Genomic DNA, 57671 nt, shown 5'->3' on the forward strand with positions numbered 1-57671 from the left:
CGTTCCACCGCTTCCGCCTGTCCACCGTCCTGAGCGAGACGGGCGCCCAGCTCGACGTCAACTACGCGGCGACGAACTGCACCAAGGACGCCCTGCCGACGCCGGGTGAATCCACCAAGCGCTGCTACCCCGTGAAGTGGTCGCCCCCGGGCTACATCGACCCGATCACGGACTGGTTCCACAAGTACGTGGTCGCCGAGGTCGTCGAGACCGACCGCACCGGCGGCAGCGACCAGCTCGTCACCCGCTACTCGTACCAGGGCGACGCGGCCTGGCGTAAGGCGGAACCCGACGGCATCACCGAGGACAAGTACCTGACCTGGGGCGGCTGGCAGGGCTACGGCAAGGTCACCGTCACGAGCGGCAGCGCCGACCGTCAGACCAGCCGGATCGACTACACGTACCTCCAGGGCATGAACGGGGACAAGACCTCCTCCGGCGGTACCCGTTCGGTGAAGGTCTCCGACTCCACCGGCACCGAGTACACGGACGCCAAGGAGTTCACCGGCTTCGAACTCGAAGCGATGGCGTACGACGGAAGCAAGCTCGCCTCCAAGGTGATCAACACCCCGTGGAAGGCCTACACCGCCACACAGACCAAGAGCTGGGGCACCAATCGGGCGGCCGTCGTCAACACGGAGACCAGCCGCGGCTTCAGCCCGCTCGCCTCGGGCACCTGGCGCGAGACCAGGTCGACGACGAAGTACGACACCTCGAACGGCACCGGCCGGGTCACCGAGGTCGAGGACCTGGGCGATGTGTCCACCACCGCGGACGACACCTGCACCCGCTTCTGGTACGCCGACAACACCGCGCAGAACATCCTCTCCCTGCCCTCGCGCAGTGAGTCGGTGTCCGTGAAGTGCGCGACGACACCCGACCGCAAGACCCAGGTCCTCGCGGACGAACGCACCTCCTACGACAGCGGTGCCCTCGGCGCCGCGCCGACGAAGGGTGACGCGACCCAGACGGAGCGGCTGACCGCGCACAACGGCACGACGGCCACGTACCAGGTCACCGGCACCACGACCTATGACTCCTTCGGCCGCCCGCTGTCCCAGACGGACGCCTCCGGCGCCCTGACGAAGACCTCGTACACGGACGCCAACGGGCTGATCTCCAAGACGACGTTCACCAACGCGCTCGGGCACGCCACGACGACCGACTACGCGCCCGCCTGGGGCATGTCGGCAGGCCAGACCGACCCGAACGGCAAGCGCACCGACCTCGCCTACGACGGCCTCGGCCGCCTCACCTCGGTGTGGCTCCCGGACCGGGTGAAGGCCTCGCAGACGCCGAGCATCAAGTACTCGTACAACGTCCGCAAGGACAAGGTCGTCGCGATCAAGACCGAGAAGATCGAGAACGACGGCTCCTACGGCAGCGAGTACCAGCTCTACGACGGGCTGCTCAGAGCCCGTCAGATCCAGACCGAGGGGCCGGACGGCACCCGCATGGTCGCCGACACGTTCTACGACGGCACCGGGAAGGTCAGGAAGGCCAACGAGACCTACAACGCGGCGGGCGCCCCGTCCGACGAGCTGCTGCTGGTCCACAACGGCGAAGTGGCCACGCAGTCGCTCTTCGAGTACGACGGACTGGGCCGGACGACGGCGAGCATCTTCGCCGTCGCGGGCGTCGAGCAGTGGCGCACCACGACCACGTACGACGGCGAGCGCACCCACATCGACCCGCCCGTCGGCGGTGTCCCGACGACGACGGTGCGCGACTCCGCGGGCCGTACCAGCGAGATCTGGCACTACCGGGGCTCCTCCCCGAGCCCGCTGTCCGGCTACGACGTCACCAAGTACACCTACACCCCGTCCGGCAAGCTCCAGACGGTCGTCGACGCGAAGAACAACGTCTGGCGCTACGAGTACGACCAGCTGGGCCGCAACACCAAGTCGGTGGACCCGGACGCCGGCACCTCGTCCGTGACCTACGACGCCCGCGACCTCCCCGTCTCCTCCACGGACGGCAGGGGCAAGAAGCTGTCGACGGCCTACGACAAGCTCGGCCGGGTCGTCTCGACCTGGCAGGGCGACGCCGACACGGGTACCAAGCTGACCGAGACCCGGTACGACAGGGCGGGCACGCTCGGCGAGGCGTACGCGCAGCTGAGCTACGTCTCGCCGACCGAGTACTTCGCGACGGTCGTGCAGTCGACGGACGAGTTCTACCGTCCGCTGAAGACGGCCTACTCGGTGCCCGCCTCCCAGGGTGCGCTGGCCGGCACCTACGTCTTCACCAGTGCCTACAACCGCGACGGAACCGCCCAGTCCGGAGGAATCCCGGCGGCGGGCGGACTGCCGGCGGAGGCCGTCACCTTCGGGTACGACGAATTGCAGCGCCCGACGACCATGACGGGCACCACCTCGTACGTCACCGACACCCGCTACTCCACGCACGGAAACCTCCAGCAGTTGGAGCTGTACGCGGGGTCGGGGAAGAAGGTCTGGCAGACCTACGACTACGAGACGGGCACCGACCGGCTGGCACGTTCGGTCGTCGACGTCTACGGAGCGACCGCCCCGGCGAAGGAGTCGAACTACTCCTACGACCAGGCCGGAAACGTGCTGTCGATCTCCGACACGGCGGGCGCCTCCTCCCCGGACGTCCAGTGCTTCGCCTACGACAACCGGCAGCGGCTCGCGGACGCCTGGACACCGGCCTCCACGGCGGCCGATGCCGCGGGCAACGGGACCCTGGGCACGACGGCCCCGGTCGACGGCTCCGGCCCGAAGGCGTGCGAGGCGGCACCAGGAGCGAACCCGCTGGGGGGTCCGGCTCCGTACTGGAAGTCGTACACCGTCGACGCCATCGGCAACCGCACCGGCGAGACCGTGCACGACACGGGGCTGGTGGCGTCGAAGGACATCGCCCGCACCTACACCTACGGCGGGGCGGGTACCGCAGGTGACGGTCCGCACCAGGTCACGAAGATCGTGGAGAACACCCCGACCGGTGACCGGCAGTCGTCCTACGAGTACGACGACTCGGGCAACACCACCAAGCGCACCATCGGAGGCAACGCCCAGACCCTGACCTGGGACGACTCCGGCAAGCTCACCAAGGCGACCGAGGCCGGCGGGGCGGAGACCAGCTACCTCTACGACGCCGAGGGCGAGCGGGTCCAGCGCAAGGACCCGTCGGGCACCACCGTCTATCTGCCGGGCATGGAACTGCACCTGCCCACGGGTGGTTCACAGGTGTCGGCGACCCGGTACTACACCTACCTCGACCAGACCGTGGCGGTGCGGACCAGCGACGGCAAGCTGTCCTTCCTGGCCGCGGACCACCACGGGACGGGCGAACTGGCGATCGACGCGGTGACCGGCGCGCTCTCGCAGCGGCGCTTCGACCCGTACGGTGTCGACCGCGGCCAGTCGAGCGGCAACTGGCCGGGGGAGAAGGGCTACGTCGGCGGCACCATCGACGCCTCGACCGGTCTGACCCATCTCGGGGCGCGTGAATACGACTCCGTCATCGGGAAGTTCATCTCCGTCGACCCGCTCATCGACTACACACGACCGCAGCAGATCAACGGCTACGCCTACGCGGACAACTCTCCGATCACGTTCAGTGATCCGTCCGGCCTGGAGAGTTGCTATCCGCACGCCTACTGCTCCGGTGACAACGGCACGTACGGCCCGTACAAGCCGAAGAACCCGGAGAAGGACGCGGCCGAGGCCGAGGAGTACGAGGCCGAGCAGTCGGTCTCGAACGCCCGGAGCCAGCAATCCGCCTCCAAACAGCGGATCAAGCAGGCCGGCAAGGCGCTGGTCAAGATCGTCCGGGACATCCTCGGTGTGGACGCGGCCCTGGACTGCATCTCCAGCGGTGACCTGGGCGCGTGCGGCGAGACGCTGCTGAACGTCGCGGGCAGCTTCGCCGGAGGCATCGCGGGCAAGATCCTCGCGAAGTACGGAGCCCCCTGGAACTGGGCCAAGGGCGCCAAGCTCGCCAAACGCGTGGTCGGCCTGGTCGGCGACCTCGTCGGCGGGGTCAAGGACCTGCTCAAGGCCAACAAGGCGCTCGGTAAGGCGAAGGACGCGCTCTCCTCGGCACGGGCCAAGCTCAAGGCAGTGATCAAGAAGGGCAAGAAGGAGGATTCGGGAACCTGCCCGACCAACGCCCTGCCCAACCACAGCTTCCTGCCGGGGACGAAGGTCGCTCTCGCCGACGGCGGCAGCAAGCCCATCGAGGAGGTGGAACTCGGCGACGCGGTGCTGGTGACCGACCCGGAGACGGGTGAGACGACGGCCCGTCAGGTCGTCGGCACCATCGTCACCGAGGACGACAAGCACTTCGTCGACCTCACGGTGCGAGGCGAGTCCGGTGAGCCGTCCGGCCTGGTCTCCACCACGACCCACCCCTTCTGGGTGGAGTCGGAGCGGGCCTGGATCGAGGCCGGCGAGCTCGAACCCGGCATGCGGCTGCTCACCGCGGACGGCGGCCTCGCCACGGTCGAGGCGGTCAGCCCCTTCGAGCGGCGGCAGCGCACCCACGACCTCACCGTCGAGGACATCCACACCTACTACGTGCTGGCGGACGAGGAACCACTCCTCGTACACAACTGCGGCACCGGCGGCGGGAGCGGCGGCAGCCGCAGCAGCGGCGACCCCGAGCGCTCCGACCACGGTGACTCCGACCCGAGTTCCGTTCCCGACCTCTACGACCCGAACGACGCCGACTACAAGCCCGTCAAGCGCAAGGAGGCCGAGGGCGAGACGCGCCGTGCCTCCGAGTCCGTCGGTGACGCGGCCAAGCAGCGGCAGAGTGCCCTCTCCGGCGCCTCGACCAACGCCGGGAAAATCCTGAAGCCCTTCACCCATCAGGCCGGAGCGGCCCCTGGGATAGTCGAGGCCACCATCGCCACGGCACTCGTGATCGCGAGGATCGGGCAGGCTGTCAAGAAATGGAAGAGGGGCCGCGGTGCGCCTTAAAGCAAGGGAAATTCTCGCTCAGTTCCGGCGCGACGGGTTCATCGCGCCGGAAAGCGAGTCGGCGGCGGAATTCGGCGTATGGGACCGGCTGACCCCTGGCCGGGTCCTCCTCACGGCCCTGCAACTGGAGCTGAACGACCGCAGGACCGAGGGCCATTCACCCGAGCGCATCGCCACGGACCTCGGACACGAGGAGGCCGTATCCGTGATCACCGGTCTGCTGGGGGACGTCGCCGCGCTCCGGCACGCCGACCAGCGGGGCGCCCTCGCGCCGAGCGCCGTGCTGACCCTGCTGGGGGCCGTGATCGAGGCCGAGGGCTACACCCAAGCCGAAGTCGACGAGTTGCTGGGCTTCGCGGAGGAGGCTGTCCGCGCGGCACTGCGGGGCCCCGCCTCCGGTCCCTGGGACGCCGGCTCGCCCGGCGTCCCGGAAGGGGAGTACACCGACCTGGGCGGCCTGCGCGTTCCCGACCGGCCGGACATCGAGCTCAAGTTCGTCGGCGACAGGAGCGGCGCCGACGGCGTCCTCGCCGTCACCGTCGTCCACGGCCGGACCGCGCTCCAGCTCCAGGCCTACCACCGGACCCCAAGCCGCTCCTGGGACACCGTGCGCGCCGACCTGCTCGCGAAGCTGAGCAGGGACGGCGCGTCGGTACGGGAATGGGCGGGCCCCGCCGGAGTCGAACTGCGGGCCGACGTGCCCGTCGTGCGCCGCGACGGCACCCCCGCCACCATGCACTCGCGGTTCCTCGGCTTCGACGGCCCCGGCTGGCTGCTGCGCGGAGTCGTCACCGGCGCGGGAGCCGCGCCGGACAGCACCGACGACTGGCCGTACGAATTCTTCGGGAACACCGTCGTGGTCCCGGAATTCTCCGGCCCCGCGGAATCCCGTTCCGTGGAGAGGGACACCATTCCGCTCCGCATCCCCTGACCTCTTCTCTCTTGTTGCCGCGGCGCAAGCCATGCGCCGCGGCAAGTATTTCCTGTCCACAAACGGAGATCATTGATGTATCGGAAGAGTCGGCCGTTGAGCCGACGAATACCCAGACGCATTCTCGGCACGACGGTGCTGAGCCTGGCCCTGGCGCTCTCGGCGTCCACGGTCCAGGCGGTGCCGCTCACCGGGGACGACCGGGGCCGCACCAGCCGCCCTGGCGTCCAGGACGACGGTGATCCCGCCAAGGGGTCGGACGCGAAGTCCAAGTCCCGTCCCTCGGATCCGGCGCGCAAGGCGGCGGTCAAGGGCTTGGACAAGGCGGTGTGGCCGAAGCAGGGTGGCGCCGAGCTGAAGGTCGGCGCCACCGCTGAGGCGGGCGGTCTGCCGGTGATGGTGACCAAGGCGAAGGCCAAGGTCAAGGCGGCGCAGGCGGCCGGCGAGGTCCGGGTCGACGTCCTCGATCCGAAGCGTGCCGACAAGCTCGGTGCCGATGTGCTGCTGGGTGTGGAGCGGGCGGACGGTTCCGCGCAGGCGGGCAAGGTCCGTCTGACGGTGGACTATTCGGAGTTCGCGGAGGGCTTCGGCGGTTCCTACGGCTCGCGGCTTCAGCTGGTCCAGCTCCCCGCGTGTGCCGCTTTTGGCACGCCGGGCAGCAAGGAGTGCCCGGAGCAGCCGAAGGTGCTGCCGACGGTCAACGACATGAAGACGGGCACGGTTTCGGCGGATGTGACGGCGGCTCCCGCCTCCGCCGAGGGTGTCTCGACGATGGCGGCCGAGGCGACCTCCCTTGTCGCGGTCGCGGCCGGCCCGTCGAGCGCGCAGGGTACTTACAAGGCCACGGCGCTCGCCCCGTCGGCCAGCTGGAGCGTCGCCACTTCCTCCGGCGCGTTCAACTGGAACTACCCCTTCCGCTCGGTCCCGACCCCGGGTGGTCTGACCCCGACGGTGGGTCTCGGCTACTCCTCCCAGTCGGCGGACGGCCGTACCTCGGCCACCAACAACCAGGGTTCCTGGATCGGTGAGGGTTTCTCCTACGACCCGGGTTACATCGAGCGCCGTTACAAGCCCTGCTCGGAGGACGGCCACGACGGCTCGGCCGAGCAGTGCTGGGCGTTCGAGAACGCCACGGTCATGCTCAATGGCAGCTCCGGTGAGCTGGTCAAGGACGACACCACCGGTGAGTGGCACATGTCGTCCGACGACGGCTCGAAGGTCGAGAAGCTGACCGACGGCACCAACGGCGACAACGACGGCGAGTACTGGCGTATCACCACGTCGGACGGCACCGAGTACTACTTCGGCAAGAACCGCCTCCCGGGCTGGGCGACGGGCAACGAGGAGACCAACTCCGTCTGGACCGCTCCGGTCTTCGGCGACGACTCCGGTGAGCCCTGCTACAACGCCACCTTCACCTCGGCGTACTGCCAGCAGGCGTGGCGCTGGAGCCTGGACTACGTCAAGGACACCCACGGCAACGTGATGTCCTACTTCTACGACCGTGAGACGAACTACTACGCGCTCAACGGCAAGACGGACGTCAACGGCACCGCGTACCACCGCGGCGGCTACCTCAAGCGCATCGACTACGGTCAGCGCGACGGTCAGGTCTACGCGGCGAAGGCCCCGGCCCGGATCGTGTTCAACACCGCCGAGCGCTGCTTGACCACCGCCGACTTCGACTGCGCGGAGAGCAAGCGCACCAAGGCGAACGCCTCCTACTGGCCGGACGTCCCGGTCGACCAGGAGTGCAAGTCCGGCACGAAGTGCACCTCGCCCGTGCCGACGTTCTTCACCACCAAGCGGCTGACGTCCGTCGTCACGCAGATGCGCAAGGACGCCACGACCTACCAGGACGTGGACGCCTGGACGCTGACCCACCTCTTCACGGACAACGGCGACGACTCCAAGACGCTGTGGCTGTCGAAGATCGAGCACGAGGGCCGCGCCGGCACGGCGGTCAAGCTTCCGTCGGTCGACCTCTTCGGTGAGCAGCTGGCGAACCGCGTCGACGCGATCGGCGACAACATCGCCCCGTTCTACCGCTTCCGCCTCTCGATGGTCCTGAGCGAGACGGGCGCCCAGCTCGACGTCAACTACGCGGCCACCGACTGCGCCAAGGCCGCTCTGCCGAAGCCGGGGGAGTCGACGAAGCGCTGCTACCCGGTGAAGTGGGCCCCGCCCGGCTACATCGACCCGATCACGGACTGGTTCCACAAGTACGTGGTCGCGGAGGTCATCGAGACCGACCGTACCGGTGGCAGCGACTCGATGGTGACCCGCTACGACTACCAGGGCGACGCTGCCTGGCGTAAGGCGAAGCCCGACGGCATCACCGACGACAAGTACCTCACCTGGGGCGGCTGGCAGGGCTACGGCAAGGTCAAGGTCACCAGCGGCACCGCGGACGTCCAGAAGACCCGGGTCGACTACACGTTCCTGCAGGGCATGAACGGCGACAAGGACGCCGACGGCAACACGCGTTCGGTGTCGGTCAAGGACTCCACGGGTGCGTCGTACACGGACGACGAGGAGTTCACCGGCCACCAGCTGGAGGTCGCCACCTACGACGGCGCCAAGCTGATCTCCAAGTCGATCAGCACCCCATGGAAGCACTACTCCGCCACCCAGACCAGGAGCTGGGGCACCACCCGCGCGGTGATCGTGCACGACCAGGTCGGCCGTGGCTTCAACCTGAAGTCCGACGGGACCTGGCTGGAGACGAAGTCCACGACGACGTACGACACGTCGAACGGCACCGGGCGCGTCCTGACGGTCGACGACCAGGGCGATGTCTCCACCACCAAGGACGACACCTGCACCCGCACCACGTACGCGGACAACACGGCGAAGAACATCCTGGCGCTGCCGGCGCGCAGCGAATCGGTGTCCGTGAAGTGCGCGACGACCCCCGACCGCAAGACCCAGGTCATCGCGGACGAGCGCACCTCCTACGACGGCGGCGCCTTCGGCGCGGCGCCCACCAAGGGTGACGCGACCAGGACCGAGCGTCTGACAGCACACAACGGCACCACGGCGACGTACCAGGTCACGGGCGTCACGACCTACGACGACTTCGGCCGTCCCCTGTCACAGAAGGACGCCAAGCAGGTCGGGACGACGGACGAGACGAAGACCGTCTACACCGAGACCAACGGTCTGCTGACGAAGACGAAGGTCACCAACGCCCTCGGTCACGGAACCACCACCGACTACGCCCCCGCCTGGGGCATGTCGTCGGGCCAGACCGACCCGAACGGCAAGCGGACCGACCTCGCCTACGACGCGCTGGGCCGCCTTACCTCCGTGTGGCTGGCGGACCGGGCCTCGACGCAGACGCCGAGCATCAAGTACTCGTACAACGTCCGCAAGGACAAGGTCACCTCGATCAAGACCGAGAAGATCGAGAACGACGGCTCCTACGGCGCCGAGTACCAGCTCTACGACAGTATGCTGCGGGCCCGCCAGATCCAGACCGAGGGCGCGGACGGCACCCGCATGGTCGCGGACACCTGGTACGACGGCACGGGCAACCTCAGGAAGACCAACTCGACGTACAACGCGGCCGGGGCGGCTTCGGACGAGCTGCTGCTCGTGCACAACGGCGAGGTCGGCGCGCAGAGCCTGCTGGAGTACGACGGCCTGGGCCGTACGACGGCCGAGATCTTCGCGGTCTCCGGCGTCGAGCAGTGGCGCACCACGACCAGGTACGACGGCGAACTGACCCATGTGGACCCGCCGGTCGGCGGCGTGCCCACGACGACCATCACCGACGGGCAGGGGAACGTCTCCGAGATCCGGCACTACAGAGGCTCCTCTCCGGGCGCCGGAGTGCCGTACGACTCGACCACGTACACGTACACCGCGGTCGGCCAGCTGGAGACGGTGACCGACGCCAAGGGCAACGTGTGGCGGTACGGATACGACCAGCTGGGCCGTCAGCGGACGAGCGTGGACCCCGACTCGGGTACCTCGAGCACGGAGTACGACGAACTGGACCGTCCGATCGTCACGTACGACGGACGCAACAAGAAGATCTCCACGGTCTACGACAAGCTCGGTCGCGCCATCTCCACCTGGCAGGGCGACCCGGACACCGGAACCAAGCTCACTGAGACGAAGTACGACAAGGCGGGTTGGCTGGGCCAGGCCTACGGGCATCTGAGCTATGTCTCCCCGACCGAGTACTTTGCGGTGGCCATCCAGAGCCTGGACGAGTTCTACCGTCCTTTGAAGACCGCCTACCAGGTGCCCGCTTCGCAGGGATCACTGGCCGGCACGTACGTCTTCACCTCGGCGTACAACCGTGACGGCACCCTCCAGTCCTCAGGGCTGCCGGCCATCGGCGACCTGCCGGCGGAGGCGCTGACGTACACGTACGACGACCTTCAGCGTCCCAAGACGATGACGGGCACCTCCTCGTACGTCACCAACACCGTCTACTCCCAGGACAGCAACCTCCAGCAGTTGGAGCTGTACGCGGGCAGCGGCAAGAAGGTCTGGCAGACCTTCGACTACGAGAAGGGCACCGACCGCCTGACCCGCTCGGTGGTCGACGTCTACGGCGCGACCGCTCCGGCCAAGGAGGCGAACTACTCCTACGACCAGGCGGGCAACGTCCTGTCCATCGCGGACACGGCGAACGCCGCGTCTCCGGATGTGCAGTGCTTCGCCTACGACAGTCGGCAGCGGCTCGCGGACGCCTGGACTCCTGCGGCCACGGCGACGAGCGCGGCCGGCTCCGGCACCCGTGGCTCCGTCGCACCGCTGGACGGGACCGGCCCGCAGGCGTGTGACTCCGCCGCCGGCACGAGCGCGCTCGGCGGCCCCGCACCGTACTGGAAGTCGTACGAGACCGACGCCCTCGGCAACCGGACCGCGGAGACCATCCACGACACCGGCCTGAACGCGGCGAAGAACATCACCCGCGATTACGAGTACGGCGGGGCGGGTGCCCTCGGCGACGGACCGCACCAGGTCACCAAGATCACCGAGAAGACCCCGACCGGCGAGCGGCAGTCGTCGTACGAGTACGACGACGCGGGCAGCACCACCAAGCGCATCATCGGTGGCGACGCCCAGTCGCTGGCGTGGAGCGATTCCGGGACGCTGACCGACGTCACCGAGGCGAACGGCTCGAAGACGAGCTACCTGTACGACTCGACCGGCGCCCGGATCCAGCGCAAGGACCCCTCCGGCACGACCGTCTACCTGCCGGGAACCGAGCTGCGGCTGTCCGCCGACGGCACCAAGAAGGAGGCAACGCGCTACTACGACTTCGCCGAACAGACCGTCGCGGTCCGCAGTGCCGGCAAGCTGTCCTTCGTCGCATCCGATCACCACGAGACCGGTGAGCTCGCCATCGACAGCGCGACGGGCGCAGTGTCCCAGCGGCGCTTCGACCCCTTCGGCGTCGAACGGGGCGAGAAGACCGGTGTCTGGCCCGGTCAGAAGGGCTTCGTCGGCGGCACGATCGACGCCTCGACCGGCCTGACCCGCCTGGGGGCACGGGAGTACGACGCGGCCATCGGCAAGTTCGTGTCCGTCGACCCGGTCATCGACTACACCCAGCCTCAGCAGATCAACGGCTACGCCTACGCGAACAACTCCCCGGTCACCCACGCCGACCCCAGCGGCATGATCATCCCGGAATGCCGGGAGGGACTGATCGAGTGCCGGGGCGGCCTGCCGGTCATCCACCAGACCCAGGAGGAGAAAGCACAGTCGGAGTACGACAACGCCTCCCGGAACGTGTCGGCGGCCGAGGGGCAGCAGTCCGCGGCCAAGCAGCGCCTCAAGTCCGCCGGCAAGGCCCTGGTCAAGATCGCCCGGGACATCCTCGGTGTGGACGCGGCCCTGGACTGCATCTCCAGCGGTGACGTCGGCGCCTGTGGCGAGACGCTGCTCAACATCGCCGGCAGCTTCGCGGGCGGTCTGGCGGGCAAGATCCTCGCCAAGTACGGCGCCCCGTGGAACTGGGCCAAGGGCATCAAGCTCGCCAAGCGGGTGACCGGCCTGGTCGGCGACCTCATCGGCGGCGTCAAGGATCTGTTCAAGGCCAACAAGGCACTCGGCAAGGCGAGGGCCGGCCTGTCCAAGGCAGGGGAGAAGCTGGCCGCCGCGAAGAAGAAGGCGGCGCAGGCCCTCAAGAAGAACAAGACGTGCGAGATCGAGAACCACAGTTTCCTGCCCGGTACGAAGGTTCTCCTGGCTGACGGCACCACCCGCCCCATCGAGGACGTCAAGCTCGGTGACGAGGTCGTCGTGACCGACCCGGAGACGGATGAGACGACGGTCCGGGAGGTCGTCGGCACCATCGTCACGGAGGACGACAAGCACTTCGTCGACCTCACCATCACGACGGAAGCCGGTACCTCGGCGAAACTGGTGTCCACCACCACCCATCCCTTCTGGGCGGAGTCCGAGGGAGAGTGGGTCGACGCCGGTGACCTGAAGCCGGGCATGACCCTGCGCACGCCCGAGGGAGCCTCGGTCGACCTCGTGGGTGTACGTCACTTCGAGGAGCGGCAGCGCACGCACGACCTCACCATCGCGGGCATCCACACCTACTATGTGGTCGCGGGCCGGTCACCACTCCTCGTGCACAACCGCGGCGGTGACCTGGGGCCGGACGAGATCTACCTCTGGCGGGCGGTCAAGGGCATGGAGCGCGACGACATCCACAAGAGCCGTGCCTTCAGGAGCACCCAGGGCGTGAAGTACTTCTCCTTCACCGAAAGGGGTGCGGCGGAGTACGCCCGCCGGGCGTACAAGGCGTTCAAGAAGGAGGGGTCCTACACGATGACCCGTACCAAGGTCAGCCTGTCCGACCTTCCCGAGTCGGCCCGCATGGCCTACACGGCGGACGTCGTGGATGGCGGTGTCGCTGTGACGGACGACGTGCTCCCCAAGCTGAGCAGGCCCCAGATCATGCCCAGCATGAGTTGTGGGTGATGCGGTCGTGAAGGCGGACTACGTGATCGCCTCGGGGACGGAGGAGGTCGTCGCGGCGTGCCGGGCGGCACTGGGGGGCATCCCCGGGGTCGACATCCGGACGGGCTCGGTGCCCGAAACCGGATGGGACTGCGACGCCGCGATCCTGAACGGCCCCCTTGCCCATGAGCGCTACGGGGGAGTGCCTCGCAGGGGGGTGGTGCAGGTCCTGGCGAATCGCCTGACGGACGGCGCGCCGCCGGTCATCCTGGCTGCGGCTCCCCGGGCGCTGGACGGGGCGGTCACCGATCCCGATGACGCCGAGATCGAGGACTACGTCCAGGACGTTCTCGCCTCGTGTGTCTCGGCGTTCGCGGCGGCGTTTCCCGACCGCGACGAGGTGCGTGTTCTTGTGCACCTGGAGGGCGCGGCGCTGGATCGCCCCGCCGTCGAGGCGCCCCTGAGAGGCATCCGGCGGTTCCTCACGGAGTCGCGCCGCAGCTAGGCCGGCACCATCCGCCCACCGTGTGACACCGGGGCCCGGTTTGACCCCTCAAGCCGGGCCCCGTAACCTTGACCGTCGGCGTGTCGAGTGGCAGGCCACATCCCCGTAAACCTCTTCCTCCCGGATGCCGGTCCGCCGGTGGCCAGGGAGAGGCCGTCCGTGACTGTTCCCGGGCGGCTGGACTGCGGGGGTGCCGTTTCCGAGCGAGAGAGTGAGATCCGCGTGTACGCCATCGTGCGCAGCGGTGGTCGCCAGCACAAGGTTGCTGTCGGCGACATCGTTGAGGTTGACAAGATTTCCACCGCCCAGGTTGGCGACACGGTCGAGCTCTCGACCCTGCTCGTTGTCGACGGCGACGCTGTGACCAGCGACCCGTGGGTGCTGGCCGGCATCAAGGTCCAGGCCGAGGTCGTGGACCACCACAAGGGCCAGAAGATCGACATTCTGCGCTACAAGAACAAGACGGGCTACCGTCGTCGTCAGGGCCACCGCCAGCAGTACACGGCGATCAAGGTCACCGCGATCCCCGCGGCTGCGAAGTAAGGACTGAGGAGACATGGCACACAAGAAGGGCGCATCGTCCACCCGGAACGGTCGCGACTCCAATGCCCAGCGGCTCGGCGTGAAGCGCTTCGGCGGTCAGGTCGTCAACGCGGGTGAGATCCTGGTCCGCCAGCGTGGCACCCACTTCCACCCGGGCGCCGGTGTCGGCCGCGGTGGCGACGACACGCTGTTCGCGCTGCAGGCCGGTTCGGTGCAGTTCGGCACCCACCGTGGCCGCAAGGTCGTGAACATCGTCCCGGTCGCCTGAGTCCTCTGATCGTCCTCTGATCAGGGCTTTGACCGAACGCTTCGCGAGGCGGACCTCACTTCCCGTACGGGAAGGCGGGTCCGCCTTTCGCGTGTTACCCAAGTAATACCCGTACTGCTCTGGAGGCACCCACCATGACCACCTTCGTGGACCGCGTCGAACTGCATGTCGCCGCGGGTAACGGAGGTCACGGCTGTGCCTCCGTCCACCGTGAGAAGTTCAAGCCGCTCGGCGGCCCCGACGGGGGCAACGGCGGACGCGGCGGCGATGTGATCCTCACGGTCGACCAGTCGATCACCACGCTTCTCGAGTACCACCACTCCCCGCACCGCAAGGCCACCAACGGCAAGCCGGGCGAGGGCGGGAACCGGTCGGGGAAGGACGGGCAGGATCTCGTTCTGCCCGTGCCGGACGGGACCGTCGTCCTCGACAAGGCGGGGAACGTGCTGGCGGACCTCGTGGGCCACGGCACCTCCTTCGTCGCCGCCCAGGGCGGCCGCGGCGGCCTCGGCAACGCGGCCCTGGCCTCCGCCCGTCGCAAGGCGCCCGGGTTCGCGCTGCTCGGTGTGCCGGGGGACCTGCGGGACGTCGTACTGGAGCTGAAGACGGTCGCGGACGTGGCCCTGGTGGGCTACCCGAGCGCCGGGAAGTCCTCGCTCATCTCGGTGCTCTCCGCCGCCAAGCCGAAGATCGCCGACTACCCGTTCACCACGCTCGTGCCGAACCTCGGCGTCGTGACCGCGGGTTCCACCGTCTACACCATCGCCGACGTGCCGGGGCTCATCCCGGGCGCCAGCCAGGGCAGGGGGCTCGGTCTGGAGTTCCTGCGGCACGTGGAGCGGTGCAGTGTGCTGGTCCACGTCCTGGACACGGCGACCTTGGAGTCCGACCGGGATCCCGTCTCCGACCTCGACATCATCGAGGAGGAGCTGCGGCAGTACGGCGGGCTCGGCAACCGTCCCCGCATCGTCGTCCTGAACAAGATCGACGTACCGGACGGCAAGGACCTCGCCGAGATGGTGCGGCCGGATCTGGAGGCGCGCGGCTACCGCGTCTTCGAGGTGTCCGCGGTGGCGCACATGGGGCTCAAGGAGCTGTCGTTCGCGCTGGCCGAGCTGGTCGGCAAGGCGCGTGCCGCCAAGCCCAAGGAGGAGGCGACGCGGATCGTCATCCGGCCCAAGGCCGTGGACGACGCCGGCTTCACCGTCACGCTGGAGGAGGACGGTCTCTTCCGGGTGCGGGGCGAGAAGCCCGAACGCTGGGTGCGGCAGACCGACTTCAACAACGACGAGGCCGTCGGCTACCTCGCCGACCGGCTCAACCGCCTCGGTGTGGAAGAGGAGTTGATGAAGGCGGGCGCCCGGTCCGGTGACGGTGTCGCCATCGGCCCCGAGGACAACGCCGTCGTCTTCGACTGGGAGCCGTCCGTCATGGCCGGCGCGGAGATGCTGGGCCGGCGCGGCGAGGACCACCGCTTCGACGCCCCGCGGCCCGCGACCCAGCGCCGCCGCGACCGCCAGGCCGAACGCGACGAGGCGGCACAGGAGTTCGACGGCTTCGAGCCCTTCTAGCGCCTGCCGGGACCTCTGGACCCGTTGCGGCAAGGTCAGGTTTCACCGCCTGTTCCCTGAGCGCAACGGGTCCTCTCCTGTCTCTCTGCTTGTCATGTATGCGCGGCTCTCTGTTCAGCAGGCCGACTGGCTGCGCATGCCATCTTTCCTTGCGTCAAGACGCCAGCGACGCAAGGGAGTTCCCCCATGTCCCCCGACCGCCGCCGTCTCCTCACCACCGGTGCCGCCATGATCGGCGCCGCCGCCTCCGCCCAGCTGTGGCTGCCCGCCACCGCGCACGCCGCCGCGAGCACCCTGCCCGAGAACGTGTTCAGCCTGGGCGTGGCCTCCGGCGACCCGCTGCCCGACGGGGTCGTGCTGTGGACCCGCCTCGCCCCCGACCCGCTGAACGGCGGCGGGATGCCCCGGCAGAACGTCGGCGTGCAGTGGGAGATCTCGCCCGACTCGCGGTTCGCCTCCTCCGTGCGCCGGGGCACCGCGACGGCCCGGCCCGAGTACGGGCACAGCGTTCACGTGGATGTACGAGGGCTGAAGCCGGGCCGCGACTACTGGTACCGCTTCCGCGCCGGTGGCCGGACCTCCCCGGTCGGCCGCACCCGTACCGCGCCCCAGCCCTTCGCCTCGGGCGGCTCACTGCGCCTCGCGCTCGCCTCCTGCCAGAACTGGCAGCACGGCTGGTTCACGCCGTACGCCGACATGGCGGCCCAGGACCCGGACGTCGTCCTCTTCGTCGGCGACTACATCTACGAGTCGGGGCCCTCGGCGACGGCCGTACGCCGGCACGAGGGGAGCGGTGAGCCGTACACGCTCACCCAGTACCGCAACCGGTACGCCCAGTACCGCGGCGACCCCGACCTGAAGCGGATGCACGCCCGCGCGCCCTGGGTGGTCACCTTCGACGACCACGAGGTGGACAACGACTTCGCCGGGGAGATCCCGCAGGACCCCGACAAGCAGTCCCACGACGCGTTCACGGCCCGGCTGACCGCGGCCTACCAGGCGTACTACGAGCACATGCCGGTCCGGGCCACGGCGATCCCGAACGGCCCGCACATCCGGATGTACCGCGCCCTCAGGTTCGGCCGCCTCGCCCGGCTCAACGTGCTGGACACCCGGCAGTTCCGCAGCGACCAGGCCGTCAGCCAGGAGGGCGCCCAGGACCCGGCGCTCACCATGCTGGGTGCCGAGCAGAAGCGGTGGCTGATCGACGGGCTGAGGAACTCGGGCACCCAATGGAACCTCATCGCCTCACAGATCATGATGGCCGAGACCGATCTGCTGGCCGGCCCCGGCAAGCTCTGGTACTACGACGCCTGGGACGGCTACCAGGCGGAACGAGGCGCGCTGCTCGGGGAGCTGGCGTCCGTGCGCAACCCGCTGGTGCTCAGCGGCGACCGGCACCTCACCATGATCAGTGACCTGAAGCGGGACTTCGCCGACCCCTCCTCCGCGGTCGTCGGCGCCGAGTTCGTCGGTACGTCGATCTCCAGCAACGGCGACCAGGACCAGGCCGCCTTCCACGCCCAGTGGGACCCGCTGAAGGCCGACAACCCGCACTGGAAGCTGATCGACGCCCACCGCGGCTACCACCTCTTCGACATCCGCCGGGACGCCGTCGACGCCCAGGTCCGGGTGGTGGACACCGTCCTCGAGGCGAAGGCGACCGCCCGCACCCTGGCGAGGTTCAGGGTCACGGACGGCAAGCCGGGCGTCCGCAAGGTGTGAAAACTGTGTGACCGGAGCCTTGGACTCATCTGTGTCCCAGGCTCCTCTCAGCGCACGCTAAGGAACACCTCTTACCGTCCCTTGACCATGGAGACGGACTGTACGAGAGACGACGCCCCGGTGAACGCGCGCGCGGAACTCGCGGCCATGCCCGCGCAACGGACCCCGCTGACCGCGGCACCGGCCCCGCTGCCCGCCGGCACCCGCCTGCTGCACATCGGCCCGCACAAAACCGGGACCACCTCGATCCAGGGCGCCCTCTTCGGGGCCAAGGAGAAGATGCCGGAGTACGGCGTCGAGTTCCCGGCCGCGAGCAGACACCCCATGCAGGCCGTGCTGGCCGCCTGCTCCCGGGGCGGGATGATCGGTGACACCACCCCCACCGAACGGCACTGGCAGCAGCTGCTGGAACAGGTGGACGCCACCGGTAGGAGCACGTCCGTGATCAGCAGCGAGTTCTTCGCCGACGCCCCCGACGACGCCACCATCGAGCGGGTCGTCGAGCAGCTCGGCGGCGAGCGCGTCCACGTCCTGGTCACCCTGCGCCCGCTGGCGAAGATCATGCCCTCGCAGTGGCAGCAGTACGTGCAGAACGGGCTGCGCATGGGCTACGAGGAGTGGCTGGAGCACATGCTCCGCAAGGCCCCGTACGAGAAGCCCAATCCGAGTTTCTGGCGGCGGCACCGGCACGACCGGCTGGTCGAGCGGTGGGTGCGGGTGGTCGGCGCCGACCGGGTCACCGTCGTCGTGGTCGACGACCGGGACCGCGAGGGGCTGATGCGCACCTTCGAGACACTGCTCGGTCTTCCGGCCGATCTCCTGCAGCCGGTTCCGGACACCGCGAATCGTTCTCTCACCCTCGCCGAGACCGAAATGCTGCGGAATCTTAATAAGGAATTCCGGGGCAATGGCCTGCCCGACGAACTTTATTCGAAACTTATTCGCAACGGCGCGGTCATGCATATGAAGAACGCGTGCAGCCCCACGGTGCAGGACGTGAAGATCTCCACTCCCCAGTGGGCGGTGGAGGCGGCCGCCGAGATCGGCGCCGAGATGGCCGAACGCATCACCGCAATGGGCGTACGCGTCGTCGGCGATCCGAAGCTGCTGTCCGCCGTACCGAAACCGGCCTCCCGGGAGGGGGCGGCGGAGGCTCGGATCGCGCCCGAGGTGGCCGCTCAGGCCCTGTACGGGGCGCTCGCGGCGGTGGCCGAGACCCAGTCGACCAGAGCCGGAGCGCGCGGGGTGCACCAGACGTCGTCCAAGGAACTCGTACGCGTCCTCGGGCACCGTTGCCTCAAGCGGCTGCGCCGCCGCTGAACCCACCCCGCCGTCACTCTCAGGTATCGCTTACTCCCTGTGGAGTTACTCACAGGATTTCCAGGGAGCATCCCCATGGGTCCCGCACGCGTCTTACCAATCACCAGCGGTTCAAGGTGAATGGCGGGTAGCGCGCACATATGCAGCGAAGGGCGCTCACCTTGCATCGCGGTAACCGCAAGTGGGACCATTTCCCCGTTCCCTGTCGCCCCAAGGTAGGTCTTCTGGTGTCCCAGCACATAGCCAAGCCCCGTACGACCGCAGTGATCCTGGCCGGCGGTACCGGTCAGCGCGTGGGTCTGTCGATCCCCAAGCAGCTGCTGAAGATCGCAGGCAAGGCCGTCATCGAGCACACCCTGACCACCTTCGAGAAGGCCGATTCCATCGACGACGTCATCGTGCTGATGGCGCCGGGCTATGTGCCCGACATCGAGAAGATCGTCGCCAAGGCCGGGTTCAAGAAGGTCTCCAGGATCATCGAGGGCGGTTCCACCCGGAACGAGACCACCGAGCGTGCCATCACCGCCCTGGGCGAGGGCCTGGCCGAGGGCGAGGACGTCAACGTCCTCTTCCACGACGCCGTACGCCCCCTGCTCTCGCAGCGCGTCATCGACGACTGCGTGGCGGCCCTGGAGCGCTACCAGGCCGTCGACGTCGCCATCCCGTCCGCCGACACCATCATCGTCACCCGGACGCACGGCGAGGACGGCGAGTTCATCACCGAGATCCCGGACCGCTCCCGGCTGCGCCGCGGCCAGACGCCGCAGGCCTTCAAGCTGTCCACCATCCGCCGCGCGTACGAGGTGGCGGCGGGCGACCCCAACTTCCAGGCCACGGACGACTGCACCGTCGTCCTCAAGTACCTGCCGGACGTGCCGATCCACGTCGTCGCGGGCGACGAGTACAACATGAAGGTCACTCAGCCGGTCGACGTCTTCATCGCCGACAAGCTGTTCCAGCTGGCCTCCACCGCCGCGCCCGAGCAGAACGGCGAGGAGGTCTACCGCGAACTGCTGACCGGCAAGACGGTCGTCGTGTTCGGCGGCTCCTACGGCATCGGCAAGGACATCGCCGAGCTCGCCGAGTCCTACGGCGCCACGGTGTACGCGCTGGGCCGCTCCACCACGGGCACGCACGTCGAGAACCCGGAGGAGGTCGACGACGCGCTGTCCAGGGCGTACAGCGAGTCCGGGCGCATCGACTACGTCGTCAACACCGCCGGCGTCCTGCGCATCGGCAAGCTGGCCGAGACCGACAACGCGACCATCGAGGAAGCGCTGAAGGTCAACTACCTCGCGCCCGTGCAGATCGCCCGTTCGGCCTACAAGTACCTCGCGGAGACCAAGGGCCAGTTGCTGCTGTACACCTCCAGCAGCTACACCCGCGGCCGCGCCGAGTACAGCCTCTACTCCTCGACCAAGGCCGCCATGGTGAACCTCACCCAGGCCCTGTCCGACGAGTGGGCCGGCGACGGCATCCGTGTGAACTGCGTCAACCCGGAGCGCACGGCGACCCCCATGCGCACCAAGGCCTTCGGCCAGGAACCCGCGGGCAGCCTGCTCTCCTCCGAGGCCGTCGCCCGCACCTCGCTCGACGTGCTGCTCTCCGAGCTCACCGGGCATGTCATCGACGTTCGCCAGCAGGACCCCACGGCCGCCGCGGGTGAGGCCTCCGGCTTCGAGCAGGCCCTGGCCTCGGTGCTCGACCGACAGGACGGCGTGGCATAATCTCCCGCAAATAGCCATCGAATTTCAGGCCTCTGTGGCTCCCTGTTTACGGAGAATTCACAGAGGCCTGAATCCGTAAAACTCCCGAAACCTTCACAAAAGGATTTTCCGGACCTTCAGGCTTCTATGACCGGCACCCCTCCCAGAGCAGGTTTCTCCGTGATATCCACTGCCATTCGCGTGGCCCGGGTGGGCAGCGCGGCCGAGCTGGCCGCGGCGGTCCTCATGATGCTGGGCTACCCCTGCCTCATGCTGGCCGCGCTCGTCCCGAGCACCCCCGCCTTCGCCGCCGCGGCCGCCGTGACGTACCTGGCGGACCTCTATCTCCACCGCAAGGGCACCTACCTCATCAACCTGCTGAACAAGGTGAGGGCCGGCCTGTCCACCCGGTTCCTGGTCCGCGAGCTGCTGCTCATCCTGCTGCTGGCCAGGCTCGACCTCTCGGAGGAGCCGGTCTTCTACGCGGCGATCGCCTGCTTCACGATCTTCTTCGGTCTCCAGGCCCCGCACGGCGCCCTGGTCACCCTGATCGGCAAGCGCCGCCAGATGCCGGTCGTGACCCGCAACGTCGACCTGGCCTCCCGGCTGACCATCCCGGACGCCCCGCCGCGCCGCCTGCTCACCAGGGCCGCGCAGAAGATGCTCCATCTGGACCTCGCGGCGATCGCCGGCCTGCTCGTCTACGCCCTCACGGACATCGACCTCGCCGGTTACGTCGGCGTCGGCGTCACCCTGGCCCTCGGCGCGCTGTACGTGGTCCTGCTGGTGCCGCACCTGCGCGCCCGGCGGCTGCCGCCGAAGCCCGACAAGGTGCTGGCCACGGTCAGCGCCTGGCTGCGGGAGTACCGCCCGGAGACGGTCCTGTACTTCTCCGGCTCCAAGGACTCCGCCTACCAGGTCAACATGTGGCTGGAGACCATGGAGCAGCTGGACTCCCGGCCCCTGATCGTGCTGCGTGAGCGTTCCGTCCTGGAGCGGATGGCGCCCACGACGGTCCCCGTCATCTGCGTGCCCGGGGGGGTGCACCTGATGAACATGGACCTCTCCATGGTGCGGGTCACGCTGTACGCCGCGAACGTCGGCAAGAACATCCACATGCTGCGCGTGCCCACCATGAAGCACGTCTTCATCGGCCACGGCGACAGCGACAAGCTCGCCAGCGTCAACCCGTTCAGCAAGGCGTACGACGAGGTGTGGACCGCCGGCCGGGCCGGCCGCGACCGCTACGCCATCGCCGACGTCGGCATCCGCGACGAGGACATCGTCGAGGTGGGCCGCCCGCAGCTCGCCCCCATCAAGACGTGGGCGGGCGCGCCGATGGAGCCCCGCGGCGGAGCCGCTGATGGACGCTGCCCCACGGTCCTGTACGCGCCCACCTGGGAGGGCTGGGACGACAACCCGGGCAACACCTCGATCCTGCTGGCCGGCGAGAACATCGTGAAGAAGCTGGTCGCGGCCGAGCCCCCGGTCCGTGTCCTGTACAAGCCGCACCCGTTCACCGGCACCCGCAGCGGGGCGGCCGGGGCGGCGCACCGCCGGATCACCGCCCTGATCAAGAAGGCCGCCGAGCAGCGCGGCGCCGACTCCCGCTTCACGGCCGACGCGGCCGCGCAGACCAGGGCCAAGGCCGACCTGACCCGCCTCAAGGCCCGTCTGGACGACCTCTCGCTCTCCTTCGACGAGAAGGCCGACGAAGCGGTGACCAGCCGCGACGGCATCGTCGACATGCGCAAGCACGAGGAGGCCGCCCGGCTGCGCGCCGAGTGGAACGACGCCTACTGGCGGAGCTTCCCCGACTTCGAGCACCGGGTGATCACCGGCGCCGAACCGCGTCTGTACGACTGCTTCAACGCCTCCGAGGCGATGGTCTCCGACATCTCCAGCGTGGTCTCCGACTTCATCGCGAGCGGCAAGCCGTACGCGGTCACGGACTCCGCCGAGCTGGGGGAGGAGGAGTTCAAGCGGCAGAACACCGCCGTGCGTGCCGCCGTGATCCTCACCAACAGCGCCGCCGAGCTGGACCAGCTGCTCGACGCGGTGCGCGACCCGGCCGCCGACACGCTGGCCGAGGACCGCAAGGAGATCAAGGAGTACCTGCTCGGCCCCGACGAGCCGACCTCCCTGGAGCAGTTCAACACCGCGATCGCCAACCTCGCCCTGAAGGCCGAGGCCCGCAACGTCGGCCAGGAGTCCCGGGCCGCCGCGGCGGAGGAAGCGGCCGGTGGAGGCGCGGAGTTGACCAACGGTGTTACGACCGGCTGACGTCCCTGTTTCGAAAGGCCCGGCCCCCGGAGGCGCTCTCCGGGGACCGGGCCTTTCGGGCATTCTGTGAGGTGGAACACATGCCTGGAGCGAGACAACCTGTTCAGCCTGTCAACCGTCTATCGAGTATCTGAAGAGTGGACTAGGGGGAACCGTTGCGTGATGAGAGGGAAAAGTGACTCTTGCGCAGCCTGACGTCACGGTGGTCATCGGGGCGTACGAAGCGATGCCGTATCTGGTCGAGTGCCTGGCATCCGTCGAGGCACAGACGCTGGACCCGGCGCGGATCGAGGTCATCGCCGTCGACGACGGCTCCAAGGACGGTACGGGGGACTACCTGGAGGAGTTCGCCGCTCGCGCCCCCATGGCGGTCACCGTCATCCGCCAGGAGAACTCCGGCGGCCCCAGCGGCCCGCGCAACGTCGGCCTCTCCAAGGCCACCGGGCGGTACGTGTTCTTCCTCGACGCCGACGACCGCCTCGGCGCCGAGGCCCTGGAGCGCATGGTCGCCATGGCCGACCACAACGCCACGGACGTCGTCCTCGGCAAGGTCGAGGGCGTCAACCGCAACGCGCCCAAGTCGATGTGGGGCAAGAACCGGGACCGTACGGACGTCTTCTCCTCCAACATCAAGTTCACGCTGAGCGCGCAGAAGCTGTTCCGCCGCGCGTTCCTGGAGCGTCACGACATGCGCTTCGACGAGTCCCTGTGGACCGGCGAGGACGCGCTGTTCACGATGGAGGCCTATCTGCGGGCCGACGGCGTCTCCATAGTCGCCGACTACACCTGCTACTACCTGGTCGGCCGCGACGACGGCAAGCACGTGACGAAGAGCGGCAGTTACAAGCTGCGCTTCGACTCCGCGCGCGCCCTGATGGGCCTGCTGGAGCGGATGCTCCCGCCCGGCCCCAAGCGGGACGTGCTCATGGTCCGACCGTTCCTCGTCACGCTGCTGCCGCAGTTCGGCCCGGTCTTCCTCCGGCAGGACGAGGAGATCCGGCGCACCAAGCTCGAGCTCGCCAAGCCGCTGATGGACGCCTACTGGAACGAGGGCGTCGCCCAGCGCCTCAAGGTCCACGAGCGGCTGCGGCTGCAGCTGGTGGCCATGCAGCGCCCGGACCTCCTGGTGGACGTCCTGGAGTTCATGAAGGCCAAGAGCGAGCCCAAGGCCGTCCTGAAGAAGGGCGGCAGCCAGCTCTACCTCGGCTACCCGGGCTACCGCTCCCGCAAGGCCGGCGTCCCCGACCGCGTCTACCTCGCCGAACCGCGCGAGGCCAAGGCCTACCCTGGCTGGCGCGAGACCCCGGCCGAGACCTTCCTGCGCGGCGCCACCCGCAAGGTGCGGCGCAGACTGCGGCGGCTGAAGAAGCGCGTGACGGGGCCGCGCGGCCGGGTGGCCGCCTGAGCGTCGGCTCGCATACGTGGGCAGGGCCCGGTCCCGTGGGGGGACCGGGCCCTGTCGTATACGGCGAGGACGCTACGGCGGACGCAGCAGGGGTTACTTCGACGGCTTCAGCGCGCGTCCCACCACGCGTCTCGCACGGCGGTAGATCGAGGGCGCCGGGACCGCCGTGGCGGCTGCCTTGGCGGCCGCCTTCGCCCCGGCCGTCCGGGACTTCGCCAGCTCCCGCTTCAACTGCGCGTTGGTGGTGTCCAGTTCGGTGATGCGCTGCTGCAGCCAGCCGAACCGGCTCGTCAGCGACGCGAGGTCCGCGTCTATCCAGGGACGTACGCCCGCGGGGAACCTGAGCGCCCGCAGCTCCTTCTCGAAGGCCACGCCGCCGTCGCCGTGGGTGAAGGTGTTCTCCAGCCCGTTCTTGTCCAGGAACGCGGTGAACCGGTCGAACCGCTCCCGGTGGTTGCCGGTCAGCGCCGAGAAGTCGGCCTCCTCGTACAGCTCGGCCGGGTCGATGTCCTCGGGCACCTCGTTGAGCAGGCGGTGCGGGATCTCGAAGTAGCGGCACAGCTCGAGCGTGCGCGAGTCGAAGGCCAGCACGGTCGCCGGCGTGCCCGCCAGCAGCGCCGCGATGTTGCCGTGGATGCGGGAGCCGAACGAGTAGTCGAACTCCTTCAGGTCGTCGATCCAGGTGACCGGGTCGATGTACACCCGGACCTTGTCCTCCCGGTACATCGGGTGGTCGGGGTGGCTCGGCATCTCCCGGACCCTGCCCGCCGGGGAGTCGACGTCGCGCCAGTACAGCTGGCGGGCGTCGGTGAGGTTCTGTCCTATGTACCGCAGGTTCGGGTAGTGCTGGTGGGTGCGGGCGAGGATCTTGCTCAGGCCCCCGCGCACCGCCGTGTGCGAGCCGTTGGTCGAGATCTTCGACTCGCGGGTGAGGGACGCGGCCCGCTTCTCCACCGGGAGCGTGTCACCGTGCATGAACAGCGACGGGCAGCCGATGGTCTCGACGTCCCGGAAGCCCATGTCGGTCAGGTACTTCGCCGTGAACTCGCCGCGGACGCCGATGGAGGCGCTGCGGTCCAGGACCGCGGAGACGAAGGCCCGCACGGTGGGCTCCATCGCCTTCAGTCGCGCCGGGTCGTTGTCCAGGCCGGCCTGCGCGCCGACGCCCAGCACCACCACGGGGATCTTCAGCTTCGAGATCAGCTGCGTCAGCCGCTTGAGCGGCCCCTCGAACGTCGGCCGGAAGGCGTTGGCGAGCGGCACGACGAACGCGTCGTACTCCTCGTTGATCCGCGCCGCGGCGTGGACCTGGGTCGCGATGCCGTTGGACACGACCTCCGCGCTGCCGGGCACGGTGAGGATCTTGTGGGCGGCGTCACTGAAGATCAGGTTGCCGGAATTGGTGGCAAAAACGTCGCGGTGGAGGGCTTCCTCGACGGGGACCACGTCGAAGGGGCTCTTCCCCGACCTGAGGAGTATGCGCTTCACAGGGCGAACTGTAGGTGACACAAACTTCAAAATAAATTTGTATTCCCTTCAGATTCCATGTGGAACCGACACATCCCTTTTGCCGTACGCAACGCGTGAGCAAACGGTTACTGGAGGATGCCCGTCCGGGGAGTGGAACTCGCGCGCGGTCCCGGGGCCCGTTCGCGTAGATTGCCAGAGGAGTCGGCCGGCGGTGCGAGGAGACGAAGAACAAGGTGGCAGGGGCAAGGCAGGCCGTGGGCGAGGCCCGCAGGATCGTCGTCAAGGTGGGCTCCTCGTCGCTGACGACCGCGTCCGGAGGCCTGGACGCCGACCGGGTCGACGCGCTCGTCGACGTCCTCGCCAAGAGCCGCAGCGGCGGCGAACGTGAGATTGTCCTCGTTTCCTCCGGCGCCATCGCCGCGGGCCTCGCCCCGCTGGGTCTGCGCCGCCGTCCCAAGGACCTGGCCCGCCAGCAGGCCGCCGCCAGCGTCGGCCAGGGCCTGCTCGTGGCCCGCTACACCGCCTCCTTCGCCCGCTACGGCGTCCGCGTCGGCCAGGTGCTGCTGACCAGCGACGACATGAGCCGCCGCGCTCACCACCGCAACGCCTCGCGCACCCTCGACAAGCTGCTCGCGATGGGTGCCTTCCCCATCGTCAACGAGAACGACACCGTCGCCACCGACGAGATCCGCTTCGGCGACAACGACCGTCTCGCGGCCCTCGTCGCCCACCTCGTCCACGCCGACCTGCTGGTCCTGCTCTCCGACGTGGACGGCGTCTACGACGGCGACCCCAGCAGGCCGGGCACCTCGCGGATCGCCGAGGTGCGCGGACCCGACGATCTCGCGCACGTCGAGATCGGCAGCGCCGGCAAGGCGGGCGTCGGCACCGGCGGCATGGTCACCAAGGTCGAGGCCGCCCGGATCGCCACCGGCGCCGGCATTCCCGTCGTCCTCACCAGCGCGGTGCACGCCGCCGACGCCCTCGCCGGTGGAGACACCGGCACCTACTTCCACCCCACCGGCAAACGCTCCGCCGAGCGGCTGCTGTGGCTCCAGCACGCCTCCACCCCGCAGGGCTCGATCACCCTGGACGACGGGGCGGTGCGCGCGGTCGTCGAGCGGCGCAAGTCGCTGCTGCCGGCCGGGATCGCGGGCGTCGAGGGGGAGTTCAGCGCGGGCGACCCCGTCGAGCTGCGCGACACCGCCGGACACGCGGTGGCCCGTGGTCTCGTCAACTTCGACGCCAAGGAGATCCCCCGGCTGATCGGGCGGTCCACGCACGAGCTGGCGCGCGAGCTGGGCGCGGAGTACGAGCGGGAGGTCGTCCACCGCGACGACCTGGTGATCCTTCACCCCTGAGGCCGTCGAACGGCTGTCTCCCGAGGGCCCCGAACGGTCCGTACCGGTGGGGGACGTTCCGTGAAACCGCCCCAAGGAGCCGTGCGGCCTGCTCAACTTTGTCTCAGTGACACAACCCGCGGGACACGTTCCGCACGAGCGCTGCGTAAAGGAGGCCGTCGTGAGACGAGTGCGCCCTGGGGTGGCGGCGGCCCGTGGGAGTACGAGCGGTGAGGAGCGGGCCCTCACGAGCGTGGCGGCGGGGGAGCGCTACCGGGCGCAGGAGCGCGAGGAGCCCGAGAGCACGCGCCCTTCCGACGCCCCCCGGCTGTGGCACGTCACTCTCAGCGTCTCCGGTGAGAAGGCCCCGCTCCAGGAGGTCCGGCGGGCCCTCGAACAGCTCGCCCACGACCACCCCTTCCTCCTGACCAGCAGATACGCCCCCGACCATGCGGAGATCCGGTACTGGGAGGAGGCCCGCGACCTGCACGACGCGGCCGCCGTCGCCCTGCGTCTGTGGGGCGAGCACCGGCAGACCGCCGGGCTCCCGCCCTGGGAGATCGTCGGCCTCGAGGTCATCGACCGCCAGACCTACCACCAGCGCATCGCCGAGGGCTACGGCCCGGCGCCGGCGACGCCCGTGGGGGTCCACCCCTTCTGATCCCGGGCCGGTCCCGGCCCCGTCTCGTTTTTTGGGACGGCCCGTGGACGAACATGGCCCCTTCCGCCCGGCGCACTACCCTTCCCGTATGACCACGCTTTCGCCGTACGACTCCATGTCCCCGGTCACCCAGGCCGCCTACCGTGCCAAGGCCGCCGCCGCCGATCTCGCGCCGCTGCCCCGGGCCGCCAAGGACGACGCGCTCCTCGCCATCGCGGACGCACTGGAGGTCCGTACGAGCGAGATCGTCGAGGCCAACGCCAAGGACATCGCCAAGGCCCGCGAGGCCGGTACCGCCGAGTCGGTCGTCGACCGGCTTACCCTCACCCCGGAGCGGGTGCGCGCCATCGCCTCCGACGTCCGGGACGTCGTCGCGCTGCCCGACCCGGTCGGCGAGGTCGTCCGCGGCTCGACCCTCCCCAACGGCATCGACCTGCGCCAGGTCCGCGTCCCGCTCGGTGTCGTCGGCATCATCTACGAGGCCCGCCCGAACGTGACGGTGGACGCCGCCGCCCTCTGCCTGAAGTCCGGCAACGCGGTCCTGCTGCGCGGCTCCGCCTCCGCCTACGAGTCGAACACCGCCCTCGTCCGGGTGATCCGCGACGCCGTCGGCGGCGCCGGCCTGCCCGCCGACGCCGTCCAGCTGGTGCCCGGCGAGAGCCGCGAGAGCGTGCGTGAGCTGATGCGCGCCCGTGGCCTGGTGGACGTGCTGATCCCGCGCGGCGGCGCCTCCCTCATCCGGACGGTCGTCTCCGAGTCCACCGTCCCGGTGATCGAGACCGGCACCGGCAACTGCCATGTCTACGTCGACGCCCAGGCCGACCTCGACATGGCGATCGACATCCTGATCAACTCCAAGGCCCAGCGGGTCAGCGTCTGCAACGCCGCCGAGACCCTGCTGGTCCACCAGGACATCGCCCCCGAGTTCCTGCCCCGCGCCCTGGACGCCCTCGCCGAGGCCGGGGTCACCGTCCACGCCGACGAGCGGGTCATGGCGTACGCCAAGGACTCCAAGGCCACCGTCGTGGAGGCCACGGCCGAGGACTGGGAGACCGAGTACCTCTCCTACGACATCGCGGCGGCGGTCGTCGACTCCCTCGACAAGGCCGTCGAGCACATCCGGCTGTGGACCTCCGGCCACACCGAGGCGATCGTCACCACCTCCCAGCAGGCCGCCCGCCGCTTCACCCAGCTGGTGGACTCCACCACGGTGGCCGTGAACGCCTCCACCCGGTTCACCGACGGCGGCCAGTTCGGCTTCGGCGCGGAGATCGGCATCTCCACCCAGAAGCTGCACGCCCGCGGCCCGATGGGCCTCCCGGAGCTGACCAGCACCAAGTACATCGTCACCGGCGACGGGCACGTACGGCGCTGACGGACCCCTCCCCGCAGGGGCGCATATGCGCGTGGCAGGCGCGTCCGGTCTGCGCGCGCCCCGCGTGAAAGGCGTCTCATCTGGCGGATGAATTTCCATACCGTCTGCCCAAATTGACCCCCCAGGTCTACTCTGGATCCGTGCCGGAGGACGTGGGGGGCACGCCGTTCCCTGACGGCTGGGAGCCCGACGACGACCACGACCGCGGGGTGTCGGACGAAGAGTTCGCCTCCGTGGTCTTCGACGAGGCCTTCGTACGGGCGGCCGTGGTGCACGAGCCGACCGCCGTCGAACGCCTCCTGGCCGCCGCCGAGGCGAGAGCCGAGGCCTCCGAGGCCGAGGCCCGCAGGGCCCGCGCCCGCGGCGACCACTACGACGACGCGTACGGCCCCGGCGATTTCGGCCATGATCCGGACCTCGACGAGCTGGACGACTCCGACTACCCGGAGGGGCGCTACGGCGCCTCCGGGCTGTACGGCAAACAGGTCCGCTGGCACCGCCCCGTCGCCTGGATGCTCGCCGTCGTCATGGGCGTCGGCATGGTCGCGCTGGCCTTCGCCGCGGTCTACCGGGGCGCCTCCTCGGGCAGCCGGGACCCGGTGCCGCCGCCCGCCACGACCGGCCTGGAGCAGGGGAGCGCGGCGCCGCCCTCCGCGTCCGCCGACTACTCCCAGCCACCCGTCTCGGCGGTTCCCCGCACCCCCTGAGGGGGGAGGCGGCCCGGGGGCCGTCCGGCATGGGAAGCAGGGGTCGTCCGGCGCGTCGAACCTGGTGAGAACCTGTCAGAACTTGTCGCGCAGCAGGGCGTTTACCTGGGCTCCGCGCGACCTACTCTGAAAGTATGGCCGGGCCTGGAGACCCACCGGAGGGGACACCCGAGGGCACTCCCGGAGGTGGAGAGGACGAGTACCGATCCGTCGTCTTCGACGAATCGTTCGTCCGTGCTGCCCGCCTGCAGGAGTACTCGGCCCAGGAGCGCATGGCCGACCACGCGCCTGCCGTACGCCGCCGCCCGCCCCTGCATCGGGGCCTGTCCCGGCAGGCCCTGATCCTGGTCCTGCTGATCGCCGTGGCCTTCGGCACCGCGATCTACATGGGCGTACGCAACCCGTACCAGAACTCCGCGACGCGCCGGCCCGCGGAACCCCTGCGGATGACCGTCATCCCGCTCGCCCCGCAGAGCGCCGTGCCCGGCACGGCCGACACCGAGGCGCTGTTCGCCCACAGCCCCGCCGCGCAGTTCCGCGTCGGCGCCGAGGGGATTCCGCTGCCCGCCTCCCGGCGCACCGCCCACTTCTCCGACAGCCAGGTCGTCACCGCCCTGACCACCGCCAAGGAGTACCTCGTACGCTCCTCGCTCTATCCGGAGGTGCTCACCGGGCAGCAGGTGCAGCCGGTGCGCGGGCTGATCGACGCCGGTCAGCTCGACCAGTTCGACGAGAGCTTCAGCCACCCGGCCGCCGACGGCCGGCACGCGCCGACCGGCTGGCTGGTCCGCTTCGACGCCTCCCAGGCCGAGCTGGCCGATCGCAAGATCCGTGTCCAGGGCACCCTGACGGCCGCCGAGACCGACTCCTCCACCCTGGAGGTGACCGCGGACCACACCTTCGTGTACGCCCTGCGGCCCGCCGGTGCCGACGCCAAGACCCCGGCCTCCCTCTTCACCGTCCGCCGCGAACTGCAGTTCCGCTTCGACCGTGACGACCTGCGCACCCACCAGACGCAGCTGATCGTGTCCTACGTCCAGGCGGGCCCGCTCTCCTGCGGCGAGGACTCCACCAACCAGCTGAGGCCCCTGCTGGCCGGCCAGACCGCCAAGGCGGGCGGACCGGCCGGCACCGACCCCTATGCCACGGGCAGCGCGACGGCCCTGTGCGGCTCCTTGGCGACGAACGCCCAGCCGAAGGTGTAGAGCGGGCCGGAGGGAGGGGGAGCCGTCAGTCCTCGTCCCGTCGCGGGGCGTCCGCCGGGCCGTCCGCCGGGCCGTCCGAGTCGCCGCTCGGCGAGCCGTTGGAGCGGTCGTCCGACGAAGGCGAGCTGGTGAAGCCGTCGAAGCCGCGCCGGACCCGGCCGCCGAGGCCGCCGGCCCCGCCCGCGATGTCGGTGACCAGCTTCATCAGCGGGTCCTTGGAGCTCTTCACGCTCGTCGCGTAGTGGGAGGCGGACTCACGGAAGGAGTCCGAGACCGAGGTGTCCTTGTCCTCGTCCCGACGCGGGTAGTGACCGTCCAGGATCCGCTGGTAGTCGCGGGACTCGGCCCACTTCTTCAGCTCCGCCGCCCGGACCGTGGCGAAGGGGTGCGTGCGGGGCAGGACGTTCAGGATCTTCAGCACGGAGTCGCGCAGGTCGCCGCCCGCCTCGTACTCGTCCGCCTGCTGGAGGAACGCGTCCACGTTCATCTCGTGCAGGTGGTTGCCGCCCGCCAGCTTCATCAGGCCGCGCATCGAGGCCCGCAGGTCCTGCCCGGCGAGGAGACCGGCGCGGTCGGCGGACAGCTCCGACTTGCGGAACCACTCGCGCAGCGCGGTGACGATCGCCATGATCGCGATGCTGCCCAGCGGGATCCAGGCGACCCGGACGGCGAGGTTGGTCAGGAACAGCAGGATCGTGCGGTACAGCGCGTGCCCGGACAGGGCGTGGCCGACCTCGTGGCCGATGACGGCCCGCATCTCCTCCTCGTCGAGCAGCTCGACGAGCCCGGTGGTGACCACGATGATCGGCTCGTCCAGGCCGATGCACATCGCGTTCGGCTGCGGGTCCTGGTTGACGTACATCGGCGGGACCTTCTCCAGGTCCAGGATGTAACAGGCGTCCCGCAGCATGTCGTTGAGGTGCGTGAACTGCTGGTCGGAGACCCGCACCGAGTCGGACAGGAACAGCAGCCTCAGGCTCCGCTCGGGCAGCAGCCCGCTGAGCGCCTTGAACACCGTGTCGAAACCGCTCAGCTTGCGCAGCGCCACCAGGGCGGAGCGGTCGGCCGGGTGCTCGTACGCACGCGAGGAGATTCCGGGGAACCGCTTGCGCTGCCTGCTCGGCACGTTCTCGGAGCCGTTGTTCTGGCGGCCGTCGTCGGACATGTACTCCCCCATGTGCGTCTGTGTGGCCCTCGGTTGTGCGGTCCGCCCTTTGCGGACCCTTGTGCGGCCCTTTGCGCCCCCGAAGCAGAGCCCAGCCTAGGCGGAGTTACCGTGGACGGGCACCACACCGAAGGAGTCCCGCGCCATGGAGCACCACCCCGCAGCCGCCTGGCTGACCGAGGCCGCCCAGCAGCAGGGGGCGGGGAATCTGCTCCGTGTCGTACTGATCGTGATGATCCTGGGCTGTGCGCTCACCGCGTGGTTCCTGCTGCGGGGCTACAAGCGGAAAGACGACTGAGGACGCGGCAAGGTTCCCAATGGCGGAGTCGGCGTGATCGCGACCGAGCGCCCCGCTTACGATGGGCCGACATCTTCATCCCGCCCTCACCGGATAGGTCCTGCCGACGATGAGTCTTCACAGCGCCGCTGCCCAGCTGGTCACCCTCGCCGCCGAGGGCGAGGAGCACGGTGGCAACCACGAGAGCCTGAACCCGCTGGTCACCGGCGGCGCCGCGTTCCTCATCCTGCTGCTCCTGCTGTGGGTCACCACCCGCTTCAACCGCGACCGCTGAGGCACTCCATATCCATGCCGTCCATACCGTGGCATTTCGGGCATCGGTCGTCCGGTGCCCTCAGGACGGGCCGGTAGGGTCTGCACGCATGGGAGAGCAGGACATGCCTACCGGCCCGTCGAACCCGGGCAAGCGCCGCCTGGGCGTCATGGGCGGAACGTTCGATCCGATCCACCACGGACACCTCGTGGCGGCCAGCGAGGTCGCCGCGCAGTTCCACCTGGACGAGGTCGTGTTCGTCCCGACCGGTGAGCCGTGGCAGAAGAGCCACCGCAGGGTCTCCCCGGCCGAGGACCGCTATCTGATGACGGTCATCGCGACCGCCGAGAACCCCCAGTTCTCGGTCAGCCGCATCGACATCGACCGCGGCGGCCCCACCTACACCGTGGACACCCTGCGCGACCTGCGGGCCCTCAACCCCGACACCGACCTCTTCTTCATCACCGGTGCCGACGCCCTCGGCCAGATCCTGACCTGGCGGGACAGCGAGGAACTGTTCTCCCTGGCGCACTTCATCGGGGTCACCCGGCCCGGCCACCACCTCACGGACCCCGGTCTCCCGGAGGGCGGCGTCTCCCTCGTGGAGGTTCCCGCGCTCGCCATCTCCTCGACGGACTGCCGTGCGAGAGTCGCCAAGGGCGACCCCATCTGGTACATGGTGCCGGACGGAGTCGTGCGTTACATCGACAAGCGCGAGCTGTACCGCGGCGAGTGAGCCGAGAGGGGTACCGGTGAACGACCGATACGACGCGGGGTACGGGGACGACCAGTACGAGCTCGTCGGCTACGACGAGTACGGCCGGCCGGTCTACCGGCAGGTCACGTCCTCCCAGCCGCCCCAGCAACAGGCCTACGACCCGTACGGGCAGCAGGGGCACCAGAACCCGCAGGGCTACGGGTACGACCCGTACGCCACGGGCGGCACGCAGCAGACGCCCGGCTACGACCCGTACGACACGGGCCGGCAGCCGGCCACCCCCGCGTACGACACCGGCGGCCACCAGGCCCCCACCGGCTACGACCCCTACGGCACCGGCTCCCACCCCGCCCAGGGCGGCCCGGCGACCGCCGCCCCCTACGACCCCTACGGGCAGACCGCCACCAGCGGGCAGCAGCCCCGGGTCGAGCAGCCCCGCACCGCCGAACAGACCGCCTACATCCCGCAGCAGGCCGGCCCGGCCGAGGACGAGGTGGACGGCCGAGGCGGTCCCGACTCCTCCGAGCGGCCCCAACGGGAGTACCACACCGGACAGTTCGCGTTCGTGGAGGAGCCCGACGGCGACTCCGAGGACGTCATCGACTGGCTGAACTTCACCGAGAACCGCACCGAGCGCCGCGAGGAGGCCAAGCGCCGCGCCCGCAGCCGGCTCATCGCGCTCGTCGTCGTCCTCGCCCTGGTCGCGGTCGGCGGTGTCGGCTACCTCTGGTACGCGGGGAAGCTGCCCGGCCTGTCGTCCTCCTCCGGCTCCAAGACCGAGGCCACCCCCGCGAGCGCCGCCCAGAAGCGCGACGTGGTCGTCGTCCACCTCCACAACACCTCCGGGGGCGGCACCGCCACCGCGCTGCTCGTCGACAACACCACCACCGAGCAGGGCACCACCGTCCTGCTGCCCAACTCCCTCGTCCTCACCGACGAGGACGGCACCACGACGACCCTCGCCAAGTCCGTCGACGACGACGGCTCCGCGGGCACCCGGGACGCCCTGGACACCGTCCTCGGCACCGACATCGAGGGCACCTGGCGCCTGGACACCCCCTACCTGCAGAACCTCGTCGACCTCGTCGGCAACATCGAGGTCGACACCGACACCGACGTCCCCGACCCGGCCGCCAAGAAGAAGGGCCAGGCCCCCCTCGTCAACAAGGGCAAGGACCAGACCCTCAGCGGCAAGATGGCCGTCGCCTACGCCACCTACCGCGCCTCCGGCGAGGCCCAGAACGCCCAGCTGGAGCGGTTCGGCCAGGTCATGCAGGGCGTCCTGCGCAAGATCTCCTCCGACGCGTCGGCGGCGACGACCACCGTGCAGACCCTCGCCCAGATCCTCGACCCCTCCCTCACCGACAAGGACCTCGGCACCTTCCTCGCCAAGCTCTCCGACCTCGCCAAGGGCGGCGACTACAAGACCGCCCTGCTGCCCGTCCAGGCCGACGGCACGCTCAGCGCCCAGGCCGGCGCCGACGTCGTCAAGGACGTCCTCGGCGGCACCGCGAAGAGCCCCGACAAGGACGCGGCCGTCAGCGTCTCCGTCCAGAACGCCGGCGGCACCAAGGCCGACACCGAGGACGCGCGCGTGGTCCTCCTCAACGGCGGCTTCACCTTCCTGGACGGCGGCACGGCGTCGAGCACGCAGGGCACCTCCCAGGTGCTCTACACGGACGACGCCGGCAAGGAGAACGCCACCGAGGTCGCCAAGACCCTGGGCCTGCCCACCAGCGCCGTGAAGAAGGGCAAGGTCGCCGGGAACGCCGACGTGGCGGTGGTGCTCGGACAGGACTACGAACCCTCGTCGTCGTAGCCGGGGCCCGGTGATCCCTGAATCACGTGGGGTGCCGTCGGCGGTCCGTGAGACCCTTGAGGGCAAACGACCGCCGACGGAAAGCCACGTAGTGACCGCCACCGACCGCTCCATCGAGCTCATCACCACCGCCGCCCAGGCGGCCGCCGACAAGCTCGCGCACGACATCATCGCCTACGACGTCAGCGACGTGCTGTCGATCACGGACGCCTTCCTGCTGGCCTCCGCACCCAACGACCGTCAGGTCAAGTCGATCGTCGACGAGATCGAGGAGCGGCTCCAGAAGGAGCTCGGCGCCAAGCCGGTGCGCCGCGAGGGCGACCGCGAGGCCCGCTGGGTCCTGCTCGACTACGTCGACATCGTCGTCCACGTCCAGCACAGCGAGGAGCGCGTCTTCTACGCCCTGGAGCGGCTGTGGAAGGACTGCCCGGAGCTGGAGCTGCCCGAGGACGCGCGGGCCACCAAGGGCAAGGCCGCGGAGTACGCCAAGCTGCGGGCCGAGGAGGACGACACCGCCGGGTTCGGGGAGCTGCGGTGAGCGCCCCCGCCCAGCCCGCAGGGGGCCGGCCGGGGCGGGGCCGCCGCGTCATCCTCTGGCGGCACGGCCAGACCGCCTGGAACGTGGAGCGCCGCTTCCAGGGCACCACGGACGTCGAGCTGACCGAGACCGGCGTGGCCCAGGCCCGCCGCGCAGCCCGGCTGCTCGCCTCCCTCAAGCCCGACGCCATCGTCGCCTCCGACCTCTCGCGCGCCGCGGACACGGCCGCCGAGCTGGCCGCGCTCACCGGCCTGGAGATCACCCACGACGAGGCCCTGCGCGAGACCTACGCGGGTGTGTGGCAGGGGCTGACGCACGAGGAGATCGTCGCCCGGCACGGCGAGGAGTACGCGGCGTGGAAGCGCGGCGAGCCCGTCCGCCGAGGCGGCGGCGAACTGGAGACCGAGGTCGCCGACCGCGCCGCGCCCGTCGTGCTGCGGCACGCCGAGAAGCTCCCCGAGGACGGCACCCTCGTCGTCGTCAGCCACGGCGGCACGATCCGCACCACCATCGGCCGTCTCCTCGGCCTGGAGGCGCACAACTGGGAGAGCCTCGGCGGCCTCTCCAACTGCTGCTGGTCCGTCCTCGGCGAGGGCGCCCGAGGCTGGCGCCTGCTCGAGCACAACGCCGGCACCCTGCCGGAACCGGTGCTCGGCGACGACGACTGAGCCGATTTCACTTTCTGGCAGGTCGCAGGCTAAAGTTCTTCTTGTTCGGCCCGCGGAGCGGGAAGAGCAGCGGGGCTATAGCTCAGTTGGTAGAGCGCCTGCATGGCATGCAGGAGGTCAGGAGTTCAATTCTCCTTAGCTCCACAGTTTCACGAAGATCCCGTCCCTGTGGGGGCGGGATTTTTCATTGCTCCTCCGGTGTGTAGACCACGATCCGGCACTCGGGCATCCCGTCGATCGACAGCGACGTGGACGTCATCCGCAACTCGCCCCCCGCCGGATTCCGGAAGATCTTCACCCGCCGCCCCGGCTCCGCCACGTCACCGGTCCTCCACAGCCGCGTGAAGAGCGGGCTCGCCGCGGACAACTCGCGTATGAACTCCTCCCACGACGGCTCCCCGGCATGCAGCCCGTACGCCGCCCGCAGGGTCGCCACCATCATGGGAAGCTCCAACTCGCGGCACAGCACCGGGCAGTCCTCCTCACGCACCGTGAACAGCCGCCACAGCGCGTTGAGCGGCGCCCGCGAGGCGGTGTCCGCCGGGGTGAAGAACAGGTGCCGGTAGACGGCGTTCGCGGCGAGGATGTCGTACCGCGAGTTGTAGACGACCGCCGGACGAGGGGCGAGCGCGTCGAGAATGCCCTCGATCTCCGGGCTCATGCTCCGCACCCGCACCAGGGCCTCCGGCTCCGGGGCGTACGGCACCTCCGCCAGGTGATACAGATGCTCCCGCTCCGGGGCGTCCAGCCGCAGGGTGCGCGCCACGGCGTCCAGGACCTGCGCCGAGGCGTTGATCGGCCGTCCCTGCTCCAGCCAGGTGTACCAGGTGATCCCCACCCCGGAGAGCTGGGCCACCTCCTCGCGCCGCAGCCCCGGTGTGCGGCGCCGCAGCCCCGGTGGCATACCGACGTCGGCCGGAGTCACCCGGGCCCGCCTGCTGCGCAGAAAGGCGGCCAGCTCCGGCCGGCGCCGGTGCGCCGCCCCCGTACGCGCTTGTGTGCCCATCGTCACGCCCCCCATGGTCGATGCCCCACCCGTCCCCTGCCAGGTGCTGTCAGTACCAGCATCGGTGGGCTCTCGGCACCCGTACCGAAGCGTCGTCAGGCTCGACGGCATGACGACGACACCCCGGACGAGCCCGGGTCCCGCCCCCGCTCCACGCCCTGATCCCAGTAAAGACCCCGCCACTGACAACCGGCCCCGGCTGCTCCTGGCGGTCGTGCTGGCGGCCCAGTTCATGGCACTGCTCGACGTCTTCATCGTGAACGTCGCGGCCCCCACGATCGGTTCCGACCTGCACGCCTCCGGCGCCGACCTCCAACTGGTCGTCGCCGGCTACGCCATCACCTACTCCGTCCTGCTGATCACCGGCGCCCGGCTCGGCGACCGGTTCGGCCCCGGCCGGGTCCACCTCGTCGGTCTCGCCCTGTTCACCGCCGCCTCGCTCGCCTGCGGGCTGGCCCGCGGCAGCACCGAGCTGATCGTCTTCCGGCTGGTGCAGGGGGCCGGGTCGGCGGTGATGATCCCGCAGGTGCTCAGCCTCATCCAGCGCACCTTCACCGGCGAGGCCCGGGTGCGGGCGCTCGGCGCCTACGCGGCGGTCCTCGCCGTCGGCGCGGCGGCCGGGCAGGTGGTGGGCGGCGTCCTGGTCAGCGCCGACCTGCTGGGCACCGGCTGGCGTCCGGTGTTCCTGGTGAACGTGCCGGTGGGTCTCGTTCTGCTGGCCGCCGGACGGCGGGTCCTGACGGGCCACGGGGGAGCGGTGCGAGGGGCGCGCGAAGAGGCGCGCGGCCTGGACGTGCCCGGGCTCGTGCTGCTGGGCGCCGCCGTCTCCCTGGTGACGCTGCCGCTCGTGCTCGGGCAGGAGGAGGACTGGCCGCTGTGGTCGTGGCTGTCCCTGGCCGCCGGCGCGCTCCTGCTGGCCTTGTTCTGCGGTTACGAGGCGCGGCTGGCCCGGCGCGGCGGCGCCCCGCTGATCGCTCCCCGGGTCCTGCGCCACCCCGGCATGGCCCTCGCCGTCCTGCGCATCGCGGCCGTCATGGCGGTCAACGGCGGCTTCCTGTTCCTGGTGACCCTGCACGTCCAGGGCGGCCTCGGCTACAGCGCGCTGCGCGCCGGTCTCACCTTCGCGCCGACCGCGGTCGTCTTCGGCGCGGTCGGTCTGACCTGGCGCCGGTGGCCCGCGTCCTGGCAACGGGCCCTGGCCCCGGCCGGGTTCACGCTCACCGCGCTGTCGGTGGCAGGCGTGGGGCTGGCCTTCGAGGGCGGTGACGGAGGGGGCGCGTGGCTGTACGCGGCCTACCTCGGTGTGGGTGCCGGTCTCTCGCTCGCCTTCAGCCCCACGCTCACCCGGGCGCTGGCCGCGGTGCGGCCCGAGGACGCGGCGGACGCCAGCGGGTTGCTCGCCACGGTCACCCAGCTCGGCCAGCTCGTCGGGGTGGCGGTCTTCGGCACACTGTTCTTCGAGCGGCTTGAGTCACTTGGGGCTCCGGAGGCGTATACCTCTTCGGAAGCGCTTCTCACATGCATGTTCGCGCTCGCTGCGACAGCCGCGCTGGGTGCCGTGTCCGGACTGGTACTAAGGCGTCGCTGACCGTATTGGCCCGGCCGTGGCAGAATCAAACGGCCGGAAGGGGGCGCGGCCCGACGGGAGGGAGTAGCGATGCCTGCGAGCATCCTCGGAGAGGTCGGCCACCTCTCCGAAGCGGCGTTGACACGGGACAAGGCCACCCGGCTCAGCTGCCCTTCCTGCGGTTCCGCGTTCGTGGCCCAAGTCCTCGGGGACAACGGCGGGATCTCCTACGTGTGCACGGCCTGCGGCCACAGCTGGAGCTGATCGATGGGTGCACACAGGCGGAAGTGCGACTGGTGCGGCAGTGGCACCCCGATCGTCCGCGACATGGAACCGGTGAACCCCGACTACCAGTACTGGTGCGAGGAATGCGCGCGGGCGCTGATCATAAAAGGCGACCCGATCGAGACGTACCGCGAGCTGGAGGGCGAGCCGATCTACGGCCGGCTCCTCGAGGAGCACTGCACGCTCAAGCGGTTCTATTCGTTCGTCACCGCTTGACCTGAGCTGCTTGACCTGAGCTTTTCGGCGTCAAGTTCCGTCCAAAACGGACAGAACGGAAACGATTTGGTGGTCCACCCCCTGGACCGTGTAATGTTGGCGTCGCCGCCGGGGAAACCCGGACGGACGCCGCAAGGGGCTATAGCTCAGTTGGTAGAGCGCCTGCATGGCATGCAGGAGGTCAGGAGTTCAATTCTCCTTAGCTCCACAAGCAAGATCCCGCCGGATCGGATTCGATCCCGGTGGGATCTTTTTTTGTCGCATTGCGCGCGTGCCGTAATGCCGAAGGGGCCGCCTGCGAAACAGGCGGCCCCTTCCGGGTGTGGGGGCGGTCAGCGGCCGAGGGCGCGGCGGCCGCGGCCCTGGGAGAGGACCGGGAGGTTGCGCGAGGGGGCCTGCGCGCGGGTGTCCTCCTCGAGGCGCAGGGCGAGGGCCGGGCAGCGGCGTACCGCGCGCAGCGCCTTCGCCTCGGCGTAGCGCGGCACCTTCGCCTGCGCGACGGTGGGGAAGCCGTCGGCGCCGAGCTGGAAGACCTCCGGGAGGATGTCCGCGCACAGTCCGTGGCCGCGGCACAGCGTCCAGTCGACGAAGATCTTCTGACGGCTGTCACCGGTGTCCTGGGAGCCTGCGCCGCTCGTGATGGCCGCCGGGGCCATTCCTTCCTCGAAGAGCGGGAGAACGCCCTCCACGGGCCTTCCGCAGCCGTTTCCGAGGACGTGGGCCGCGAGGTCGTCGGTGAACGCCTTGATGGTCGACTCGAGGAACATCGCGGAGCCGTCGGGGTGCGAGCACGCACCGCGCCGCTTGACGTTCTTGGCGACCTGCTTGAGGGCCTCCAGGGCGGCCGGGCCGCCGCCGTTGATGATGTCCTCCATGCCGCGCGCGGCGGCCGGCAGGCCGAGGTAGCAGGGACCGCACTGTCCCGCGCTCTCGTCCGCCAGCCACTGCGCCACGCGCAGCGACTCGCCCAGCGGGCAGGTCTCCTGACTGATCGGCAGGATCGCGCCGGCGCCGAGGGCACCGCCCACCGCGTCCAGCGAGTTGCGGGAGACGACCGCCTCGTTGACCGTCGCCGCGTCGATCCACTTGCCGTGGTAGCCGCCGGTCAGCACGCCCTGGGGGACCGGCGGGGCGCCGGCCAGCTGAAGGACGTAGCGCAGCGGGACGCCGGTGGGGACCTCGATCACCATGGGGCGGGCGACCGCGCCGGAGACGGTCAGCATGACGGTGCCGGGCTCGTCGTAGAGGCCGGTGTTGCCGTAGCGCTCCGGGCCGATGCGGGCGGCGATGGCGAGTTGGGCGAACGTCTCGGCGTTGGACAGCAGGGTCGGCGCGCCGCCGACTCCGCTCTGGGAGGCGCTGGTCTTGCGGCCGGGCGGGATCGCCGGGCCGCCGTCGATGGAGCGGATCAGCGACGCGGCCGCGCCGGTGACCATGCGGATCGGGTTGCGCTGGACGAACGCCTTCAGCGCCGAGCGGCGGCCGTTGCTCAGGCCGCGCTCCGCCAGGGCGGCCTCCATGGACCGCTCCGTCGACTCCCGGGTGACCCCCACCACGAGCGTGCGGGCACCCAGCGCCTCGGCGACCAGCAGAGCGCCGTCCAGGATGAGGTGCGGGGCACGGTTGATCAGCACCGTGTCCTTGCGGCAGGCGGGTTCGTCCTCACTGCCGTTGATGACCACGACCGGCCGTACGCCCCGCTTGATCGCCGCGTCGGCGACCGAACGCAGCTTCTTGTGGAACGGGAAGCCCGCGCCGCCGCGGCCCTTGAGGTTGATGCGCTCGGAGAGTTGCGCGAGCTTCTCTCCGCCCATGGGTTCAAGCGGCCCGTGCACCTTCAGGTGCATGGGCAGATCGAGTCTCTCGACAAGGTCGAAGCCCGACGTGAGCTGCGGAAGGCCGACCACGCGGACTTCTGGGACGTCGGGCAGGGCCTCGTTCACCTATAGCCTCCGGAAGGCGTGTTCCAAGGTTCGCCCGAACCCGGATTGTCGAAGGACGCTCCGGGTGATGGTGCATTGGCGGGACCGCTGTTGTACGTGTCGTTCGAGTTGTACGTGCCGTACTGGGTGTTCGTCTCACCGGTGTTGTACACATCACCTCCGCCGGGTCCGCCGTTGCCCGAATTGCCATAGACCGGGATGTTGAATCCCGTGTCCTGCATCGGGTCGTAGGCCGACGGGGGTGCCTCGCCGACCGGCGGCGGGGACGGGATCGGCCAGCTGCCGGAGGTGCTGCCGGGGCCGTCCATGCGTGGCATCGCCTCGGTGGCCTGCATGTCGAACGGCATGTTCATCCGCCCGGTCTGGTCGGCCGCGCCGTACGGCTGCTGCTGGCCCGGCGTGTTGACGGCGCGGTAGGCGGCCGCGAAGCCGTTCGAGGAGTCCGCGCCGGCGGGCGTGCCGAACAGGGACGAGGTCTGCGGGTTCATTCCCGTGGAGCCCATCGCGTCGGCCGCGGAGGACCGGGACGGCCGGGAGGGGCGGCTCTCGTAGCCGGGCAGGCCGGACTCCGCCACGCGCGCGCGTGACGCCTCCAGGCCTTCCATGCCGTAGCGGTCCTGCGCGCCCAGCATGCCGGTGAGCTGGTCGGCGATGTTGCGCTTGACCGGGCGCGGGGCGGCGCGCAGCGCGAGGGCGGCCATGACGCCCAGCAGGCACAGGCTGTACATGATCACGAAGATCGGCTTGGCCTGGCGACCCGCGTAGAGTCCGTGCACGAGCGCGGCGCACCAGGCCGGATAGGCCAGCATGTGCATGGCCCGCCAGCGGGCGGCGACCTCGGCGGGGGCGGCGAAGTGGTTGCGCAGGGCGCCGGTGATGCCGACGAAGATCATCAGCATGCCGGCCAGGGAGCCGAGGCCGACCAGGAAGCCGATGCCCGTGATTCCGCCGGAGAACGGGATGAGCGCGGCGAGGACCGTGGCGTGTTCCAGGTTGATCTTCGTGATGACGTGGATCAGCAGGAAGCCGATCGAGGCGACCGCCGTGGTCCGGTGGATTCCCTGGCCGATGATCCGCTGGCGTGTGTTGAGGAAGATCCGGTCCTGGGCCACCAGGCCCCAGATCACCGAGCAGCTGAGCGAGACGAGCGACAGTACGCCCGCGCCGAAGTTCAGGAACTCGCGGAGCCGGTCGCCGCCGGACAGCACGATCACGGGTATGGCGACCAGGACGACAGCCGAGACCACGCCGTAGGCCGACCGGCCCGGCTTGGGGATCGAGCTGTTACTGGAAAGAGGGTTCATGGGGGCAACTCCGAGCAGTTTCGGGAAAGCGGTCCCGCTGCCGAACTCTAAGTGGCTCCATACCGATGGGTACGAGGTTTGAGTTATTGCGTTGTTATCAAGAGATGATCAGGGCGGGACGTTGTCCCCTTAGTGGCTGTTACGCGAAGTAATCCTTGACCTTTGTTCAACTTCGGCCGGGTGTGCCCGGTGTCCGTAGGTCATACGTAAGTCCGTCGCAGCTTGCTCAAGCCCTGCGGTACCCTAGCGCCATGCGTGCCGTACGCCTTCTGCTTAGCGAGCCGCGCTGATCAGTCCCGAACGCCGGTGGACCGGACGGTTCGGAATCGGCGCGGCGTCCCCTCCTGTGCGAGGGGATTTTTCGTTTCCAGGCAAGTCGCAGCCGCTGGCAGAGACGATCGATGGAGCTTTGAGGATCATGAGCGAGACGAACCCCGCTGCCGCCACTGGCATGTCGGCGGATGCCGCGCCGAACCGCTACACGGCGGCTATGGCCGCCGAGATCGAGGCACGCTGGCAGGACTTCTGGGACGCCGAGGGCACCTACGCCGCTCCCAACCCCAAGGGCGACCTGGCGGGCGACCCCGCGGTCGTCGCCCGGCCCAAGAAGTTCATCATGGACATGTTCCCGTACCCCTCCGGTGCGGGCCTGCACGTCGGCCACCCCCTGGGCTACATCGCGACCGACGTCTTCGCGCGCTTCCAGCGCATGACCGGCCACAACGTCCTGCACACCCTGGGCTTCGACGCCTTCGGCCTGCCCGCCGAGCAGTACGCCGTGCAGACCGGCACGCACCCGCGTGTCTCCACCGAGGCCAACATCGAGAACATGAAGGCCCAGCTGCGCCGGCTGGGCCTGGGCCACGACAAGCGCCGGTCGTTCGCCACGATCGACCCGGACTACTACAAGTGGACCCAGTGGATCTTCCTGCAGATCTTCAACTCCTGGTACGACGACGAGGCGGCGAAGGCCCGTCCGATCTCCGAGCTGATCGCACAGTTCGAGTCCGGTGAGCGTGCCGTACCGGGCTCCACGCGCGCGTGGAGCGAGCTGAGCGCCGCCGAGCGCGCCGACGTCCTGGGCGAGTACCGCCTGGCGTACGCCTCCGAGGCGCCGGTCAACTGGTGCCCCGGCCTGGGCACCGTGCTGGCCAACGAGGAGGTCACCGCCGACGGCCGCTCCGAGCGCGGCAACTACCCGGTCTTCAAGGCCAAGCTGCGCCAGTGGAACATGCGCATCACGGCCTACGCCGACCGTCTGCTGGACGACCTGGAGGCGCTGGACTGGCCCGAGGCCATCAAGCTGCAGCAGCGCAACTGGATCGGCCGCTCCGAGGGCGCCCGCGTCGACTTCCCCATCGACGGCGAGCACATCACCGTCTTCACCACCCGCCCGGACACCCTGTTCGGCGCGACCTACATGGTCCTGGCCCCCGAGCACCCCCTGGTCGACAAGTTCGTCCCGGCCGCCTGGCCCGAGGGCACCCACCAGGTGTGGACCGGCGGACACGCGAACCCGGCCGAGGCCGTCGCCGCCTACCGCGCGCAGGCCGCCTCCAAGTCCGACGTCGAGCGGCAGGCCGAGGCCAAGGACAAGACCGGCGTCTTCACCGGCGCGTACGCCACCAACCCGGTCAACGGCGACCGCGTCCCGGTCTTCATCGCCGACTACGTCCTGATGGGCTACGGCACCGGCGCGATCATGGCCGTCCCGGCGGGCGACCAGCGCGACTTCGAGTTCGCGCGCGCCTTCGAGCTGCCGATCCACTGCATCGTCGAGCCCACCGACGGCCGCGGCACCGACACCGCGACCTGGGAGGACGCCTTCGGGTCGTACGACGCGAAGATCATCAACTCCGCCAACGACGAGGTCTCCCTGGACGGTCTGCCCGTCGTCGAGGCCAAGGCCCGCATCACCGAGTGGCTGTCCGGCAAGGGCATCGGCGAGGGCACGGTCAACTTCCGGCTGCGCGACTGGCTGTTCAGCCGCCAGCGCTACTGGGGCGAGCCCTTCCCGATCGTCTACGACGAGGACGGCATCGCCCACCCGCTGCCCGAGTCGATGCTGCCGCTGGAGCTGCCCGAGGTCGAGGACTACTCGCCGCGCACCTTCGACCCGGACGACGCGAACACGTCCCCGGAGACCCCGCTGTCCCGCAACGAGGACTGGGTCCACGTCACCCTGGACCTGGGCGACGGGCCGAAGCGCTACCGCCGCGAGACCAACACCATGCCCAACTGGGCCGGCTCCTGCTGGTACGAGCTGCGCTACCTGGACCCGCACAACAGCGAGCAACTGGTCGACCCGGAGATCGAGCAGTACTGGATGGGCCCGCGTGAGGGCCGGCCGCACGGCGGTGTCGACCTGTACGTCGGCGGCGCCGAGCACGCCGTGCTGCACCTGCTGTACGCGCGCTTCTGGTCCAAGGTCCTGTTCGACCTGGGGCACGTCTCCTCCGCGGAGCCGTTCCACAAGCTGTTCAACCAGGGCATGATCCAGGCCTACGTCTACCGCGACAGCCGGGGCATCGCGGTGCCGGCCGCCGAGGTGGAGGAGCGCGACGGCGCCTGGTTCTACCAGGGCGAGAAGGTCAGCCGCCTGCTGGGCAAGATGGGCAAGTCCCTGAAGAACGCGGTGACTCCGGACGAGATCTGCGCCGAGTACGGCGCCGACACCCTGCGTCTGTACGAGATGGCGATGGGCCCGCTGGACGTCTCCCGCCCCTGGGACACCCGTGCCGTGGTGGGCCAGTACCGCCTGCTGCAGCGGCTGTGGCGCAACATCGTCGACGAGACCACCGGCGCGGTGACCGTCGTCGACGTCGAGGACGCCGACATCGACGTGGACACCCTGCGGGCGCTGCACAAGGCGATCGACGGTGTGCGCCAGGACCTGGAGGGCCTGCGCTTCAACACCGCCATCGCCAAGATCACCGAGCTGAACAACCACCTGACCAAGGCGGGCGGGGCGCTGCCGCGCACGGTCGCCGAGGACCTGGTGCTGCTGGTCGCCCCGCTGGCCCCGCACATCGCCGAGGAGCTGTGGCACCGGCTGGGCCACACGGACTCGGTCGTCCACCAGGACCTGCCGGTCGCCGACCCCGCCTACGTGGTGGACGAGTGCGTGACCTGCGTCGTCCAGATCAAGGGCAAGGTCAAGGCCCGTCTGGAGGTGTCCCCGGCGATCTCCGACGAGGAGCTGGAGAAGGTGGCCCTGGCCGACGAGAGCGTCGTCAAGGCGCTGGACGGCGCGGGGATCCGCAAGGTGATCGTGCGGGCGCCGAAGCTGGTGAACATCGTTCCGGCGTGACGCCGTCCGGGGCTGGCTGAGGCTGTCCCCTAGGGGTTCGGTGCGGGCAGGTTCGGGGTACTTCTGGAACTCCGGGCCTGCCCGTCTCGTTTACGGTTTGAAGAGGGATGCAGACCGGAGGAGGAGCTCGTGGAAGCAGTGATCGCAGTCGTGGCCCTGCTGTTCGTGCTGCTCACCGTGCTCGGCGTCTACGCGACGGTGAAGGCGGTCGGCGCCGCCAAGCGCGGGGTGGACCGCACCATCGACCAGGCCCGCCGCACGGTCGAGGACCACACCCTGCGGGCCAAGTCCTTCGCCCAGCCCGGACCGGCCGGCGAGATCGCCCAGCTCCGGCTCAGGCTGCGGTCCTCGATGAGGGCCACCCAGGACGCGCTCCACGCGGGCGTGACCGAGGACGAGTCCCTCAGAGAGTCCCTCGGCCTGTTCCAGCGACTCAGCGCGCATGGTCATGAACTGGACGGCGAGCTCAAGCGCCTGGAGTCCGAGCCCGACCGGGCGAAGCTCGCCGAGCGGCTGCCGTCGCTGCGCGAGCGCACCGAGCGCATCACCGGCTCGGCGGACTCCCTGCGCTGGGCCGCCCAGGACCGCGCCCGCCGTTTCGCCGAGGACGATCTGGACACCCTCAGCGCCCAGATCGACGTCGAGGCCGGCGCCCTGCGGCACTGGACCACGCCGGAGACCGAACAGACTTCGGAAACGGCCGGCTCACCTGCCGCGCAGGAGCCGACCCGGCCCGCCATCACCCCGCCCGGGCCACGCCCCACGTACCCGTGGCAGAAGAAGCCCCGCCCCGAAACGACCGGTATGTGACCGGCATGTGATCGGTACCTGATTCGGTCAAGGGCTGTCCAGGCGAGAGGGGCCGGGCTGCCGTCCACGGGCTACGCCAGGTAACCTCCAGCTCATGTCCCGCCATGTCGCGATCGTCACGGATTCAACGGCCTACCTGCCGCAGCGGACGATGGAGCGCCACGGCATCACCGCGGTGCCCCTGACCGTCGTCCTCGGTGACGAGGCTCTCGAAGAGGGCACCGAGGTCTCGACCCGCTCCCTGGCCCAGGCGCTGCAGAAGCGACGCCCCGTCACCACCTCGCGCCCCAGCCCTCAACTCTTCGCCGAGACCTACCGCAAGGTCGCCGAGGCCGGCGCCACCGAAATCGTCTCCCTGCACCTGTCCGCCGAGTTGTCCGGCACCTACGACGCGGCGGTCGTCGCGGCACGGGAGGCGCCGGTGCCGGTGCGGGTGGTGGACACCGGCATGGTGGCGATGGCGCTCGGCTTCTGCGCGCTCGCGGCGGCCGAGGCCGCGGAGACGGGCGGCACCGTGGACGAAGCGGTCACGGCCGCGGAGAAACGGGCCGCCAGCACCTCCGCCTACTTCTACGTCGACACCCTCGACTATCTGCGCCGTGGTGGCCGGATCGGTGCCGCCCAAGCCCTGTTGGGCTCCGCGCTCGCGGTGAAGCCGCTGCTCCAGCTGGACGGCGGGCGCATCGACCTCCTGGAGAAGGTGCGGACGGCGTCCAAGGCCATCGCCCGCCTCGAGGAGTTGGTGGCCGACCGTGCGGGCAACGCGTCGGTCGACATCGCCGTCCACCATCTCGCGGCTCCCGAGCGGGCGTCCGCGCTGGCGGAGCGGCTGCGGGGGAGGGTGCCCGGAGTGGCGGATCTGCATGTGAGCGAGGTCGGCGCGGTGATCGGGGCGCATACGGGGCCCGGATTGCTGGGAGTTGTGGTTTCGCCGAGGTGAGGGGCTGCTCCTCTCACTCGTGTGAGTGGTGGAGTTATCCACAACTTGGGCTTGATCCCCGGGAATTGAGCAAGATCATCGCGATGCGGTGAAGTGTCCCATCCTCGTGGCATGGCACTTCGATCACGCTCACGCACCACGAACGCGACCAGCGGCCCCGGGCGGGTCCCTGGCTCCGACGGCCGCATCCGACACCGCCGCCCACCCGGCCGGGGCCGCGCCGGACACCGGCACGCCTCGGCGGAGGAGCTGCGCCGACGCGCGGAGACATTGTTCGCCGCACGGGGTGGGGGCCGGGGCGGGGTGGGCGCCCAGAGCGCGGACACGGTGCTCGTCGATACACGGGTGGCGCCGGATGCGCCGAGTCCGCCGGCTGCCGGTGTGGTCGCGGAGGTGGGTCCGTCGGAGTCGGACGCGGTCCGCGCGGACAGGGGCCGGGGTGCGGGAGGCCTGCGGGAGCGGGTCGGGCCGGCTCTGTGGGAGCGGATGCCGGTGTGGGTGCAGACGCGCTGCGGGATGGAACGCAGGAGCGTGCTCGCGCTCACGGTGGTGCTGGTCGTCGCCGCCGGCTTCGCCCTGCAGCACTTCTGGACCGGCCGCGCCCAGCCCGTACGGGCACCGGAGGTGGTGCGGGCGGCGGCTCCCTACGAGGGGGGAGAGGCGGGAGCGGACAAGGAGACGCCCGGACCCGCCGCGTCGGCCGGTTCGCCGGGGGCTGTGGGCACGGCCGGGGCCGAGATCGTGGTGGACGTCAGCGGCAAGGTCCGCAAGCCGGGCATCCATCGGCTCCCGGCCGGTTCACGCGTGGTCGACGCGCTGAGCGCGGCCGGCGGGGTGCGACCGGGGACGAACACCGACGGTCTCAACCGCGCGCGGTTCCTCGTGGACGGCGAGCAGGTCGTCGTCGGGGGACCCGCACCCCCGTCGGCCGGGGGAGCGGCGGCACCGGCCGGGTCCGGCACGGCGGCCGGGCCCTCGGCTCCCGTCTCCCTCAACACGGCCACCGTCGACCAACTCGACACCCTCCCGGGCGTCGGACCCGTCCTGGCGCAGCACATCGTCGACTACCGCACACAGCACGGCGGTTTCCGTTCGGTGGACGAACTGCGCGAAGTCAACGGCATCGGCGAGCGACGCTATGCCGACCTGCGGAATCTCGTGCGGCCATGAGGCGCGGGGAGGACGACGGAGAGAGCGTCGGGGGCGTCAGGGACGGGGAGACCCGGCCCGGTCTCGGCCCCGGCTCCCGGGTCCGTCGAGCCGTGCATGTCGCATCCGGTAAGCGTCTGGGGGACGCTCATCCGCGCCAGGAGGGGCCGGTCGATCTGCGGCTGGTTCCGCCCGCGCTGGCGGCCTGGGGCACGGCGGCACTGACGTTGGACGCGGCGCCGGGGCTGGTGGCGGGCCTTGTGGTGATCTGCCTGATCACGGCGATCGCCCTACTGGCAGTGCGGCGCGGGCGGTCGGCCCCCGGCTCTCGCCGGTGGCCGCGGGCCACCGTGGCCGCCTCGCTGCTCTGTGTCTCCGCGGCCGCGGCCTCGGCCGGGCTGCACGGGGCGGATCTGCGGCGGGGGCCGGTGCCGGTGCTGGCGCGGGAGTACGCGACCGTGACCGCGGAGGTCGAGCTCACCTCCGATCCACGGCTCACCCGGCCCCGGGTCAGAGGGGACCATGTGACGCCGGATTCCGTTCTGGTCGACGCGGAGGTGCGCAGGGTCGAAGGGCCGGCCGGGACGGCGGTCGCGACGCGGGCGCCGGTGCTGATGCTCGTGGATGTCCGTGCGGGGACCGGTGTGCGCCGGGCGTCCGGGCGTGAGCCATTCGGGCGTGTGGCATCCGGGCGGGAGCCGGCCGAGTCGTCGCCGTGGCTGGGGCTGTTGCCCTCGACGCGGGTGCGGGTGAGGGGGCGGCTGACTCCCGCGCTGATGGGAGGGGACCGGATCGCGGCGGTGCTGCGGGTGCGGGGGCAGGCGGTGCCGGCGGTCGTGCGGGAGCCGTCGGCGGCGCAACGGACGGCCGGTCGGCTGCGGGCCGGCCTGCGGGAGGCCACCGACGGGCTGCCCGCGGACGCCCGGGCGCTGCTGCCGGGGCTCGTCGTCGGGGACACCGCGCGGATCACGCCCGAACTGGACGAGGCCTTCAAGGAGACGGACCTCGCGCACACGCTCGCCGTCTCCGGCAGCAACCTCACGATCATCCTCGCCCTGCTCCTCGGGCCGCCGGGCCTGGCCCAGCACGTCGAGCGCCGTGGTCTGGCACCTCGCCTCGGCATCTCCCTGCGGACGACCGCGCTGCTCGGCGGAGCGCTGACGCTCGCCTTCGTGGTCGTGTGCCGGCCGGACCCGAGTGTGCTGCGGGCCGCGGCCTGCGGAGCCGTCGTGCTGCTGGCCCTCGCGACCGGCCGCCGCAGATCACTCGTCCCCGCGCTGGCGACGGCGGTGCTGCTGCTGGTGCTGTACGACCCGTGGCTGGCCCGGAGCTACGGATTCCTGCTGTCGGTGCTGGCCACCGGTGCCCTGCTGACGCTGGCGCCGCGCTGGAGTGCCGCGTTGCGCGGGCGCCGGGTGCCGCCGCGGCTGGCGGAGGCGTTGGCGGCCGCCGGGGCGGCGCAGGCGGTGTGTGCGCCGGTCGTCGCGGTGCTGTCGGCTCGGGTGTCTCTGGTGGCGGTGCCGTGCAATCTCCTGGTGGAGTTCGCGGTGGCGCCCGCGACCGTCCTGGGTTTCGCGGCGCTGGCGGTGGCGCCCGTGGCGATGCCGGTGGCCAAGGCGCTGGCCTGGTGCGCGAGTTGGCCGGCCGGATGGATCGCGGGGGTCGCGCGGGCGGGGGCGGCGCTGCCCGGTGGGGGAGTGGACTGGCCCGACGGTTGGGGCGGTGCGCTGCTGCTGGCCCTGGTCACGGCGGCGGGGGCGGTCCTTGGACGACGGCTGCTGAGCCGCCCGTGGTGGTGTGCGGTCTGCGGGGTGCTGTTCCTGCTCGCCGTGGTGCAGCCGCCGCCACTCACCCGGGTGCTCACGGGCTGGCCGCCACCGGGCTGGCGGCTGGCCATGTGCGATGTGGGGCAGGGCGACGCGACGGTCCTCGCGGCGGGGGAGGGCGCCGGGGTGGTGGTGGACGCGGGACCCGACCCGGAGCCGGTCGACCGGTGTCTGCGCGCGCTCGGCATCACCAGGGTGCCGCTCGTGGTGCTCACCCACTTCCACGCGGATCACGTGGCCGGACTGCCGGGTGTGCTGCGGGGACGGGAGGTGGGTGCGATCGAGACGACGGGGTTCGAGGAGCCCCTGGACCAGGTGGAGTTCGTACGGAGGGAGGCTCGGGCGCGGCAGGTTCCGGTGCTGCGGGCCGTGGCGGGGGAGCGGCGGCGGGCCGGGGCGCTCGACTGGGAGGTGTTGTGGCCGCCCCCGAGCCCGGTGCCGGAACCGGACGGTCCGAACGACGCGAGCGTGACGTTGCTCGTGCGGTCGGCCGGGATGCGGATGCTGCTGCTGGGTGATCTCGAACCCCCGGCCCAGCGGGCGCTGTTGCGGTCGCCGGCGGCCGCGTCGGTGAGCCGGGTGGATGTGCTCAAGGTGGCTCATCACGGCTCGGCCTACCAGGATCCGGACCTCATACGCGTGGTGGCGCCGCGGCTGGCGTTGATCTCCTGCGGCGCGGGCAACCCGTACGGGCATCCGGCGCCCAGTACGGTCGCGGCGCTGCGGGCGGGCGGCGCGGTGGTGCTGCGGACCGACCGGGACGGGGCTCTGGCGGTCGCCGGTACGGGCGGGGCGCTGAGGGTGGCGCGAGACTGAGGGCATGCATTCCACACAGGGTGACGCCCTTCAGCCCGAGGCCCGTCCGGTCGGCGTGGGGGAGCTAGGCATGCGTCAGGTCGCCGGGTATCTCGGTCGCCTCGGCGTCGAGCCCGCGGCCTGGCCCACCGCCCCCACTGCCGCTGTTCTGCGGGAACTGCACCTGAGGCATCTGCGGGCCGTGCCCTTCGAGAACCTCTCGGTCCATCTGGGCGAGGAGATCGTGCTGGAGGAGGAGCGGCTGGTCGAGAAGGTGGTCGGGGGAGGGAGGGGTGGGTTCTGTTACGAGCTGAACGGCGCGTTCGGGGCGTTGCTCGCCACGCTGGGGTTCGAGGTGACGCTGCTCGCGGCGCGGGTGTTCGGCGAGGAGGGGAGGCTCGGGATCCCGTACGACCACATGGCGCTGCGGGTGGGGACGGTGGACGACGGGGTGTGGCTGGCCGACGTGGGGTTCGGGGCGCACAGCCACTACCCGCTCCGCTGGGACGGCCGGGGTGAGCAGAGGGACCCGGGCGGGGTGTTCCGGATCGTCGAGGCGGCGGGTACGGGCGCGGGTGATCTGGACGTCGTGCGGAACGACTCGCCGGAGTACCGACTGGAGGTGCGGCCGCGGGCGTTGGGGGACTTCGTCGCGGGGGCCTGGTGGCACAGCACCTCGCCGGAGTCGCACTTCACGCGGTCGTTGGTCTGTTCGCGGGTGACGGAGGACGGGGGGAGGATCACGCTCAGCGGGCGCCGGTGGAAGGTGACAGCCCCTGAGGGGACGAGCAGTGAGCGGGAGTTGGCGACGGACGAGGAGGTGCTGGGGGTGTATCGGGAGCGGTTCGGGATCGAGTTGGAGCGGGTGCCGGAGGTGGGGCCGAGGGTGGCGGGCGTGCTGGAAAATAGCTTCGTTAGTGAGGGGAGTGGCGTGAGTGATGTGAGACATGTGCTGGTGCTGCCTGATCGTGATGCCGCGGAGGAGGTGGTGGAGGCGCTTGCGGAGCGGTTCGGGGTGAGTGAGGAGCCGCGGATCGTGCGGGATGCGTTGGCGGGGGAGGACGATGCGGAGGATGCGCAGTGGTTGGTGGTGCTGCGGGATGAGGAGGGGCGGCTTGATGCGGGGACGGTGGACGAGTTCGTGGGGGCCTGGGAGGGGTGGCGGGAGGAGCCGTAGGCCGTAGGCGCGCCGGTGTCGGTGCTCGGCGGGGGTGAGTCGCGCGGCCCGGCGCTTACGGGGTGCCGCTGCGCCCACCCGTGCCGCCCCAGCGGCACGACTGCCCGCAGCTACGACGACATGACAGCTGCTGCGGGGTGGGTGCGGCCACGGCGGCAGGACTACCCGCGGTTACGACGGACGCGACAGCTGCTGCCGGGTGGGCGCCGCCCCAGCGGCACGACTGCCCGCAGCTGAGCGACTGAGCAGCCGAGCGGCTACGGGGCCGAGCGGCTGAGCAGTCGAGCGGCTTCGCGTGCTCATCCCCGGTCTCGTTGTCAGTGGGGCGTGGGATGCTGTCAGGGATGGCCAGGAAAGCTGCGAATGATGACCCTCTTGTCTCGGTGACGCTTGCCGTGGGGCAGGAGGAGCTGTTGCTCGATCGTGCCGTGCAGGAGGTGGTGGCCGCCGCCAGGGCCGCCGACGCCGACACGGACGTACGAGATCTGTCTCCGGACCAGTTGCAGCCCGGCACGCTCGCCGAGTTGACCAGTCCCTCGCTGTTCGCGGAGCGCAAGGTCGTGGTCGTACGCAATGCGCAGGACCTGTCGGCCGACACCGTGAAGGACGTGAAGGCGTATCTCTCGGCGCCCGCCGAGGAGATCACGCTGGTGCTGCTGCACGCCGGCGGGGTCAAGGGCAAGGCGTTGCTGGACGCCGCGCGCAAGGCGGGGGCGCGGGAGGTGGCCTGTCCGAAGATGACCAAGCCGGCGGACCGGCTGGCCTTCGTACGGCAGGAGTTCCGGGCCACCGGGCGGTCCGCGACGCCCGAGGCGTGCCAGGCGCTTGTCGATGCCATCGGGAGCGATCTGCGGGAGCTGGCCTCGGCGGTGACGCAGCTGGTCGCCGACGTCGAGGGGACCATCGACGAGGCCGTCGTGGGGCGGTACTACACCGGGCGGGCCGAGGCGTCGAGCTTCACCGTCGCCGACCGGGCCGTGGAGGGGCGGGCCGCGGAGGCCCTGGAGGCGCTGCGCTGGTCGCTGGCCACCGGGGTCGCGCCCGTGATGATCACCAGTGCGCTCGCCCAGGGTGTCCGGGCGATCGGCAAGCTGTCCTCCGCGCGCGGTGGCCGGCCCGCCGATCTCGCGCGGGAGCTGGGCATGCCCCCGTGGAAGATCGACCGGGTCCGGCAGCAGATGCGGGGCTGGACACCGGACGGGGTGGCCGTGGCGCTGCAGGCCGTGGCCGAGGCGGACGCCGGGGTGAAGGGCGGCGGGGACGACCCCGAGTACGCCCTGGAGAAGGCCGTGGTGGCCATCGCGCGGGCGGCCCGGTCCCGGGGGCGGTAGGCGCTCCCGGCGTCCCCGGAGGAGAATCGTCCGTGTCAGCCGTCCATCGCCGGACACGGAAAGGTGGCGATCACCATGGCTGAACACCCGCACGCCAAGCTCGTCCGTGAGGGCTACGAGGCCTTCCAGCGCGGAGACATGGACACCTTGCGCGGGATGATGACCGGGGACTGTACACACCACGTACCCGGCTCCCACCCGCTCTCGGGGGACTACAAGGGGATCGACGCGGTCCTCAACGACTACTACGCGCGGCTCTACTCGGAGACGGGCGGGTCGTTCCGGGTCGAGTTGCGCAACCTGTTCGTCGACGGCCGCGGGCATGTCATGTCCGTGCACCACTTCACCGCCGACCGGGAGGGCAAGCACATCGACGAGATGGGCGGCATCGTCTTCCGGATCGTCGGAGACAAGATCAGCGACCTCGACGAGTGCGTCGCCGACATGGAGAAGGCCGACCAGTTCTGGATGTGAGCCCCAGCACGCCATAAGTCCCGACATACCGAAGGCCCCGGTGCCCGCCCTGGGGAAGGGCGAGGCGCCGGGGCCTTCGGTTCACGCTTCTGGAGCCGCGCCCGCGTGGCGAACGCAGGCCGCGCGCGGCTCCGGGTGCCGGCCGGGAGCGGATGAGAGAGGGCCCGCTCTGGGTCCTGCCGGCGGTCAGATCAGAAGGTTCAGCCCTTGAGGGACGTGACCTGGGAAGCCAGCGCCGACTTCTTGTTGGCGGCCTGGTTCTTGTGGATGACGCCCTTCGAGACGGCCTTGTCGAGCTGACGCGCGGCAGCGCGCTGCAGCTCGGTGGCCTTCTCGACGTCACCCGCGGCAGCGGCCTCGCGGGCCTTGCGGATCGCGGTCTTCAGGGAGGACTTGACGGCCTTGTTGCGCAGCCGAGCCTTCTCGTTGGTCTTGATCCGCTTGATCTGGGACTTGATGTTCGCCACGAATAAGCCTCTTCTTTTTCCTGGTTTCCTATGTGCCTCGCGCTGAGAGGGCATGAGACACAGCTGCCCACGCTACCAGCGGGCCCGAGAATGGCCCAAACCGGCCCCCGGTCGCCGCGCGTGGGACCATGGAGCCTACGTATCGATCCGACCCGAGGCATAAGGCGCCTCAAGAGACAGGACCCTGCGTGCCCGCGACCCCTAACCATGTGCCCGAGCCGAGCCGTACCGACCCGGCTCTGATCCGCAATTTCTGCATCATCGCGCACATCGACCACGGCAAGTCCACTCTCGCCGACCGGATGCTCCAGCTGACCGGTGTGGTCGAGCAGCGGCAGATGCGTGCTCAGTACCTCGACCGGATGGACATCGAGCGCGAGCGCGGCATCACGATCAAGTCCCAGGCGGTGCGGCTGCCGTGGGCTCCGACCCACGACAAGAACAACACGCACATCCTCAACATGATCGACACCCCCGGGCACGTCGACTTCACCTACGAGGTCTCCCGGTCACTCGCGGCCTGTGAGGGGACCGTCCTCCTCGTCGACGCCGCCCAGGGCATCGAGGCCCAGACCCTCGCCAACCTCTACCTGGCGATGGAGAACGACCTCACGATCATCCCCGTACTGAACAAGATCGACCTGCCGGCCGCGCAGCCCGAGAAGTTCGCGGAGGAGCTCGCCAACCTGGTCGGCTGCGATCCGGACGACGTGCTGCGGGTGTCCGCCAAGACCGGCCTCGGCGTCGACGCGCTGCTCGACAAGGTCGTCAAGGACATCCCGGCCCCCGTCGGGGTCAAGGACGCGCCCGCCCGCGCGATGATCTTCGACTCCGTCTACGACTCCTACCGGGGTGTCGTGACGTACGTCCGTGTCATCGACGGCCAGCTCAACAAGCGCGAGCGGATCCGGATGATGTCCACCGGCGCCACCCACGAGCTGCTGGAGATCGGCACCAACTCGCCGGAGATGCTCGGCGCCGACGGCCTCGGCGTCGGCGAGGTGGGCTATCTGATCACCGGTGTGAAGGACGTCCGCCAGTCCAAGGTCGGTGACACCGTCACCAGCCAGGCCAAGGGCGCCACCGAGGCCCTCGGCGGGTACAAGGACCCGAAGCCGATGGTCTTCTCCGGTCTGTATCCGCTGGACGGCTCCGACTACCCCGAGCTGCGCGAGGCGCTGGACAAGCTCCAGCTCAACGACGCCGCGCTGGTCTACGAACCGGAGACCTCCGCGGCCCTCGGCTTCGGCTTCCGCGTCGGCTTCCTCGGCCTGCTGCACCTCGACGTGATCCGTGAGCGACTCGAGCGCGAGTTCGGGCTCGACCTGATCGCCACCGCGCCGAACGTGGTCTACCGCGTGGTCATGGAGGACCGCAGCGAGCACATCGTCACCAACCCGAGCGAGTTCCCCGAGGGGAAGATCGGTGAGGTGTACGAGCCGGTCGTGCGCGCCACCATCCTCGCGCCGACCGAGTTCATCGGCTCGATCATGGAGCTGTGCCAGACCCGGCGCGGCACCCTGCTCGGCATGGACTACCTCTCGGAGGACCGGGTCGAGATCCGCTACACCCTCCCGCTCGCCGAGATCGTCTTCGACTTCTTCGACCAGCTGAAGTCGAAGACGCGCGGCTACGCCTCGCTGGACTACGAGCCCACCGGCGAGCAGACCTCCAGCCTGGTCAAGGTCGACATCCTGCTGCACGGCGACAAGGTGGACGCCTTCTCGGCGATCACCCACAAGGACGCCGCGTACGCGTACGGGGTGCGGCTCGTCGCCAAGCTGCGCGAGCTCATCCCGCGGCAGGCCTTCGAGGTGCCGATCCAGGCCGCGATCGGCTCCCGGGTCATCGCCCGCGAGACCATCCGCGCCATCCGCAAGGACGTCCTCGCCAAGTGTTACGGCGGTGACATCTCCCGGAAGCGGAAGCTGCTGGAGAAGCAGAAGGAAGGCAAGAAGCGGATGAAGATGGTGGGTTCCGTGGAGGTTCCGCAGGAAGCCTTCATCGCCGTCCTGAGCAGCGACGACAGCGGCGGCTCCGCCAAGGGCAAGAAGTAGGCGACAAATCGCCACGGTGGATACCGATTTCCGGGGCCCGTCATGCGACAGCGTGGCGGGCCCCGGGGCTCTTTCCAGGGGAACCCGTGCCGCTCCTCGGGTGAAATCCACGGTCCGAGGCCCCTTACGCACCGACCGGTCGCCCTTTACTCTGATCCCTGCTCGATAGTTACTCGCGAGTTAAACAACAGCCGCATTGAGCCAGCCGCGCCGTCGCGGGCCCCCGGAGGATGTCGTGAGCGACACACAGACCCTGATCGAGAACCGTCCGCCGTCCGTGGCGGGCCTCTTCCTGGAGCGCGTGGCTGCCACGCCCGACGCCGAGGCGTACCGCCACCCGGTGCCCGCCGCCTCCGGTGAGGGCCCCGACGACTGGAAGTCACTCAGCTGGGCGCAGGCCGCCGAGCGGGTGTACGCGATCGCGGCCGGGCTCATCGAGCTGGGCGTACAGCCCGAGCAGCGCGTGGCCCTCGCCTCCTCCACCCGGATCGAGTGGATCCTCGCCGACCTCGGCATCATGTGCGCCGGCGCCGCGACGACCACCGTCTACCCGCAGACCAACGCGGACGAGTCGGCGTACATCCTCGCCGACTCCGAGAGCCGGGTGCTGATCGCCGAGGACGCGGTCCAGCTCGCCAAGGCCGTCGAGAAGCGTGCC

The 57671-nt window shown here is 70.0% G+C and carries 41 protein-coding genes, 2 tRNA genes and 1 pseudogene (2 of these 44 cut by a window edge); 38 read left to right on the forward strand and 6 right to left on the reverse strand.

The genetic code is table 11. The annotated features are described in order from the left end of the window. The 12 genes from ACIRF9_RS02435 to ACIRF9_RS02490 all read left to right on the forward strand — a co-directional run. Positions 1 to 4946, forward strand: partial view of a polymorphic toxin-type HINT domain-containing protein gene (locus ACIRF9_RS02435; RefSeq protein WP_403815041.1) — the 3' portion only. Its footprint begins 1960 nt before the window's first position; only the last 4946 of its 6906 coding nucleotides appear in the window; its start codon lies off the left edge, out of view; the stop codon is at positions 4944 to 4946. Beyond that, positions 4936 to 5877 carry a DUF3710 domain-containing protein gene (locus ACIRF9_RS02440; protein ID WP_403815044.1) on the forward strand — a complete coding sequence of 314 codons (942 nt, stop codon included), beginning with the start codon at positions 4936 to 4938 and terminating at the stop codon, positions 5875 to 5877. The genes ACIRF9_RS02435 and ACIRF9_RS02440 overlap by 11 nt, the downstream gene beginning before the upstream one ends. 96 nt (positions 5878 to 5973) lie before the next feature. Further along, positions 5974 to 12834, forward strand: a complete 6861-nt coding sequence (locus tag ACIRF9_RS02445; RefSeq protein WP_403815046.1) for an RHS repeat-associated core domain-containing protein — start codon at positions 5974 to 5976, stop codon at positions 12832 to 12834. 7 nt (positions 12835 to 12841) lie between these two features. After that, on the forward strand, positions 12842 to 13318 hold the full coding sequence (locus ACIRF9_RS02450; RefSeq protein WP_403815049.1) for a hypothetical protein: 477 nt from the start codon (positions 12842 to 12844) through the stop codon (positions 13316 to 13318). A 222-nt stretch (positions 13319 to 13540) separates the two neighbouring features. Next, positions 13541 to 13861: a 50S ribosomal protein L21 gene (gene rplU, locus ACIRF9_RS02455; protein WP_133911667.1), complete on the forward strand. Its 321-nt coding sequence runs from the start codon at positions 13541 to 13543 to the stop codon at positions 13859 to 13861. A gap of 13 nt (positions 13862 to 13874) precedes the next feature. After that, entirely contained in the window at positions 13875 to 14129 is a 255-nt protein-coding gene (gene rpmA, locus ACIRF9_RS02460) for a 50S ribosomal protein L27 (protein WP_010041940.1), read from the forward strand. A gap of 134 nt (positions 14130 to 14263) precedes the next feature. Next, on the forward strand, positions 14264 to 15700 hold the full coding sequence (gene obgE / locus ACIRF9_RS02465; protein ID WP_403815052.1) for a GTPase ObgE: 1437 nt from the start codon (positions 14264 to 14266) through the stop codon (positions 15698 to 15700). A 186-nt stretch (positions 15701 to 15886) separates the two neighbouring features. Further along, entirely contained in the window at positions 15887 to 17425 is a 1539-nt protein-coding gene (locus ACIRF9_RS02470; protein ID WP_403815054.1) for an alkaline phosphatase D family protein, read from the forward strand. 87 nt (positions 17426 to 17512) lie between these two features. Then, positions 17513 to 18745, forward strand: a complete 1233-nt coding sequence (locus ACIRF9_RS02475; RefSeq protein WP_403815057.1) for a hypothetical protein — start codon at positions 17513 to 17515, stop codon at positions 18743 to 18745. A 227-nt stretch (positions 18746 to 18972) separates the two neighbouring features. Beyond that, positions 18973 to 20472, forward strand: coding sequence for a D-ribitol-5-phosphate cytidylyltransferase (locus ACIRF9_RS02480; RefSeq protein WP_403815060.1), 1500 nt, complete (start codon positions 18973 to 18975; stop codon positions 20470 to 20472). A 159-nt stretch (positions 20473 to 20631) separates the two neighbouring features. Then, entirely contained in the window at positions 20632 to 22734 is a 2103-nt protein-coding gene (locus ACIRF9_RS02485) for a hypothetical protein (protein ID WP_403815064.1), read from the forward strand. 175 nt (positions 22735 to 22909) lie between these two features. Further along, positions 22910 to 24139: a glycosyltransferase family 2 protein gene (locus ACIRF9_RS02490; protein WP_403815066.1), complete on the forward strand. Its 1230-nt coding sequence runs from the start codon at positions 22910 to 22912 to the stop codon at positions 24137 to 24139. 93 nt (positions 24140 to 24232) lie between these two features. Here the strand turns inward: ACIRF9_RS02490 and ACIRF9_RS02495 are convergent, their stop codons facing one another. Next, entirely contained in the window at positions 24233 to 25627 is a 1395-nt protein-coding gene (locus ACIRF9_RS02495) for a polysaccharide pyruvyl transferase family protein (RefSeq protein ID WP_403815069.1), read from the reverse strand. A 236-nt stretch (positions 25628 to 25863) separates the two neighbouring features. Here ACIRF9_RS02495 and proB point away from each other — a divergent pair, with 236 nt between their 5' ends. From proB to ACIRF9_RS02520, 5 genes are all read left to right on the forward strand, one after another. Then, positions 25864 to 26970, forward strand: a complete 1107-nt coding sequence (gene proB, locus ACIRF9_RS02500) for a glutamate 5-kinase (protein WP_403816087.1) — start codon at positions 25864 to 25866, stop codon at positions 26968 to 26970. Between the two features lie 160 nt (positions 26971 to 27130). After that, the gene (locus tag ACIRF9_RS02505; RefSeq protein ID WP_403815072.1) at positions 27131 to 27610 is read left to right on the forward strand and encodes a hypothetical protein; all 480 of its coding nucleotides are present in this window, start codon (positions 27131 to 27133) and stop codon (positions 27608 to 27610) included. A gap of 88 nt (positions 27611 to 27698) precedes the next feature. Beyond that, positions 27699 to 28985: a glutamate-5-semialdehyde dehydrogenase gene (locus ACIRF9_RS02510; RefSeq protein WP_403815075.1), complete on the forward strand. Its 1287-nt coding sequence runs from the start codon at positions 27699 to 27701 to the stop codon at positions 28983 to 28985. Positions 28986 to 29098: 113 nt separating this feature from the next. Then, positions 29099 to 29692, forward strand: coding sequence for a hypothetical protein (locus ACIRF9_RS02515; protein ID WP_403815077.1), 594 nt, complete (start codon positions 29099 to 29101; stop codon positions 29690 to 29692). Between the two features lie 134 nt (positions 29693 to 29826). After that, entirely contained in the window at positions 29827 to 30897 is a 1071-nt protein-coding gene (locus ACIRF9_RS02520; protein WP_403815079.1) for a hypothetical protein, read from the forward strand. Between the two features lie 25 nt (positions 30898 to 30922). Here ACIRF9_RS02520 and ACIRF9_RS02525 read toward each other — a convergent pair whose 3' ends face one another. Further along, positions 30923 to 32062: a M48 family metallopeptidase gene (locus ACIRF9_RS02525; protein ID WP_403816090.1), complete on the reverse strand. Its 1140-nt coding sequence runs from the start codon at positions 32060 to 32062 to the stop codon at positions 30923 to 30925. A gap of 145 nt (positions 32063 to 32207) precedes the next feature. On the opposite strand from ACIRF9_RS02525, the gene ACIRF9_RS02530 reads away from it, so the two are divergent. The 7 genes from ACIRF9_RS02530 (at position 32208) to ACIRF9_RS02560 (ending at position 36500) form a co-directional block, all read left to right on the forward strand. Then, positions 32208 to 32360, forward strand: coding sequence for a hypothetical protein (locus ACIRF9_RS02530; protein WP_403815082.1), 153 nt, complete (start codon positions 32208 to 32210; stop codon positions 32358 to 32360). Between the two features lie 109 nt (positions 32361 to 32469). Next, positions 32470 to 32634, forward strand: coding sequence for a hypothetical protein (locus tag ACIRF9_RS02535; protein WP_403815085.1), 165 nt, complete (start codon positions 32470 to 32472; stop codon positions 32632 to 32634). 88 nt (positions 32635 to 32722) lie between these two features. Further along, positions 32723 to 33349, forward strand: a complete 627-nt coding sequence (gene nadD, locus ACIRF9_RS02540) for a nicotinate-nucleotide adenylyltransferase (protein ID WP_403815088.1) — start codon at positions 32723 to 32725, stop codon at positions 33347 to 33349. A 16-nt stretch (positions 33350 to 33365) separates the two neighbouring features. Next, positions 33366 to 35150 carry a LytR C-terminal domain-containing protein gene (locus ACIRF9_RS02545; protein ID WP_403815091.1) on the forward strand — a complete coding sequence of 595 codons (1785 nt, stop codon included), beginning with the start codon at positions 33366 to 33368 and terminating at the stop codon, positions 35148 to 35150. Positions 35151 to 35241: 91 nt separating this feature from the next. Further along, positions 35242 to 35688: a ribosome silencing factor gene (gene rsfS / locus ACIRF9_RS02550; protein ID WP_403815094.1), complete on the forward strand. Its 447-nt coding sequence runs from the start codon at positions 35242 to 35244 to the stop codon at positions 35686 to 35688. Next, positions 35685 to 36356 (forward strand): histidine phosphatase family protein, encoded by a 672-nt coding sequence (locus tag ACIRF9_RS02555; protein ID WP_403815097.1) that lies wholly within the window; start codon positions 35685 to 35687, stop codon positions 36354 to 36356. Before rsfS ends, ACIRF9_RS02555 begins: the two co-directional genes overlap by 4 nt. A gap of 71 nt (positions 36357 to 36427) precedes the next feature. Continuing rightward, a tRNA-Ala gene (locus ACIRF9_RS02560) sits at positions 36428 to 36500 on the forward strand. 40 nt (positions 36501 to 36540) lie between these two features. Here the strand turns inward: ACIRF9_RS02560 and ACIRF9_RS02565 are convergent. After that, positions 36541 to 37362, reverse strand: a complete 822-nt coding sequence (locus ACIRF9_RS02565) for a helix-turn-helix transcriptional regulator (RefSeq protein WP_403815100.1) — start codon at positions 37360 to 37362, stop codon at positions 36541 to 36543. 109 nt (positions 37363 to 37471) lie between these two features. On the opposite strand from ACIRF9_RS02565, the gene ACIRF9_RS02570 reads away from it, so the two are divergent. The 4 genes from ACIRF9_RS02570 to ACIRF9_RS02585 all read left to right on the forward strand — a co-directional run bounded on the left by ACIRF9_RS02570 (position 37472) and on the right by ACIRF9_RS02585 (position 39638). Then, positions 37472 to 38950 (forward strand): MFS transporter, encoded by a 1479-nt coding sequence (locus ACIRF9_RS02570; protein WP_403815103.1) that lies wholly within the window; start codon positions 37472 to 37474, stop codon positions 38948 to 38950. A gap of 69 nt (positions 38951 to 39019) precedes the next feature. Then, a complete protein-coding gene (locus tag ACIRF9_RS02575) occupies positions 39020 to 39193 on the forward strand; it encodes a hypothetical protein (protein WP_390655338.1) in 174 nt (57 codons plus the stop codon). A gap of 3 nt (positions 39194 to 39196) precedes the next feature. Continuing rightward, positions 39197 to 39430: a hypothetical protein gene (locus tag ACIRF9_RS02580; protein ID WP_003976229.1), complete on the forward strand. Its 234-nt coding sequence runs from the start codon at positions 39197 to 39199 to the stop codon at positions 39428 to 39430. A gap of 135 nt (positions 39431 to 39565) precedes the next feature. Next, positions 39566 to 39638, forward strand: a tRNA-Ala gene (locus ACIRF9_RS02585). Between the two features lie 124 nt (positions 39639 to 39762). Here the strand turns inward: ACIRF9_RS02585 and ACIRF9_RS02590 are convergent. Both ACIRF9_RS02590 and ACIRF9_RS02595 read right to left on the reverse strand, forming a co-directional pair. Beyond that, a complete protein-coding gene (locus tag ACIRF9_RS02590) occupies positions 39763 to 41373 on the reverse strand; it encodes an NADH-ubiquinone oxidoreductase-F iron-sulfur binding region domain-containing protein (RefSeq protein WP_403815106.1) in 1611 nt (536 codons plus the stop codon). Beyond that, on the reverse strand, positions 41370 to 42677 hold the full coding sequence (locus ACIRF9_RS02595) for a cytochrome b/b6 domain-containing protein (RefSeq protein WP_403815109.1): 1308 nt from the start codon (positions 42675 to 42677) through the stop codon (positions 41370 to 41372). Before ACIRF9_RS02595 ends, ACIRF9_RS02590 begins: the two co-directional genes overlap by 4 nt. A gap of 418 nt (positions 42678 to 43095) precedes the next feature. Between ACIRF9_RS02595 and leuS the strand changes: the two genes are divergently transcribed. From leuS to ACIRF9_RS02635, 8 genes and pseudogenes are all read left to right on the forward strand, one after another. Further along, positions 43096 to 45987 carry a leucine--tRNA ligase gene (gene leuS, locus ACIRF9_RS02600; protein WP_403815111.1) on the forward strand — a complete coding sequence of 964 codons (2892 nt, stop codon included), beginning with the start codon at positions 43096 to 43098 and terminating at the stop codon, positions 45985 to 45987. A gap of 129 nt (positions 45988 to 46116) precedes the next feature. Then, positions 46117 to 46797 (forward strand): hypothetical protein, encoded by a 681-nt coding sequence (locus ACIRF9_RS02605; RefSeq protein ID WP_403815114.1) that lies wholly within the window; start codon positions 46117 to 46119, stop codon positions 46795 to 46797. Between the two features lie 94 nt (positions 46798 to 46891). Then, positions 46892 to 47737, forward strand: coding sequence for a DegV family protein (locus ACIRF9_RS02610; protein WP_403815116.1), 846 nt, complete (start codon positions 46892 to 46894; stop codon positions 47735 to 47737). A 111-nt stretch (positions 47738 to 47848) separates the two neighbouring features. Next, complete coding sequence (locus tag ACIRF9_RS02615) at positions 47849 to 48907, forward strand: helix-hairpin-helix domain-containing protein (RefSeq protein ID WP_403815119.1); 1059 nt, start codon at positions 47849 to 47851, stop codon at positions 48905 to 48907. 92 nt (positions 48908 to 48999) lie between these two features. Then, positions 49000 to 51528 (forward strand): ComEC/Rec2 family competence protein, encoded by a 2529-nt coding sequence (locus ACIRF9_RS02620; RefSeq protein WP_403816093.1) that lies wholly within the window; start codon positions 49000 to 49002, stop codon positions 51526 to 51528. A 70-nt stretch (positions 51529 to 51598) separates the two neighbouring features. Then, positions 51599 to 52384, forward strand: a pseudogene (locus ACIRF9_RS02625) (arylamine N-acetyltransferase); the annotation flags it as partial. A 644-nt stretch (positions 52385 to 53028) separates the two neighbouring features. Then, positions 53029 to 54015, forward strand: a complete 987-nt coding sequence (holA, locus tag ACIRF9_RS02630) for a DNA polymerase III subunit delta (protein WP_403815122.1) — start codon at positions 53029 to 53031, stop codon at positions 54013 to 54015. 75 nt (positions 54016 to 54090) lie between these two features. After that, on the forward strand, positions 54091 to 54489 hold the full coding sequence (locus tag ACIRF9_RS02635) for a nuclear transport factor 2 family protein (protein ID WP_403815125.1): 399 nt from the start codon (positions 54091 to 54093) through the stop codon (positions 54487 to 54489). Between the two features lie 200 nt (positions 54490 to 54689). Here the strand turns inward: ACIRF9_RS02635 and rpsT are convergent, their stop codons facing one another. After that, positions 54690 to 54956: a 30S ribosomal protein S20 gene (rpsT, locus tag ACIRF9_RS02640; protein ID WP_403815127.1), complete on the reverse strand. Its 267-nt coding sequence runs from the start codon at positions 54954 to 54956 to the stop codon at positions 54690 to 54692. A 188-nt stretch (positions 54957 to 55144) separates the two neighbouring features. Between rpsT and lepA the strand changes: the two genes are divergently transcribed. Together lepA and ACIRF9_RS02650 are read left to right on the forward strand one after the other, a co-directional pair. Further along, positions 55145 to 57013: a translation elongation factor 4 gene (gene lepA, locus ACIRF9_RS02645; protein ID WP_403815130.1), complete on the forward strand. Its 1869-nt coding sequence runs from the start codon at positions 55145 to 55147 to the stop codon at positions 57011 to 57013. 235 nt (positions 57014 to 57248) lie between these two features. Then, on the forward strand, positions 57249 to 57671 hold the beginning of the coding sequence (locus ACIRF9_RS02650) for an AMP-dependent synthetase/ligase (RefSeq protein WP_403815133.1). The gene runs 1455 nt beyond the window's last position; only the first 423 of its 1878 coding nucleotides appear in the window; it begins with the start codon at positions 57249 to 57251; its stop codon lies beyond the right edge, outside the window.

The sequence above is a fragment of the Streptomyces sp. NPDC096132 genome (genome assembly GCF_044763345.1).
GTDB lineage: Bacteria > Actinomycetota > Actinomycetes > Streptomycetales > Streptomycetaceae > Streptomyces.

Excerpts from the sequence above, each read along its gene's own strand:
- obgE (WP_403815052.1), top strand. The coding sequence starts at position 14,264 with ATGACCACCTTCGTGGACCGCGTCGAACTGCATGTCGCCGCGGGTAAC.
- ACIRF9_RS02580 (WP_003976229.1), top strand. The coding sequence starts at position 39,197 with ATGGGTGCACACAGGCGGAAGTGCGACTGGTGCGGCAGTGGCACCCCG.
- ACIRF9_RS02615 (WP_403815119.1), top strand. The coding sequence starts at position 47,849 with ATGGCACTTCGATCACGCTCACGCACCACGAACGCGACCAGCGGCCCC.
- ACIRF9_RS02595 (WP_403815109.1), bottom strand. The coding sequence starts at position 42,677 with ATGAACCCTCTTTCCAGTAACAGCTCGATCCCCAAGCCGGGCCGGTCG.
- leuS (WP_403815111.1), top strand. The coding sequence starts at position 43,096 with ATGAGCGAGACGAACCCCGCTGCCGCCACTGGCATGTCGGCGGATGCC.
- ACIRF9_RS02475 (WP_403815057.1), top strand. The coding sequence starts at position 17,513 with ATGGAGACGGACTGTACGAGAGACGACGCCCCGGTGAACGCGCGCGCG.
- ACIRF9_RS02520 (WP_403815079.1), top strand. The coding sequence starts at position 29,827 with ATGGCCGGGCCTGGAGACCCACCGGAGGGGACACCCGAGGGCACTCCC.
- ACIRF9_RS02635 (WP_403815125.1), top strand. The coding sequence starts at position 54,091 with ATGGCTGAACACCCGCACGCCAAGCTCGTCCGTGAGGGCTACGAGGCC.
- ACIRF9_RS02535 (WP_403815085.1), top strand. The coding sequence starts at position 32,470 with ATGAGTCTTCACAGCGCCGCTGCCCAGCTGGTCACCCTCGCCGCCGAG.
- ACIRF9_RS02575 (WP_390655338.1), top strand. The coding sequence starts at position 39,020 with ATGCCTGCGAGCATCCTCGGAGAGGTCGGCCACCTCTCCGAAGCGGCG.
- rpmA (WP_010041940.1), top strand. The coding sequence starts at position 13,875 with ATGGCACACAAGAAGGGCGCATCGTCCACCCGGAACGGTCGCGACTCC.
- ACIRF9_RS02525 (WP_403816090.1), bottom strand. The coding sequence starts at position 32,062 with ATGTCCGACGACGGCCGCCAGAACAACGGCTCCGAGAACGTGCCGAGC.
- ACIRF9_RS02470 (WP_403815054.1), top strand. The coding sequence starts at position 15,887 with ATGTCCCCCGACCGCCGCCGTCTCCTCACCACCGGTGCCGCCATGATC.
- ACIRF9_RS02565 (WP_403815100.1), bottom strand. The coding sequence starts at position 37,362 with ATGGGCACACAAGCGCGTACGGGGGCGGCGCACCGGCGCCGGCCGGAG.
- nadD (WP_403815088.1), top strand. The coding sequence starts at position 32,723 with ATGGGAGAGCAGGACATGCCTACCGGCCCGTCGAACCCGGGCAAGCGC.
- ACIRF9_RS02570 (WP_403815103.1), top strand. The coding sequence starts at position 37,472 with ATGACGACGACACCCCGGACGAGCCCGGGTCCCGCCCCCGCTCCACGC.
- holA (WP_403815122.1), top strand. The coding sequence starts at position 53,029 with ATGGCCAGGAAAGCTGCGAATGATGACCCTCTTGTCTCGGTGACGCTT.
- ACIRF9_RS02510 (WP_403815075.1), top strand. The coding sequence starts at position 27,699 with ATGACCACGCTTTCGCCGTACGACTCCATGTCCCCGGTCACCCAGGCC.
- ACIRF9_RS02610 (WP_403815116.1), top strand. The coding sequence starts at position 46,892 with ATGTCCCGCCATGTCGCGATCGTCACGGATTCAACGGCCTACCTGCCG.
- ACIRF9_RS02530 (WP_403815082.1), top strand. The coding sequence starts at position 32,208 with ATGGAGCACCACCCCGCAGCCGCCTGGCTGACCGAGGCCGCCCAGCAG.